52 protein-coding genes (1 of these 52 running past the window's edge) are annotated in these 57458 nt (G+C 64.7%); 35 read left to right on the top strand and 17 right to left on the bottom strand.

Annotated features, from left to right (window positions below; genetic code table 11):
- Positions 1-182, top strand: partial view of a hypothetical protein gene (locus tag KR227_RS06285; RefSeq protein ID WP_218364453.1) — the 3' portion only. 142 nt of this gene lie to the left of the window's left edge; the window shows 182 of its 324 coding nt (coding positions 143-324); the start codon falls outside the window, past its left edge; the stop codon is at positions 180-182.
- Positions 179-1723: a hypothetical protein gene (locus tag KR227_RS06280; RefSeq protein WP_218364451.1), complete on the top strand. Its 1545-nt coding sequence runs from the start codon at positions 179-181 to the stop codon at positions 1721-1723. Before KR227_RS06285 ends, KR227_RS06280 begins: the two co-directional genes overlap by 4 nt.
- A gap of 312 nt (positions 1724-2035) precedes the next feature.
- On the opposite strand, the gene KR227_RS06275 is transcribed toward KR227_RS06280, so the two are convergent.
- Positions 2036-2902: a dienelactone hydrolase family protein gene (locus KR227_RS06275; RefSeq protein WP_218364449.1), complete on the bottom strand. Its 867-nt coding sequence runs from the start codon at positions 2900-2902 to the stop codon at positions 2036-2038.
- A 154-nt stretch (positions 2903-3056) separates the two neighbouring features.
- Here KR227_RS06275 and glmS point away from each other — a divergent pair, with 154 nt between their 5' ends.
- On the top strand, positions 3057-4922 hold the full coding sequence (gene glmS / locus KR227_RS06270; RefSeq protein WP_218364447.1) for a glutamine--fructose-6-phosphate transaminase (isomerizing): 1866 nt from the start codon (positions 3057-3059) through the stop codon (positions 4920-4922).
- 68 nt (positions 4923-4990) lie between these two features.
- Here the strand turns inward: glmS and KR227_RS06265 are convergent, their stop codons facing one another.
- Entirely contained in the window at positions 4991-5728 is a 738-nt protein-coding gene (locus tag KR227_RS06265; protein WP_218364445.1) for a CPBP family intramembrane glutamic endopeptidase, read from the bottom strand.
- A 43-nt stretch (positions 5729-5771) separates the two neighbouring features.
- Here KR227_RS06265 and alr point away from each other — a divergent pair, with 43 nt between their 5' ends.
- Entirely contained in the window at positions 5772-6935 is a 1164-nt protein-coding gene (gene alr / locus KR227_RS06260) for an alanine racemase (RefSeq protein ID WP_218364443.1), read from the top strand.
- Between the two features lie 6 nt (positions 6936-6941).
- Positions 6942-7430 carry a tRNA (adenosine(37)-N6)-threonylcarbamoyltransferase complex ATPase subunit type 1 TsaE gene (gene tsaE / locus KR227_RS06255; protein ID WP_151528889.1) on the top strand — a complete coding sequence of 163 codons (489 nt, stop codon included), beginning with the start codon at positions 6942-6944 and terminating at the stop codon, positions 7428-7430.
- Here the strand turns inward: tsaE and KR227_RS06250 are convergent.
- Positions 7408-8895, bottom strand: coding sequence for a DUF1624 domain-containing protein (locus KR227_RS06250; RefSeq protein WP_218364440.1), 1488 nt, complete (start codon positions 8893-8895; stop codon positions 7408-7410). The genes tsaE and KR227_RS06250 overlap by 23 nt on opposite strands.
- A 255-nt stretch (positions 8896-9150) precedes the next feature.
- Between KR227_RS06250 and KR227_RS06245 the strand changes: the two genes are divergently transcribed.
- Positions 9151-10605 (top strand): MFS transporter, encoded by a 1455-nt coding sequence (locus KR227_RS06245; RefSeq protein WP_218364438.1) that lies wholly within the window; start codon positions 9151-9153, stop codon positions 10603-10605.
- On the opposite strand, the gene KR227_RS06240 is transcribed toward KR227_RS06245, so the two are convergent.
- A complete protein-coding gene (locus KR227_RS06240) occupies positions 10602-11054 on the bottom strand; it encodes a methylated-DNA--[protein]-cysteine S-methyltransferase (protein ID WP_255549170.1) in 453 nt (150 codons plus the stop codon). The two genes, KR227_RS06245 and KR227_RS06240, sit on opposite strands and share 4 nt — an antisense overlap.
- Positions 11055-11091: 37 nt before the next feature.
- Here KR227_RS06240 and tsaB point away from each other — a divergent pair, with 37 nt between their 5' ends.
- The 7 genes from tsaB to groL all read left to right on the top strand — a co-directional run bounded on the left by tsaB (position 11092) and on the right by groL (position 17702).
- Positions 11092-11766: a tRNA (adenosine(37)-N6)-threonylcarbamoyltransferase complex dimerization subunit type 1 TsaB gene (gene tsaB / locus KR227_RS06235; RefSeq protein WP_218364436.1), complete on the top strand. Its 675-nt coding sequence runs from the start codon at positions 11092-11094 to the stop codon at positions 11764-11766.
- A 157-nt stretch (positions 11767-11923) separates the two neighbouring features.
- Positions 11924-12424 (top strand): ribosomal protein S18-alanine N-acetyltransferase, encoded by a 501-nt coding sequence (gene rimI, locus KR227_RS06230; protein WP_370625214.1) that lies wholly within the window; start codon positions 11924-11926, stop codon positions 12422-12424.
- 14 nt (positions 12425-12438) lie between these two features.
- Entirely contained in the window at positions 12439-13467 is a 1029-nt protein-coding gene (gene tsaD, locus KR227_RS06225) for a tRNA (adenosine(37)-N6)-threonylcarbamoyltransferase complex transferase subunit TsaD (RefSeq protein ID WP_370625190.1), read from the top strand.
- A gap of 152 nt (positions 13468-13619) precedes the next feature.
- Positions 13620-14048: a hypothetical protein gene (locus KR227_RS06220; protein ID WP_218364434.1), complete on the top strand. Its 429-nt coding sequence runs from the start codon at positions 13620-13622 to the stop codon at positions 14046-14048.
- Between the two features lie 179 nt (positions 14049-14227).
- The gene (locus KR227_RS06215; RefSeq protein WP_370625189.1) at positions 14228-15586 is read left to right on the top strand and encodes a sodium/glutamate symporter; all 1359 of its coding nucleotides are present in this window, start codon (positions 14228-14230) and stop codon (positions 15584-15586) included.
- 178 nt (positions 15587-15764) lie between these two features.
- Positions 15765-16064 carry a co-chaperone GroES gene (gene groES / locus KR227_RS06210; protein WP_151528881.1) on the top strand — a complete coding sequence of 100 codons (300 nt, stop codon included), beginning with the start codon at positions 15765-15767 and terminating at the stop codon, positions 16062-16064.
- Positions 16065-16082: 18 nt separating this feature from the next.
- A complete protein-coding gene (gene groL, locus KR227_RS06205) occupies positions 16083-17702 on the top strand; it encodes a chaperonin GroEL (RefSeq protein WP_218364433.1) in 1620 nt (539 codons plus the stop codon).
- Between the two features lie 84 nt (positions 17703-17786).
- Here the strand turns inward: groL and KR227_RS06200 are convergent, their stop codons facing one another.
- Positions 17787-18062 carry a WhiB family transcriptional regulator gene (locus KR227_RS06200; RefSeq protein WP_151528879.1) on the bottom strand — a complete coding sequence of 92 codons (276 nt, stop codon included), beginning with the start codon at positions 18060-18062 and terminating at the stop codon, positions 17787-17789.
- Between the two features lie 400 nt (positions 18063-18462).
- Here KR227_RS06200 and KR227_RS06195 point away from each other — a divergent pair, with 400 nt between their 5' ends.
- Both KR227_RS06195 and KR227_RS06190 read left to right on the top strand, forming a co-directional pair.
- Positions 18463-19029 (top strand): sigma-70 family RNA polymerase sigma factor, encoded by a 567-nt coding sequence (locus tag KR227_RS06195; protein ID WP_218364432.1) that lies wholly within the window; start codon positions 18463-18465, stop codon positions 19027-19029.
- The gene (locus KR227_RS06190; RefSeq protein ID WP_218364431.1) at positions 19026-20009 is read left to right on the top strand and encodes a hypothetical protein; all 984 of its coding nucleotides are present in this window, start codon (positions 19026-19028) and stop codon (positions 20007-20009) included. Before KR227_RS06195 ends, KR227_RS06190 begins: the two co-directional genes overlap by 4 nt.
- A 63-nt stretch (positions 20010-20072) precedes the next feature.
- On the opposite strand, the gene KR227_RS06185 is transcribed toward KR227_RS06190, so the two are convergent.
- Positions 20073-20453 (bottom strand): DUF5319 domain-containing protein, encoded by a 381-nt coding sequence (locus KR227_RS06185; protein WP_218364430.1) that lies wholly within the window; start codon positions 20451-20453, stop codon positions 20073-20075.
- A gap of 279 nt (positions 20454-20732) precedes the next feature.
- Between KR227_RS06185 and guaB the strand changes: the two genes are divergently transcribed.
- Together guaB and KR227_RS06175 are read left to right on the top strand one after the other, a co-directional pair.
- Positions 20733-22259: an IMP dehydrogenase gene (gene guaB / locus KR227_RS06180; protein WP_151529862.1), complete on the top strand. Its 1527-nt coding sequence runs from the start codon at positions 20733-20735 to the stop codon at positions 22257-22259.
- A 94-nt stretch (positions 22260-22353) separates the two neighbouring features.
- Complete coding sequence (locus KR227_RS06175; protein WP_218364429.1) at positions 22354-23505, top strand: GuaB3 family IMP dehydrogenase-related protein; 1152 nt, start codon at positions 22354-22356, stop codon at positions 23503-23505.
- Positions 23506-23615: 110 nt separating this feature from the next.
- Here the strand turns inward: KR227_RS06175 and KR227_RS06170 are convergent, their stop codons facing one another.
- The gene (locus tag KR227_RS06170; RefSeq protein ID WP_218364428.1) at positions 23616-24725 is read right to left on the bottom strand and encodes an alpha/beta hydrolase; all 1110 of its coding nucleotides are present in this window, start codon (positions 24723-24725) and stop codon (positions 23616-23618) included.
- 606 nt (positions 24726-25331) lie between these two features.
- Here KR227_RS06170 and lysS point away from each other — a divergent pair.
- The gene (gene lysS, locus KR227_RS06165; protein ID WP_218364426.1) at positions 25332-26915 is read left to right on the top strand and encodes a lysine--tRNA ligase; all 1584 of its coding nucleotides are present in this window, start codon (positions 25332-25334) and stop codon (positions 26913-26915) included.
- Between the two features lie 91 nt (positions 26916-27006).
- On the opposite strand, the gene KR227_RS06160 is transcribed toward lysS, so the two are convergent.
- Both KR227_RS06160 and KR227_RS06155 read right to left on the bottom strand, forming a co-directional pair.
- The gene (locus tag KR227_RS06160) at positions 27007-29433 is read right to left on the bottom strand and encodes a bifunctional lysylphosphatidylglycerol flippase/synthetase MprF (RefSeq protein ID WP_218364424.1); all 2427 of its coding nucleotides are present in this window, start codon (positions 29431-29433) and stop codon (positions 27007-27009) included.
- Positions 29430-30686, bottom strand: coding sequence for an alpha/beta hydrolase-fold protein (locus KR227_RS06155; protein WP_218364423.1), 1257 nt, complete (start codon positions 30684-30686; stop codon positions 29430-29432). Before KR227_RS06155 ends, KR227_RS06160 begins: the two co-directional genes overlap by 4 nt.
- Positions 30687-31121: 435 nt before the next feature.
- On the opposite strand from KR227_RS06155, the gene hypE reads away from it, so the two are divergent.
- On the top strand, positions 31122-32228 hold the full coding sequence (hypE, locus tag KR227_RS06150) for a hydrogenase expression/formation protein HypE (RefSeq protein WP_218364422.1): 1107 nt from the start codon (positions 31122-31124) through the stop codon (positions 32226-32228).
- Here hypE and hypF read toward each other — a convergent pair.
- Positions 32157-34403 (bottom strand): carbamoyltransferase HypF, encoded by a 2247-nt coding sequence (gene hypF / locus KR227_RS06145; RefSeq protein ID WP_218364421.1) that lies wholly within the window; start codon positions 34401-34403, stop codon positions 32157-32159. The two genes, hypE and hypF, sit on opposite strands and share 72 nt — an antisense overlap.
- A gap of 37 nt (positions 34404-34440) precedes the next feature.
- Between hypF and KR227_RS06140 the strand changes: the two genes are divergently transcribed.
- The 6 genes from KR227_RS06140 (at position 34441) to KR227_RS06115 (ending at position 40830) form a co-directional block, all read left to right on the top strand.
- Positions 34441-34791, top strand: coding sequence for a hydrogenase maturation nickel metallochaperone HypA (locus KR227_RS06140; protein ID WP_218364420.1), 351 nt, complete (start codon positions 34441-34443; stop codon positions 34789-34791).
- 42 nt (positions 34792-34833) lie between these two features.
- Positions 34834-35625: a hydrogenase nickel incorporation protein HypB gene (hypB, locus tag KR227_RS06135; protein WP_218364419.1), complete on the top strand. Its 792-nt coding sequence runs from the start codon at positions 34834-34836 to the stop codon at positions 35623-35625.
- A gap of 410 nt (positions 35626-36035) precedes the next feature.
- Entirely contained in the window at positions 36036-37271 is a 1236-nt protein-coding gene (locus tag KR227_RS06130; protein ID WP_151529853.1) for a hydrogenase small subunit, read from the top strand.
- Entirely contained in the window at positions 37272-39017 is a 1746-nt protein-coding gene (locus KR227_RS06125; protein ID WP_218364418.1) for a nickel-dependent hydrogenase large subunit, read from the top strand. It begins immediately after the preceding gene.
- A complete protein-coding gene (gene cybH, locus KR227_RS06120; protein WP_218364417.1) occupies positions 39014-40282 on the top strand; it encodes a Ni/Fe-hydrogenase, b-type cytochrome subunit in 1269 nt (422 codons plus the stop codon). Before KR227_RS06125 ends, cybH begins: the two co-directional genes overlap by 4 nt.
- A gap of 41 nt (positions 40283-40323) precedes the next feature.
- Positions 40324-40830, top strand: coding sequence for a hydrogenase maturation protease (locus KR227_RS06115; protein WP_255549201.1), 507 nt, complete (start codon positions 40324-40326; stop codon positions 40828-40830).
- 21 nt (positions 40831-40851) lie between these two features.
- Here KR227_RS06115 and KR227_RS06110 read toward each other — a convergent pair whose 3' ends face one another.
- Positions 40852-41193, bottom strand: coding sequence for a hydrogenase maturation nickel metallochaperone HypA (locus KR227_RS06110; protein WP_218364413.1), 342 nt, complete (start codon positions 41191-41193; stop codon positions 40852-40854).
- A 10-nt stretch (positions 41194-41203) separates the two neighbouring features.
- On the opposite strand from KR227_RS06110, the gene KR227_RS06105 reads away from it, so the two are divergent.
- Genes KR227_RS06105 through KR227_RS06085 form a run of 5 tightly spaced genes read left to right on the top strand, consistent with a single transcriptional unit; the run spans position 41204 to position 45145 of the window.
- Positions 41204-42379 (top strand): reducing hydrogenase subunit alpha, encoded by a 1176-nt coding sequence (locus tag KR227_RS06105; protein ID WP_218364411.1) that lies wholly within the window; start codon positions 41204-41206, stop codon positions 42377-42379.
- A gap of 2 nt (positions 42380-42381) precedes the next feature.
- Entirely contained in the window at positions 42382-42675 is a 294-nt protein-coding gene (locus KR227_RS06100) for a HypC/HybG/HupF family hydrogenase formation chaperone (RefSeq protein WP_151529847.1), read from the top strand.
- A 52-nt stretch (positions 42676-42727) separates the two neighbouring features.
- Positions 42728-42997 carry a HypC/HybG/HupF family hydrogenase formation chaperone gene (locus KR227_RS06095; RefSeq protein ID WP_151529846.1) on the top strand — a complete coding sequence of 90 codons (270 nt, stop codon included), beginning with the start codon at positions 42728-42730 and terminating at the stop codon, positions 42995-42997.
- Positions 42998-43005: 8 nt separating this feature from the next.
- Entirely contained in the window at positions 43006-44148 is a 1143-nt protein-coding gene (gene hypD / locus KR227_RS06090; RefSeq protein WP_151529845.1) for a hydrogenase formation protein HypD, read from the top strand.
- Between the two features lie 52 nt (positions 44149-44200).
- A complete protein-coding gene (locus KR227_RS06085; RefSeq protein ID WP_218364409.1) occupies positions 44201-45145 on the top strand; it encodes a sugar-binding transcriptional regulator in 945 nt (314 codons plus the stop codon).
- 105 nt (positions 45146-45250) lie between these two features.
- Here KR227_RS06085 and KR227_RS06080 read toward each other — a convergent pair whose 3' ends face one another.
- Together KR227_RS06080 and KR227_RS06075 are read right to left on the bottom strand one after the other, a co-directional pair.
- Positions 45251-46465 (bottom strand): NupC/NupG family nucleoside CNT transporter, encoded by a 1215-nt coding sequence (locus tag KR227_RS06080; protein WP_218364407.1) that lies wholly within the window; start codon positions 46463-46465, stop codon positions 45251-45253.
- Between the two features lie 3 nt (positions 46466-46468).
- Positions 46469-46888, bottom strand: a complete 420-nt coding sequence (locus tag KR227_RS06075) for a cytidine deaminase (protein ID WP_151549843.1) — start codon at positions 46886-46888, stop codon at positions 46469-46471.
- Between the two features lie 295 nt (positions 46889-47183).
- Here KR227_RS06075 and KR227_RS06070 point away from each other — a divergent pair, with 295 nt between their 5' ends.
- From KR227_RS06070 to KR227_RS06060, 3 genes are read left to right on the top strand one after another with little or no spacing between them, the layout of a single operon-like run.
- Complete coding sequence (locus KR227_RS06070; RefSeq protein WP_218364406.1) at positions 47184-48467, top strand: thymidine phosphorylase; 1284 nt, start codon at positions 47184-47186, stop codon at positions 48465-48467.
- A 13-nt stretch (positions 48468-48480) separates the two neighbouring features.
- Positions 48481-49134, top strand: a complete 654-nt coding sequence (deoC, locus tag KR227_RS06065; RefSeq protein ID WP_218364404.1) for a deoxyribose-phosphate aldolase — start codon at positions 48481-48483, stop codon at positions 49132-49134.
- Positions 49135-50772: a phospho-sugar mutase gene (locus KR227_RS06060; protein ID WP_218364403.1), complete on the top strand. Its 1638-nt coding sequence runs from the start codon at positions 49135-49137 to the stop codon at positions 50770-50772.
- A 103-nt stretch (positions 50773-50875) separates the two neighbouring features.
- Here the strand turns inward: KR227_RS06060 and KR227_RS06055 are convergent, their stop codons facing one another.
- On the bottom strand, positions 50876-52306 hold the full coding sequence (locus tag KR227_RS06055) for a GuaB1 family IMP dehydrogenase-related protein (RefSeq protein ID WP_218364402.1): 1431 nt from the start codon (positions 52304-52306) through the stop codon (positions 50876-50878).
- Between the two features lie 130 nt (positions 52307-52436).
- Complete coding sequence (locus KR227_RS06050; RefSeq protein ID WP_151529837.1) at positions 52437-53093, bottom strand: heme oxygenase (biliverdin-producing); 657 nt, start codon at positions 53091-53093, stop codon at positions 52437-52439.
- 378 nt (positions 53094-53471) lie between these two features.
- Here KR227_RS06050 and KR227_RS06045 point away from each other — a divergent pair, with 378 nt between their 5' ends.
- Together KR227_RS06045 and KR227_RS06040 are read left to right on the top strand one after the other, a co-directional pair.
- On the top strand, positions 53472-56195 hold the full coding sequence (locus KR227_RS06045; RefSeq protein ID WP_255549169.1) for an ATP-dependent Clp protease ATP-binding subunit: 2724 nt from the start codon (positions 53472-53474) through the stop codon (positions 56193-56195).
- Positions 56196-56204: 9 nt separating this feature from the next.
- Positions 56205-56375, top strand: a complete 171-nt coding sequence (locus KR227_RS06040) for a DUF4236 domain-containing protein (RefSeq protein ID WP_151529835.1) — start codon at positions 56205-56207, stop codon at positions 56373-56375.
- A 248-nt stretch (positions 56376-56623) separates the two neighbouring features.
- Here the strand turns inward: KR227_RS06040 and KR227_RS06035 are convergent, their stop codons facing one another.
- Both KR227_RS06035 and KR227_RS06030 read right to left on the bottom strand, forming a co-directional pair.
- Positions 56624-56854 (bottom strand): LPXTG cell wall anchor domain-containing protein, encoded by a 231-nt coding sequence (locus tag KR227_RS06035; RefSeq protein ID WP_218364401.1) that lies wholly within the window; start codon positions 56852-56854, stop codon positions 56624-56626.
- The gene (locus KR227_RS06030; RefSeq protein ID WP_218364400.1) at positions 56851-57339 is read right to left on the bottom strand and encodes a hypothetical protein; all 489 of its coding nucleotides are present in this window, start codon (positions 57337-57339) and stop codon (positions 56851-56853) included. The genes KR227_RS06035 and KR227_RS06030 overlap by 4 nt, the downstream gene beginning before the upstream one ends.
- Positions 57340-57458 lie beyond the last annotated feature (119 nt).

Genomic DNA, 57458 nt, shown 5'->3' with positions numbered 1-57458 from the left:
GTGCACGCGGTGAAACCCTCGCCCGTGTCTTTACCCAACTGCACACCGATACCGCCACTGCTTTAGACGCAGCTCGCTTATCGACGCATACCGCCAGCGATCAGCTCCGCGCCCTCTCAGAGCAGGACCACGCGGTGGCCGACGCTCTGCACCGCATCGATAGGGCAGGTGAGGGCAGATGAACAGCTCCGTGACCTGCTACGCCTCCACGGTGGAGGCGCTGCGTCTGGCCGCGGGCGGGCTGTATGCCGGGCCGCAGATCAGCGCCGAGGAGCTCAGCGCCGCCGCCGAGAACCTCGCCGGTTTGGATACTTCCGCACTACGCACAGCCGCGAGCTGCGCCCTAGGGGAATCCGCCCCGCAGGACGCCGGCCGCTGGGTGCAGGAGGTGCTCAGCCCCGCTCTCGCCGGAGTGGCCGAGGGGGCCATGTGCGGCGGCCTGAGCGAGGCTATGCGGCAGTGGGAGCAGCGGGTAGAAGGTGCCGCAGCAGTAGAGGCGGCCGCGCATTCCTGCGCCGATAGCATCGACGCGGTCGCTAGCAGCGCCCATGAGGCGGCGCAGACGATGACGCTGAGCCTTGATGAGGCCGTACGCGCGGTGTGCCACGCCCTCGAACTGCTGGGCAGTAGCGGAGCCCGCGGGCTGGCGCAGCAATTAGTGCACATGGGCGCAGGCCTGATCGATAGCGCCGGCCAGCAGTTGCTGGGTATCTTCGGCGATCACGACACCGCCGTGGCGGGCTGTTTTGATGAGCTGATCGCCCACGCCGAACAGCACTGCGCCAGCGAACCGCCCGCTGCGTGCACCCCAGAACCACCGTGCGAGCCCGCGCCACCGTGTGAGCCGGAGCCGCCGTGTGAGCCGGAGCCGCCATGCGAGCCCGCAGCCGCCGCGCCCGTAGCGGAGCCAGAGCCCTGCGTGGCAGAAAAACCCACACCGAAGCCCACCCCGCAGCCAGCACCGGCGCCTGCGGCAGCGCCCCAACCGACGCCGTCGGTAGAGCCGCAGCCGGCCCCACAACCGGCCCCGGCCTGCGAACCCGCGGCCGCCGCACCGCCGCCACAACCACCGACAGTGCCGCCTAAGCCCTGCGTGCCAGACACCCCGGCGACTCCGCCGAGCCCGCCACCGGCACCTGCTCCCGCCGCCGCGCCGCCGTGCCCGGCCGCCGAGCTCGGGCGGGTAGTGAGTGGCTCGATACTCACGGTGGGGCAGGCGATGGCCAGCGCCGCCGCCGTGGGAGTGGCACAGGCTCAGGCCTCGCTTCATGCCCACCTCGAGGCCGCTATCACTGGCTCTATCGAGGTATCCGCCGAGCTCGGACAAGCACCCAGCGCTTGTGCGCCCGCGCCGGTAGCGGACTGCCCGCCAGTGGTGGACCACCCCTGCGCCCCGGCTGTCTCAACTGCCGAACCGGAACCCGCGCCGGAACCCGCACCCGAACCGGAGCCTGAGCCCGAAGCGCCTCAGCCGGATGATCCCTGCCCACCAGAGGATCTCACCGCTGTGCCCGAACCCGAGCCGCCGGCGCAGAAGGTGGCTATGCAGAACGTGGCGCAGGAGGCAGCCCCAGCCCCAGCCCCGGCACCGCCCGAGCCACAACCAGAACCGCCCGCCGAGGCTGCCGAGCCGGCAGCAGCTGCCGCGGATACCGCCCCACCGATCGATGAAGGAGAACACAGTGAGCACACCAGCTGGCCCCACAAGGCAGGTGCATGGTGACTAACGTGAATCCCGATTTCCTCCGGCATCTCGAGACCTTCCAGCGCCACACGAGTGCGCGGCTAGCGGAGTTTTCCCGCTCCCTCGATGAGCTCACCGCCCAGGCACGGCGCGAGGCGCGCGCCAGCGCAGAACACACTCCCACCCCGCCGCACCCGGCTGCTAGGCAGCGCCCTGCAGCGAGTGCGGCAGAGCGGGCATGGCCGCGCCCAGCGCAGCAGAAACCCGCCCCGCGCGGTCCTGTTCGGGGAGTGCTGAGAAACTCACCCTAAAGGCACCGCTCGGGGCGGGAATAAAGATCAGATGTGGAGGTTAGTCCTGCTCGTCATCCTCCGTGGAGGCATTCACATGGGGGTCGTGCTTGGCTACCTCTTCACGCAGCTCTTGGCGGGTCCAAGCGGTCACGCCCTTGCCCTCAGCCGCGAAGGCAGAGAATGCCGAGTACTTGTTCTCCCCGGCGAGCTGGTGCAGCAGGAAGCCGGTGACCAGGCCGCGGGCAGTTTCTTGGGCGCCGAACTCGAGCCCGCTGATTCCGGTGAGGAGCTTGCTCACGCTCGCCTCGCGGAAGCCGGTCTGGCTTGCCTTGTCCACGACGCGGAAAGCGACATCGCCGCCCCAGTTGAAGGCCACCTTCGGCGGGTTGCCCATATCGAGGAACTCGCCGCGGCCTGGGGAGAGCACCAGCCCGGGCACGTTCACGTGGCGGGCGGCTTCCTCAGAGGAGGGGGCAGTAACGGAGGGGTAGATGGCGGCGACGGCCTTCACCAGATCGCGGTCCACGGCGGCGAGGATCGCGGCGCCGGCTCCCATGCCGTGGCCCACCAAGCCGATTTTGCCCGGGGCGACGGTGATATTGCCTTGGCCGAGCTTCACCCCAGCGGCAATCTGCATGCAGGTTTCTAGATCGGCGGCGAAACCACGGTGATCGGGGGCGAAGCCAGTCTCCGTATCCGGGGCCACCGCCACAATGCCCCAGCTCGCGAGGTGGCGCAGGGTGGCGTGGTAGTGCTTAATGCCCTGCCGCCAATCGTGGCCAAAGGCCACTGCGGGCAGGCCCTGGCCCTCCGCGGGGGTATAAACCTTGCCGGGGATACCGGCATAGGACAGATCGCCCACGAGCACGCGGTGGGGGCCACGCTTGGACAGTTTGCTTAGGTGTTTCTTCAAGTTCTCAGCCACGGTGTTCAAGGATAGTCTATGCACGCCAGGCCGTGGGGCGGCGGCTCCGGCCGGAGAGTGCACGGCCAAGGCGCAGCGGCGGGGAGAAGGGGCCGCGGCGCGCGGTGAGCTGCTGCGAGGGGAGGTGTCTCTGGGTTGGGTTAGGATGAACGGCATGTGTGGAATCGTTGGATACATCGGTCATCGTGAAGGCTTGGATGTGGCGCTCGGCGCCCTCAAGCGCATGGAATACCGCGGCTATGACTCTTCAGGAATCGCCGTCGCAGACGGTGCGGGCAGCATTAATGCGGTGAAGAAGGCCGGCAAGATTAGCAACCTCGAGATGCGTATCGACGAGGAAGGTGCCGATAACTTCCGGGGCCACACCGCTGTGGGCCACACCCGCTGGGCCACGCACGGTCGCCCCACCGATAACAACGCCCACCCGCACCTGTCTGCGGACGGCAAGGTGGCCATTGTGCACAACGGCATTATCGAGAACTTCGCGGTGCTGCGCGAGGAGCTGGAGCACAGCGGCGTGGAGCTGCTCTCTGACACCGACTCGGAGGTGGCCGCCCACATGCTGGCCGCCGCCTATAACGAGGGTGAGACCAAGGGCGATTTCCAGGCTTCTGCCCTGCATGTGCTCAATCGCCTCGAGGGCGCATTCACCCTGCTATTTACCCACGCCGATCACCCGGACACCATCATTGCGGCCCGCCGTTCCACCCCGTTGATCGTCGGTATCGGCGAGGACGAGATGTTTCTTGGCTCCGATGTGGCGGCCTTTATTGAATACACCAAGGATGCTGTTGAGCTGGGCCAGGACAACGTGGTGATCATCACCCGTGACTCCTATGAGATTCTCAACTTCGATGGCAGCCCCGCTGAGGGCAAGCCCTTCACCATCGACTGGGATTTGAGCGCCGCCGAGAAGGGTGGCTTCGATTCCTTCATGATGAAGGAGATTCATGAGCAGCCCGCAGCGGTGCGCGACACCTTGGCCGGCCACTTCCAGGACGGCCGCATCGTCTTGGACGAGCAGAACTTCAGCCAGGCCGATCTCAAGGCCGTGGACAAAATCTTCGTGGTGGCCTGCGGTTCGGCCTATCACTCGGGCCTGCTGGCCAAGTACGCCATCGAGCACTGGGCCCGCGTCCCCGTGGAGATCGAGGTAGCCAGCGAGTTCCGTTATCGCGATCCGGTGCTGGATAAAAACACCCTCGTGGTGGCTGTGTCCCAGTCCGGTGAGACCGCCGATACGCTCGAGGCCGTTCGCCATGCCAAGGCCCAGGGCGCCAAGGTGCTGGCGGTGTGCAACACCAACGGGGCGCAGATTCCCCGCGAGTCCGATGCGGTGCTCTACACCCACGCCGGCCCGGAGATTGGTGTGGCCTCCACCAAGGCCTTTTTGGCGCAGGTGGCCGCCAACTACATCGTGGGCTTGGCCTTGGCGCAGGCCAAGGGCACCAAGTACCCGGATGAGATCACGGATATCTACCACGATCTGGAGTCCATCCCGGAGAAGATCGAGACTCTGCTCGCCGTCGAGGACGAGACCAAGCGCATCTCGGAGGTGCTGGGCGCGATTCCCACCATGCTGTTCTTGGGCCGCGGCGTGGGCTTCCCCGTGGCGCTGGAGGGCGCGCTGAAGCTGAAGGAGCTGGCCTATATTCACGCCGAGGGCTTCCCAGCCGGTGAGCTCAAGCACGGCCCGATCGCGCTCATCGAGGACGATCTCCCCGTGGTTGTGGTGGTGCCCTCGCCACGTGGGGTGAAGCTGCTGCACTCCAAGATCGTCTCCAATATTCAGGAGATCCGCGCCCGCGGCGCGAAGACCATCGTGATCGCCGAGGAGGGCGATGATGCGGTGGAGCCCTACGCCAACTGGCTCATCCGTATCCCCGAGACCTCCACGATCATGCAGCCCCTGCTGGCCACCGTGCCGCTGCAATTCCTCGCCGCGTTCATCGCCCGCGAGTGCGGTAACGAGGACATCGACAAGCCCCGCAACCTGGCGAAGTCCGTGACCGTGGAATAGTCCCAGCAACAAAAAGAACTCGAGCCCACATGCCGTGGTGCTCGAGTTTTTTGCTTATCGACGCCGCCCTAGAGCCACGTCCACGCCGCCGCGGCCGCCAGCGCCCCGGTGGCGTTCAGCGCCCAGTGCAAACCAATGGGGGCGATCACGCTATCGGTATGGTGGCGCAGCCAGGTGAGCACCGCCCCGGCGCCGGCGGTGGCCAGCACCGCCAAGCCCACCCCGATCCAGGTGCCGAGGCTGCCGGAGCCGAGTAGCCCCGATAGGCCCGCGTTGGAGGCGGTCAGCCCCAGCGAGGAGCTGATATGCCACAGCCCGAACAACACAGAACCCGCCCCAAACACCAGCTTGGTGCCGCCGAGGCGAGCGAGGGAGGCATGCAGCATGCCGCGAAAAGCCAGCTCCTCCGGAACCACGGTTTGCAGCGGGATAATCACCAGCGCGGCCAGCAGCGCGCGGCGCAGCGTGGCGTAGGAATCATTGAGGAAGAACTCGCGCGTCAACGGCAACGCCAGCCCAGCGCCCACCACGAGGATCACTGCCGCCATCGATATCCCCGCCCAGCGCGCCCCACGGCGCAGCGTAGCCCGGGAGATCCCCATCGCTTGCGGGGTATAGCCGCGGGCAAAAGCCAGCAGCACCATCGCCGCTACCCCCAAGGGCACCGTGGAACGATAGGACGCCAGCTCGGTGAAGTGGGCGAGGGAATTGATGATGGCGAGGCTGCCGACCAAGAGGGCGACGTCGATAAGCGCTGAGCGCCGCGATCCGGATAGGTGGGGGCGACGGGCAGCGAAAACGAACATGCGGTTCATCCTACGCTGCGGTGACAGTGGCACAATGTGGCTTATGGATTTGCTCAGCACCACCATTGATCTCGAGGCGATTGCGCACAATACCCGTGTGCTCAAGGCGCGCGCCGGGAATGCCCAGCTCATCGCGGTGGTGAAGGCCGATGCCTATGGTCATGGCATGGCGGAATGCGCTGCCGTGATGGCGCGCGAGGGCGCCGATATGTTTGGGGTGGCCACCCTGCCTGAGGCACTCGAGCTGGTCGCCGCGCTGCGCCCCCGCGGCTATGAGCAGCCGGTGCTGTGCTGGCTCTGGCATCCCGCCCAGAACCTTGATGCTGCGCTCGCGGCGGAAGTGGTGCTGGGCATCGCGAACCTGGAGCAGGCCCGTAGTCTTATTGCCCAGCTACAGGGCCGCCCCATCACCGTGCACGTGAAGGTAGATACCGGGCTGAATCGCTCAGGGGTGGATGAAGAGCAGTGGGAGGAAATCTTTCACCTGCTCGCCGCCGCCCCTACGGTGACGGTCGATGGCATCTTCAGCCACCTGGCCTGCGCCGATGATCCGGGCAATAGCAGCATCGACGCCCAAGCAGAGTTGCTGCGCCGCGCCTGGGACTGCGCCCAGCGCCGCGGCCTGCGCCCGCGGCTGCGGCATCTGGCTAATTCCCCAGCGACACTGACCCGCCCCGATCTCTACTTCGAGGCCATCCGCCCCGGGCTGGCTCTCTATGGGGTCTCTCCCTTCGCCGGAAGAGACGTTAAGGAGTGGGGGCTTCTCCCCGCGATGCGGTGGACGGCGCGGGTGACCACCATCAAAACCACCCACACCGGCGAGGGCGTTAGCTACGGGCTGACGTGGCGTGCCCCGCGGGAGAGCGTGACCGCCGTGGTGGCGGTGGGCTATGCCGATGGGCTGCCGCGCGCCGTGCAGACCCGGCGCGGCGAATCCGATCTCTGGGTGAGTATCAAGGGCCAGCGCTATCGGCAGATCGGTCGGGTGTGTATGGATCAGATAGTGGTGGATCTCGGGGATAATGCACAGGGGGTGGCCATCGGTGATGAGGTGGTGCTCTTAGGCGATGGCAGCGCGGGAGAGATGACCGCCGCCGAGCTCGCCGCGGCCGCCGGCACGATCGCCTATGAGATGGTGTGCGCCCCAAAGGGACGGACGGTGCGGCACTATCTGCCGGCTCAGCAGCACAACCCAGTGGAGGAGTAGGAGTAGATGCTTAAAGAGTGGCCCGCCTCTGGGCAGGAGCGTTGCGAGGAATTGGAGGACACCCACGCCTTCGGGGAACGGCTCGGCCGTGTCCTCGAAGCCGGGGATGTGGTGATTCTGGATGGCCCGCTGGGGGCGGGAAAAACCAGCCTCACCCAGGGCATTGCCCGCGGCATGAATGTGAAGGGGCGGGTGACCTCGCCGACCTTTACTATCGCCCGGGAGCATCGCCCGCGCGGCAGCGGCCCGAGCCTGATCCACGTGGATGCCTATCGTTTGCTCGGGGAGGGCAGCGGCCCGGTGGATCCGGTGGGGGCGCTTGACTCTTTGGATATGGATAGCGAGCTGCACGAAGCGGTGGTGGTGGCCGAGTGGGGTAAGGGCTTGATGGAGCAGCTCGCCGAGCACTATCTGCTGCTCACCCTCGATCGCCATTCCGCGGTGGAGGCCGACCCAGACTCGGAGGCGCGCCTCATCTCTTGGCAGTGGCACTAGCTGCGCGTGGGCGCCTCCTCCGCAGCACCCACGATGGCGAGCGCGAGGGCGGCTCGCTGCCGCTGGTGCTCGTGGCGATGCTGAGCCGGTGGAGCAGATATTCCATGGGGCCGCGCCGCCAGCGCAGGCGATAGAGCGAGGTGCCGAGCAGGGCGATCAGCAGTTGGATGCTGAACACACTCACATCCTGCCAGCTATAGGGCTCGGCGTCCGGTGCTGGGATCTCGCCGACGCTGCCATCTGCATCGGGGGAGTACTCGCCGATGAAGCGCTCAGCACTCTCTCTGGCGGCTGTGGGGGAGTCGAGTGCGAGAAGCTCATCCCGGAGCTGTTGCTGCTCGGCGGACAGCGGTGCCGTGGAATCGAGAAGGGGATCGGGCTCGGCCATGTAATAGTCCAGGGTGTACTCGCTGAGAGCGCGCTCGAACTGCTCGCTGTTGAGGGGCCCGCGCAGGCGCATGTGGAGCACATCCAAGGCGCGCTGGCGCTGCTGCACCACCTCTGCGTCCGCGGAGTCGGCCAGCGAGTCGCCTTCTTCGTAGCGCGTGCTGCCCGGAGCTGTGTCTGTGTCATCTGTGCCGAAGTCATCTGTGCCGAATACAGAGGAGCCGAACGCCGGGGCGGAGGAATAGCTATCTGCCGCGGGGTTGAGCGCCGCCGTCAGTGGCGCGGTGAGCAGAACGTGGGTGACGTAGACCGTCAGGGCCATGGAGCCGACAGCCTGCAGCGGGTAGAAGTGGGCATATCGCAGCGCCACGATGACGGCCACGGCCGCGAGCCCGGTAGCCGCCATATCGCCGATGGAGCCGCTGTGCGGCAGCGGCAGCAGATAGAACTCGAGCGCAGCGGATAAGGGCGAATCCGCCATTCCTGCGGGGGCGAGAAAAGAATCGGCGTGATCAATAAGCACAGAGCGGGCAAGGACGGCACCTGCGCCGGCGGGGATGCACCACAGCAGCGCTCGCGCCCAGTACACCCTGGCGAGTAGGACTCCGAGGAGGGTGTAGGCCAGCCACGCCGGCAGCGGATAGGCGCCGTCTCCTATCAGGCCGATGGGACTCATCGAGCTAAGCAGCGCCTGCTGCAGCAACGGTCCGATAAGCACGAGCACCCCGGTGAGAATCACTAAGCGCCGCGTGCTCCACTGCGCGAGGGGCGCGAGCAGGATCTGCGCCACGCCAATGGTGCCGAGGACGACGGCGATGGCGCCGCTGAAGGGAGTGAGGACGATACTCACCGCGATCAGGGCGATGCCTCTGACGGTGGCCACGCCCCAGTCATGTCTGTCCACGATGATGGCCAAGGCGATGCCGCTGAGCACAGCGAAGAGGGTAGAAGGATAGCCGTCCGAAAGATCTGTGAGTACGCTCGGCCCGTGATACACGGTGTGCGCGTACATCATGCCGATGATCGCGAGCGCTCGTGCGATATCGAGCCCATCGACTCTCCGCGGTGATGTCGCCATGGCTCATAACTGTAGGCGCGTCCAGTGGGCAGCGCCGGAGAAAGAGGAGTATGAGTAGGGTGGTGCTGCGTTCAGCCGGAGCACTACTCCACGAATTTTTTCGGGGAGTGCTCGGCCCAGCACGTCGGCATCGAGAGCTATCGCGTTCCCGCCGTATCGGGTCTATGCAGAAGCGACGCTGCGGCTGTGCATGATCGGCGCCGATGAAGGACGAGCCCAGTGTGGCGACGATGGATAGATGAGGAGACTAAGCAGTTGAGTACTACCCCCGCTGCCGCGGATCCTATTCGCTGGAAAATCCTCGGGCTCATGCTCGTGTCCGTGTTCATGTCCCTGATGTCCGTGAGCATCATGAACGTGGCGCTGCCCGCGATCCAGGCCGGTTTGGGCGCCACCCACACTGATATCCAATGGGTGCTCTCCGGCTACACACTCGTCTTTGGTGCCTTCCTCGTGCCCGCCGGTCGGGCCGGAGATATTTTCGGCAGGCCCGGGTTTTTCCTCATCGGCCTCATCGTGTTCCTCAGCGGTTCCGTCGCAGGTGGCCTTTCCCCTACTCCCGCCTTCCTCGTGGCAGCCCGGCTGGTGCAGGGCATGGGTGCGGGGTTGATGAATCCGCAGCTGATCGGCATGATTCAGTACTATTTCACCGGCAAAGAACGCGGCCGTGCCTTTGGTTTCTTCGGCTCCACCGTGGGCATCGCGGTGGCCATTGGCCCGGTGCTCGGCGGATTCCTCATCGGTCTGGGCGGGGAAGACTTAGGCTGGCAGCTCACCATGTTTGTCAATCTGCCTATCGGGTTGATCGTGCTGATCTTGGGGCTTTTATGGTTCCCGCGGCCGCTGGCGAGCGCCGATCCGGTGCGCACCGCGGATGGCAGCTACAAGATCTCCTCGGTGATCCGCGCCATCGACCCCGTGGGCGTGGCGCTGCTGACCAGCGCCGTGCTGCTCTTCCTGCTGCCTTTCGTGGAAGGAAAACAACGGCCGTGGGTGTGGTTCTTAGCGCTGCTCTCCCTGCTGCTGCTCACCGCTTTTGTGCGCTGGGAACGCTCCTATAAGGACTCCGGCCACGCCCCCATGGTGGATCTCGATGTGCTGGTGGTCTCGAGTTTCCGCAATGGCGCCGCGCTATCCTCGCTGTATTTTTTGGGCATCACCAGCATCTGGGTGATCGTGGCCATGTATTTCCAGCAGGGCCTAGGCTACTCGGCGCTCGTGGCCGGCTCCGTGGGGATCCCCGCCGCGCTCGCCTCCTCGCTCTCTGCGGACTGGGCCGGCCGGCGCGTGATGGACCTTGGCCGCCCGCTGGTCGTGGGCGGCATGCTCGTGGCCACTACCGGCATGATCTTGAGCATCCTGGTGATCCTCGGCGAGCACCGCGGCATGCTCAGCGAGTGGTGGCTGGTGGCCACCCTCGGCATCGTCGGCGTGGGGCAGGGCAGCGTGATCAGCCCGAACCAAACCCTGTCGCTGGCGGATGTGCCCCAAAACTATGCCGGCTCCTCCGGGGCGGTTCTGCAGGTGGGCCAGCGCATCGGCACCGCCATCGGCTTGGCCATGATTACCGCGGTGCTCTTCGCCCTGCTAGAGCGCGTGGCGTGGCCGGTGGCCGTGGCCGGCAGTTTCGGCATCATCGTCATCATCATGCTCAGCGCCACCGCGATCGGGGTGCACGATGTGCGCCAGCGCCGCGCCATAACCGACTAGATCTCCACGCCCTCCAGGCGCAGCAGCCGGCGCTTCAGCTCCACCCCGCCGGCATAGCCGCCGATACTGCCATCGCCGCGCAGAATCCGATGGCAGGGCAGAAACACGGGCACGGGATTGAGCCGCAGCGCCGTGCCGGTGGCGCGCACCGCCCCAGGATGGCCGGCCCGTGCTGCGAGCTGGCCGTAGCTCAGCGTCTCGCCATAGCCCACAGTGCTCAGGGCGGCGTAGAGATGGCGTCGAAAAGCGGTGTGGGGGCGAGAGTCCCACGCCACCGAGAACTGCCGGCGCTCGCCCGCGGCATAGGCACATAACTCCTCGCAGGCCTGGCGCAGTACGTCACTAGCTGGGGCGATGGGTTGCTCCGCGCCGAAATCCACCCGAGTGATACCCTGCGGGCCCGCAGTGAGGGTAAAGGCGCCCACGGCGGTGGTCACTGTTGCCTGCATAGGCTCCTAGCCTAGCGGGTGGGTAGGGTGATACATCGTGTTGTGCTTAGCCATCGATACCTCCACACCTACACTTGTCGCCGGCATCGTCGACACCGCCCACGGCGAGCTCGCCGTGCAGCTGGTGCGCGACTGTCGCAAGCACAATGAGGTGCTTATTCCTACCATCCAGGACTGCGCCGCCCGCGCCGGCTGCACCCTGCCTGATCTCGACGCCATCGTCGTCGGCTGCGGCCCGGGGCCCTTCACCGGCCTGCGCGTGGGCATGGCCACCGCCGCCGCCCTCGGCGATGCGCTCGGCATCCCCGTGCACGGAGTGGTCTCCCACGATGCGATCGCCCAGCAGCTTATCGACGCCGCCTCCCCGCCCAGCAGCCTCCTCGTGGCCACCGACGCCCGCCGCCGCGAGGTCTACTGGTCCCGCTACCGCGATGGTCAGCGCAGCACCGGACCCGAGGTGCACGCCCCCGCCCATGTGGCCGAGCTGCTGCAGGATGATCCGGTGGAAGTGCTCAACTGCCCCGCGCACATTGAGCTGCCCGCCACGGCGCGGCGCGTGGATATCAGCCCCACCCCGGCATCGCTGGTGGCCGTGGCGGAGTGGGAACGTGAGCCCGCGCCGCTGGTGCCGCTCTATTTGCGCCGGCCCGATGCCGTGGAACCCGCGCCGCAGCCGCTATCGCCGGCGATCCCCGACATCAATCTGGGCTAGCGGCTGCGTATAGTGTCGAAGATAAGCGGCGCATCGCGGCACCGCCCGTGTAGCGCCGGGTAGCGCCCATCAACACCGAGTGAGACCCGTCAAGGAAGTGTGAACTGTTCCCGTGAGTGACTCCAACCCTGCGTCATCATCCACCCCGCGCCCTGCGATCACCGACGACGATGGGCAGCTGATCCTGCCCGACGCGCTGCGCCCGTTGAACAACGAGGATGCCCCGCGCTGCGCCCAGCTGGAAAAGCAGCTCTTCGGCGAGGATGATCCGTGGAGCGAGCAGGCCTTCTACTATGAGTTCGCCGGCCGCACCATCTATATCGGCTACGAGGACAATGGCGTGCTCGTGGGCTATGCCGGCCTCGCCATGCTCGGGCCGGAAGATGATCCCGAGTTCGAGATCCACACCATCGGCGTGGACCCCGACTACCGCCGCCAGGGCATTGCCACCCTGATGCTGCAGGTTTTTGTGGACGTGGCCGACTACTATGAGGGCCCGATCTTCCTCGAATGCCGCACCGATAACACCGCCGCGGTGACGCTCTACCAGCGCTATGGTTTCGGCGTCATCGACGAGCGCAAAAACTACTATCAGCCCTCCGGCGCCGATGCCTATGTGATGCAGCGCAATCCGCACGGCGCCCCCAATCCCAGCTAGGTCAATACACAGTCGTGTCACGCTTTATCTGCGGGATCGAATCATCCTGCGACGAAACCGGTGTCGGCATCATCGAGCTCTTCGAGGATGGCCGCATGGCTGTCCGCGCCAATGCCGTCGCCTCCTCCATGGACCAGCACGCCCGCTTCGGCGGCGTGGTGCCCGAAATCGCCTCCCGCGCCCACCTGGAATCCATCCAGCCGGTGATGCACCAAGCCCTGCGGGAGGCCGGCATCGATAAACCCGATGTCGTGGCCGCCACCGTGGGCCCCGGCCTTGCCGGTGCGCTGCTGGTGGGCGCCTCCGCCGCGAAAGCCTATGCCGCGGGCTGGGGCGTGGACTTCTACGGGCTCAATCACCTCGGCGGCCACGTGGCCGTCGCCACTATCGACGGCGAGCAGCTGCCACACTCCGTGGCACTGTTGGTCTCCGGCGGGCACACCCAGCTCCTCGAGGTGCGCGCGGTAGGCGAACCCATGGTGGAACTGGGCTCCACCGTGGACGACGCCGCCGGTGAAGCCTATGACAAGGTGGCCCGGCTGCTGCGTCTCGGTTACCCGGGCGGGCCCGTGATCGACCGCCTCGCCCGCACAGGCAACCCCAAGGCCATCGCCTTTCCCCGCGGCATGCGTAAATCCGCCTATGACTTCTCCTTCTCCGGGCTCAAAACCGCCGTCGCCCGCTATGTGGAACAGGCCGAGCGCGAGGGCCGGGTGATCGATATTCCGGATGTGTGCGCCTCCTTCCAAGAAGCCGTGGTGGATGTCCTCACGGCCAAGGCGGTGCGCGCCTGCCGCGATACCGGTGCCAGCGTGTTGCTGCTTGGCGGGGGAGTGGCCGCCAATTCCCGCTTGCGTGAGCTCGCCGAGCGGCGCTGCCGCTCCGCCAGCATCGAGTTACGGGTGCCGCCGCTGAGCTACTGCACCGATAATGGAGTGATGATCGCCGCGCTCTGCGCCGAGCGGATTCGCGCCGGGGCTGCTCCCTCGGATCTCAGCGTGGGCACCGACCCCTCGCTTGAGGTGGAACAGCCCCAGGCTTAGTTGCCGCAGCGCACACGCGGGGTGAAACTTTGGGAAACATCTGCTGAATTGTGCGGCGAGGGCAGGCGTCTGGGCTGAGTGCTCTGTTAGACACAGAAGATGTCCCTGCGCCCGCGCGCTCCTCACGCAGAACTAGCAAAGGTTGTTTTTCCATGCCCCGTGGCCTGCTCGTGCACCCCGATTCCTCTTCGCAGCTGATCACCTTCGAGCTTGAGGACGCCGCCGCGTATCTCGGCGCCGACGGGCAGCGTGTGTCCGTCACCTTTCGCGATGATGGCACCACCGTGGCCGCGCTCTACGCCGCCGCGGCGGCCAGCGAGGGCGCCGAGCCCAACCCCGTGGCATCCATGGGCCGCCAAGAGGCCACCACCGGAAACTCCGCCTTCCTCACCGACCCCACCAATGCTGTCTGCGGTCCGGTGCTCTTCGTCGGCGCCGATGGCTCCGATATCAGCGATGACGATATCGAGCAGGTGCGGTCCGGTATCCGCGCCGTAGACAACTACCGGCAAGACGAGCCGGAGGATTATGCTCTCTGGCGTGCAGCAGTGCTCAACCTCGGCCGCCGCGCCGCCGAGTAGACGCGCCCCGTGCAGCAGGGGCGTTGTCCGCGTGCGATGTCCCTCGCGTCCGCGACAGCGCCGGCTTCTCCTCGTGTGTGGGGGAAGGTTTCGAGACACTAAGAAAAGTCTGTAGTGTAGCTGACATTGTTGTGAATATGGCTTAAGTCATAGAGCTTCCAAAGATGTGAGGTACACCTGTGGATGATTTTTCGCCCTATGTTTTGCTGCTAGACCTCGGCTGGATCTCCGTGTTGCTCGTGGTGGGCAAACTGCTGCGGCGATTCGTGCCGGTATTCCAGAAACTCATGGTGCCCGCGCCCATTACCGCGGGCATTCTCGGCCTCGCCCTCGGCCCCGAGGGGCTGGGGTGGATCCCCTTCTCCGATCAGCTCAACACCTACACCACCATGCTCATCGCGGCCGTCTTCGGCGCATTGCCCTACACCATGAACTTCTCCCAGGAGGTTCGCTCTGGAGCGCGCACGATGTGGTCGGTATCGGTGTCGATGTTTCTCACGCAGTGGGGCATATTCGCCCTGCTCGGCGTGCTCCTCTTTGCCCCGCTCTTGGGCACGCCCGAGTGGTTCGGCGCGATGGTGCCCGTCGGCTTTGTGGGCGGCTTCGGCGTGGCCGCAGCGGTTGGCGGATCGCTCGAAAGCCAGGGACAAGAGGCGGCGATGACGCTCGGCTTTACGGCGGCTACCGTCGGCACCCTCGCCGCCGTGGTGGGCGGGGTGATCATTGCCAAGTGGGGCTCATCCACCGGCAAGACCTCGCAGCTGCCGGATTTCTCCAGCCTCTCCGACGATATTCGCACCGGCTGGATCGGCCAGAGCAGCGAGCGCCCGAGCGTGGGCAAGGCCACCACGAATCCCTCCTCGATCGAGCCGATCGCCCTGCATGTCTCCGTCGTGGGCATCACCATGTTCGTGGGCTATCAGATCAAGCTGCTGCTCGAGTCGCTCTTTCCGGTGCTGTCCGTGCCGCTATTTGCGTCCTCCTTCGTCGTCGGCATGCTCGGGGTGGGGCTGCTGCACATAGTGAAGGCGCCCCACTTTGTGGATAAGGACCTCGTAGGCTCCATTTCCGGCGGCTTCACCGACTATCTCGTGGTCACGGGGGTGGCCGCGATTATTCCCGCGGTGGTGGCCGACTATGCCCTAGCGCTGGTGCTGCTTTTCCTCTTTGCTCTGGCGTTCTGCTGTGTCTACGCCTTTGTGGTGGCGCCGCGCGCCTTCAAGGATCCGTGGTTTGAGCGTGCCCTCTTCGGCTGGGGCTGGTCCACTGCCTCTGTGGCCACGGCGATTGCCATTCTGAAGATCGTGGATCCGAATATGAAGTCCGGCACCCTTGAGGAGTTCGGCGTGGCCTATGTGGGATTCGCGCCCATCGAGATTCTGGTGATCATTATTGCCCCCATGCTGATCCTCGGCGGCTTTACCCTCGGGTTGGGCGCGGCCACTCTCGGGGCGGGGCTAATTATCCTGTCCCTGCCCTTTATTGCCCAGTGGCGCCGCCGATCCTCCGCGGATGCGGGCGCATCGACGCCAGGCTGAGGCCCCAGGCCCGAGAGCTCAGCACCCTAGCAGTGGGCACAGTTGAGCGTTAGCACTCACGGGGGTAGAGTGCCAATAGGTTGTGTGACCCACAGTTGTTCACCCGCGACGACGGCTGTGCTGGAAGTACCAACCGGCACATGGAAACCATTCTTGCTATGTCATATGGAGGAATATCGTGGCGAATGTAAACATCAAGCCGCTGGAAGACCGCGTCCTGGTCCAGATCAACGAGGCCGAGACCACCACCGCATCCGGTCTGGTTATCCCGGACTCTGCTAAGGAAAAGCCGCAGGAAGCCACCGTCATCGCTGTGGGCCCGGGCCGCTGGGGCGACAACGACGAGCGCGTCCAGATGGACGTGAAGGAAGGCGACGTCGTGGTGTTCTCTAAGTACGGCGGAACCGAGCTGAAGTACAACGGCCAGGAGTACCTGCTGCTGTCTCAGCGCGACATTCTCGCAGTCATCGAGAACTAAGGAGGGGTCGAGCCACTTATGGCGAAACTCATTGCTTTTAACCAGGAGGCCCGCGAGGGCATCCAACGCGGCGTCAATACTCTCGCCGACGCCGTCAAGGTCACCCTTGGCCCCCGCGGCCGCAATGTGGTGCTCGAGAAGGCCTTCGGCGCCCCGACCGTCACCAATGATGGTGTCACCATCGCCCGCGATATCGACGTGGAGGAGCCCCTCGAGGACCTCGGCGCCCAGCTGGTGAAGTCTGTGGCCATCAAGACCAACGACGCTGCCGGCGATGGCACCACCACCGCCACGCTGCTCGCCCAGGCGCTTATCGACGAAGGCCTGCGCAACGTAGCGGCAGGCTCCAACCCCATCGGCCTCAACCGCGGTATCGCGGCTGCGGCGGAGAAGACCGTGGAGCTACTCAAGGCGCGCGCCACCGATGTCTCCGCTGCCTCCGAGATTGCGAACGTGGCCACTGTGTCCTCGCGCGATCCGGAGATCGGCGAGATGGTGGCCGGCGCCATGGAGAAGGTGGGCAAGGACGGTGTGGTCACCGTTGAGGAGTCCCAGTCCATGGAGACCACCCTCGACATCACCGAGGGCGTGTCCTTCGACAAGGGCTTCCTTTCTCCCTACTTCATCACCGACGTCGACGCCCAGCGCGCCGAGCTGGACGATCCACTGATCCTGCTGGTGCGCAATAAGATCTCCTCGCTGCCGGACTTCGTGCCGGTGCTGGAGAAGATCGTGGACTCCAAGCGCCCCGTGCTCATCATTGCGGAGGACATCGAGGGCGAGCCGCTGCAGATGGTTGTGGTCAACGCCCTGCGCAAGACCCTCAACGTTGTGGCCGTGAAGTCCCCGTACTTCGGCGATCGCCGCAAGGCCTTCATGGATGATCTCGCCGTGGTCACCAACGCCACCGTGATCGACCCGGAGGTGGGTATCAACCTCTCCGAGACCGAGATGAGCCACTTCGGTTCCGCTCGTCGCGTCACCGTGACCAAGGATCAGACCGTGATCGTCGATGGCGCCGGCTCCGCCGAGGACGTCGAGGTACGCCGCGAGCAGATTCGCCGCGAAATCGAGTCCACCTCCTCCACCTGGGATAAGGAAAAGGCGCAGGAGCGTCTGGCCAAGCTCTCCGGTGGTATCGCCGTGATCAAGGTGGGCGCCGCCACCGAGACCGAGGTCGGCGAGCGCAAGCTGCGCGTGGAGGACGCCATCAACGCTGCCAAGGCCGCTGCCGATGAGGGCATCGTGGCCGGCGGTGGATCCGCGCTGGTGCAGATCGCCGAAGAGCTCAAGGCCTATGCCGAGGAGTTCGAGGGCGAGGAAAAGATCGGTGTGCTGGCTACCGCCCGCGCACTGACCAAGCCCACCTACTGGATTGCCGCCAACGCAGGTCTGGACGGTGCCGTCGTCGTCGCCCACACCGCAGAGATGGACAATGGTTCCGGCTTCAACGCCGCCACCTTGGAGTATGGAAACCTCATCGAGCAGGGCATCATTGACCCTGTGAAGGTGACCCACTCCGCCGTGGTGAACGCCACCTCCGTGGCCCGGATGGTGCTGACCACCGAGGCCTCCGTGGTGGATAAGCCGGCCGAGCCCGAGGAGCAGGAGGGTGGCTGCGGCCACCACCACCACTAAACTCGGCTCATGCTGCAGCAACGCCCAGCGCCCTGAATATCTCAGGGGCTGGGCGTTTATGCTGTGGTGGCTCCGGCGAGGCGTTTAGCGGGTGCGGAGGATAATGGCGCGCTCGGATTCAGAGAGCCCGCCCCAGATGCCATAGGGTTCGCCTACCCGCAGGGCATGGTCACGGCACTGCTCGAGGACGGGGCAGCCATGGCAGACTTCCTTAGCTTTGTTTTCGCGATTGAGTCGGGCGCGGCCGCGCTCCCCATCGGGGTGGAAGAACACCGCGGACTCGTGCCCGCGGCAGGCTCCCTTCATCTGCCAATCCCAAAAATCCGTGTAGGTACCGGGTAGCTCGCTCGGCTGGGGCATGAGGATGCTCCTTGATGAATAAAAGGCGTATGAACAAGACGGTGGTGATACGCCGATCAGTGTGCGCGCTACGGGTAAACGACACATTAAGCATTCATGGCACCTGATTTAAAGAAACTCTTTTCCTAACAAACGCATATGCCCTGTACAGGGGCTATGGGACGATATGAACGATGCGTGAACTCTTGGGTGGGGGCAGGCAGGGGAGGGGGTTAGTCTGGCGGGGGGTGTTCAAAAAGTTTCAATAGAACCTGTCGTTATACTTAAAAAGTACTTTTTACTGTCCGAGCTAATGTGCGGGCTCTTTAGCGAGAGGCGGCCACGCTGTGGTTTGCCCAGCGTGGTGCCGGTAGGACATATGTCATATTCGTATCGCAGATAGTGGGAGGCCCGACGAACAGTGTCAGGTGAACTGGAGCAACAGCTCGCCCCGCTGGTCGCGCCCGCTGCTGATGGGGATAACAAAGCTCTACAGGAAATTATTCGGCTGATTCACCCTTTGGTGGCTCGCTATGTGCGGGCGCGTATCTCCCGCAGCCAGTACCCCTCTCCCGAGGATGTGATCCAGGATGTGTGCCTAGCGGTGGCTACCGCGATACCGAACTATAAGGACCATGGGCGCCCCTTCATGGCCTTTGTTTATGGAATCGCTTCCAATAAAGTGATCGATGCGCATCGGGCCATGGGTCGTGACCGATTACACCCCACCGACGAGGTTCCCGACACCGCAGATCGCTCGATGAATCCTGAAGATGTAAGTCCAAGTCTCGACGGTAGTAACGAGGTGAGGGCCTTGCTCGATCTATTAAGTGATAGGTCTCGCGAAATCCTTGTTCTCCGCCTCTTTGTGGGACTGAGCGCAGAGGAAACTGCGGAGGTTCTGGACACCACAGCAGGGGCAGTACGCGTGGCGCAACACCGAGCGCTGAAGCAGCTGCGTAAGAAATTTGAAGGAAGCACACGATGACATCTCGTTCTCATGAAGATCCGAGGGATCTGTCTGTGCAGCGCGATGAATTTTTTCAGTGCGATGCGTTCCTCGATGAACTCGCCGCCGGCGCTGATCCCAGCCATGGCTCGGATCCCCTCGCCGCGGCCCTCGCAGGCATGCGCGAGGAAGTGCACAGCGATGCCGCCAGCGATGCGGTGCCGGATATTCGCGCGCTGCTGGACCAAGCGGCAGACAACGACACCACCACGGATTCCGCCGCTGCGCCGGTGACCTCGATGGCCACGCACCGCGCTCGGCGGCGCCGGCCGCAGCAGCCGCGCCTGATGGGCATGGTCGGTGGCGCCGCGCTCGGCGCCGTGGCAGCCAGCGCCATGATCGTCGTCGGCGGCACCACCGTCTACAACGCCCAGCCTGGCGGCCCCCTGTGGGGCGCTCGCGTCGCCGTCTTCGGCGAGCCCCAGGCCGATATGGTGCAGCTCGCCTCCACCCTGGAGGAGGCCGATGAACTGCGCGAGCGCGGCGATGTGGAAGGCGCCAAGCGCCTCATCGCCCAGGCCCGTGAGTTGATTAACTACCTCGATGAACGTGATCGGGAGCTCGCGCACCGCCAGGTGGAAGAAGCCCAGCGCACTGTCACCATGACTCCCGCCGCGCCGCGCCCGTCCACGCGGACCTCCACGGTGACGGCCACGGTCACGCAGCCGAATTCCTCGGCGAGCTCGCAGTCCTCGAAGCCCAGTGCCACGACGGAGACCACCACCGCCACCGAAACGGTCACGGAAACGGTCACCGAGTCCCATGAGTATGGCGAGACCACCCGCCCGGAGCGGGCCAGCCGCGAACCGAAGGCCGTGGACTCGCCGTTGGCCCCGGGTGAGCGCTCCCTCGAGGTGGACACCAAGGAGTCCAAGGACGATAAAGAGAAGTCCGTGGTGGAGCGCCTGATGCACGATGGCGGCCCCGAACTGCCCGACGCCGTGCGCGATCAGCTCTAAATACTGCCTAGCTATGACAACAGGCCCCGCCATATGGCGGGGCCTGTCGTGATGTGTGGGAGCTTAGCGCCCGAAACGGCGGTGGGTGATGCCGTCGAGAAAGCCCATGCAGTACTCCCAGGGAGCATATTCATCGGGATTGGGGTTGGCGCTCGGCTCGTGCACCGGCGGCAGCTCCTCCTGCAAGGTGGCGTGAATATTGGATTGCATCATCTCCCAGTCGCAATAGTGGGGGCGATCGCAATCCTCACAGAAGTAGACGATGCCCTTGATCCCGCGGGGAGCGAGATGGGTGCGAAACTCCTTGACCAGCTTGAGATCCTGATGCAGGCCGGCGCGCTCGTCCTCGCTCAGGGGCGCAAAGGGCTCGTCCTCATCCAACAGACGGGCGGGGTCGTTGGGATCGCCTTCAAAGGGATCGCGTGGCATCTCAGAGAAATTCACATCGTTCAGGGTATTGAGTGTGCCCTCATTAATCAACTGTCGGCCTCCACCCAGCAATCGGGCATCCCCAGCGCCCCCATCTGCCACGAGTAGGGGTAGCAGGGGAGAAGTGTTCTCAACTCTGAGGCGGAGGGATTAGTGTGGAAGGCACCTGTATCTGCACCGTGCCGGTGAGCGTGACCGCGAGGTGGCGTCGATAAGCATCGACTGGCCTCACAGGCGGTGGCGCTGGGACAGCGACGGGGATACGCGCGACTACGAGGAGGATCTTTCAAGCAGATGAATAACGAGCGAGTGACAACCGGCGGCGATGATCCTAATAAGGTGGCCTTGGTGGGGCTGACCTTTGATGATGTGCTGCTTTTGCCCAATGAGTCCAATGTGATCCCCTCCGAGGTGACGACGTCCGCGCAATTGACGCGCAAGCTGCGCCTGCACATTCCGGTGGTGTCTGCGGCTATGGACACCGTCACTGAGGCCCGCATGGCGATTGCCATGTCCCGCCAAGGTGGCATGGGTATTTTGCACCGCAACCTCTCCATTCAGGATCAGGCCGAGCAGGTGGAGCTGGTCAAGCGCTCCGAATCCGGTATGGTCTCCGATCCCGTCACCTGTCGCCCCGATCAGAGCATCGGCGAGGTGGATGCGCTGTGCGCCCGCTTCCGTATTTCTGGTCTGCCCGTGGTGGACGATAACGGCGTGCTGCTGGGCATCTGCACCAACCGCGATATGCGCTTCGAACCGGACTTCAACCGCCCGGTCGCCGAGGTCATGACTCCGATGCCGCTGGTGGTGGCCAAGGAGGGCGTGAGCAAGGAAGAGGCACTGCACCTGCTCAGCGCCAATAAGATCGAGAAGCTGCCGATCGTGGACAATGACAACCGCCTGGTGGGTCTGATCACGGTCAAGGACTTCGTGAAGACCGAGCAGTACCCGCACTCCTCCAAGGATCAGCGCGGCCGCCTGCTGGTGGGCGCAGGCATCGGCACCGGCGATGAGTCCTGGCAGCGCGCCGGGGCGTTGGTGGATGCCGGCGTGGATGTGCTCGTGGTGGACTCCGCCCACGCCCACTCCCGCGGCGTGCTGGAGATGGTCTCCCGCGTGAAGAAGGAATGGGGCGAGACCGTCGAGGTGATCGGCGGTAACTTGGCCACCCGTAGCGCCGCGAAGGCCATGATTGAGGCCGGCGCGGACGCCATCAAGGTGGGTATTGGCCCGGGTTCTATCTGCACCACCCGCGTGGTCGCTGGTGTGGGCGCCCCGCAGATCACCGCCATCATGGAGGCCGCCACCGAGGCCCATAAGGCCGGCGTGCCCATCATCGCCGATGGCGGCATGCAATACTCCGGCGATATCGCCAAGGCCCTGGCCGCCGGCGCTTCGACCGTGATGCTCGGCTCCATGCTGGCCGGCACCGCCGAGGCCCCGGGCGAGATCACCGTGGTCAACGGCAAGCAGTACAAGATGTATCGCGGCATGGGCTCGCTGGGGGCGATGCGCGGCCGCGGCCTCTCCGGCGAGCAGCGCTCCTTCTCCAAGGACCGCTACTTCCAGGCCGATGTGAAAAGCGAAGACAAGCTGGTGCCGGAAGGCATCGAGGGCCGCGTGCCCTTCCGCGGCTCGATCGACTCCATCACCCACCAGCTGGTGGGCGGGTTGCGCGCGGCCATGGGCTACACCGGCTCCTCCAGCATTGAGGAGCTGCACGACGCGCAGTTCGTGCGGATCACCGGTGCCGGGTTGCGCGAGTCGCACCCGCATGACATTCAGATGACCGTTGAAGCTCCGAACTACTACCAGCGCTAAGATGAGGGCTCTAGGCACACGACCTAGGGCCTTTCTTCTTGACCCTAGGCACCTATACGCCCCCGACATAGACGGAAAGTGAATACCAAAGACTATGCGTGACATCGTGGAAATCGGCATCGGCCGGGAGGCCCGCCGCACCTACTCGCTCGCTGATATCGGGCTTGTGCCCGTGCGCCGCACCCGCTCCTCCAAGGACGTGGACACCACCTGGCACTTCGATGCCTACAGCTTCGATATTCCTTTCCTCTCCCATCCGACAGACAGCCTCGCCTCCCCGGAGTTCGTCAACGCCATGGCGGAGAACGGCGGTCTGGCCGTGATCAACGCCGAGGGGCTGTGGGGCCGCCACGCTGATCTCAAGGGAGCCATCGCGCAGGTGGTGAACACCGAGATGGAGCAGGGCTCCGAGGCCGCGGTGGCGCTATTGCAGCAACTCCACGCCGCAGAACTGGACGTGGATCTACTCACGGAGCGCATCCGCGAGGTACGCTCCGGCGACGCCACGGTGGCCGTGCGCGTCTCCCCGCAGCACGCCCGCGAGCTCTCTCCGGTGTTGGTGAAGGCCGGCGCCGAGATCATCGTCATCCAGGGCACCATTATTTCCGCAGAGCATGTGGAGACCGGCGGCGAGCCCTTGAACCTCAAGGAGTTCATCGGCACCTTGGATGTGCCGGTGATCGCCGGTGGTGTGGGCGATTATCACACCGCGCTGCACCTGATGCGCACCGGCGCCGCCGGTGTGATTGTGGGCGGCGGTTCGAATACCAATGACCTCACCGTGGGCATCCACACCCCGATGGCCTCTGCCATCGCCGATGTGGCTGCGGCGCGTCGTGACTACCTCGACGAGACCGGCGGCCGCTATGTGCACATCATCGCCGACTCCGATGAGCTGGTGTACTCCGGCAATGTTGCCCGCGCCATGGCCTGCGGCGCCGATGCCGTCATGCTGGGCAGCCCGCTGGCGTTCGCCACCGAGTCCGCCGCTCCCGGCTGGTTCTGGCCGTCGGTGACTGCGCATCCCCGGTTCCCGCGTGGCATGGTGCAGCAGGTGGGCTTCGGTGGGGACTCCGAGGGCAGCGACCTGGTGCCGCTGCAGACCCTGCTGCACGGCCCCTCCAGCTCCTGCTATGGCTCGGAGAACTTCGTCGGCGGCCTGCGCCGCGCCATGGCCAAGTGCGGCTACTCGGATCTCAAGAGCTTCCAGAAGGTGGAGCTGATGGTGCGCAACGCGCCCTTCTGATGCTCGGTGTGCCGCCGCGCCTGAGAGCATGGGCCGGCGGCCACGCTTCCTGTCGCGAAGCTGCACACGCCACGAACCCCCACGCCGACAGCGTGGGGGTTCCTGTTTTTCTAGTGGGCGTTGAGCCAGTCGATGACCTTATCCATGGCCTCGTGCTTGGCGGGCTCGTTGAGCACCTCGTGCATCTGCCCCTCCCAGTAGATGAGCTCCTTATCGGCGGAGCCAATGGCGTTGTACCAGTCCTGGGCGAAGTACGGCGGCACCAGCCCGTCCTTGCTGCCGTGCATGATGAGGGTCGGGGCGGTGAAGAGATCGGCATTCGCCGCATCGTAGAAGCCCGCGAAGGCCATCTGCTCGGCCATGCCGAGGCTGATCTTCTTATTGACCAGCGGATCGGTCTGGTATTCGGCAGTGACCGCCGGATCGGAGGCCACCCCGTCGGTGAAGGCATTGGGCACCTGGATGAGATCGCTACCCAGCGGCGAGGGCATATGAATATCGCGGCGGCCGGGGATCATCTCATTGACCATATGGGCATTAAAGGTGGTCAGCTCCCGGAAAGGCAGGCTCTCATAGATACTCGGCTGGGCATGACGCTGCGTCTCGGTGATCGCCTCGGGGGTGATGGTCTGGCCCGGGTTGTTCACGCCAGAGAGGTTGAGCGGGGCGCCGCCGCCATTGGTCACAAAGGCATCAATCTGGCCGGGGTATTTGATCCCGTAGAACTGTGCTGCGAGTGCGCCCATGGAGTGGCCGAGCATAAAGGTCTTCATGCCTGGGTTCTCGGACTTGGCTTTGTTCACCAGCTGGTTCATATCGTCGACGAGATAGTGGAAATCGTCGATGTGACCGCGCACCACCGCATTGCCCAGCTCGGGCAGGGCGGACTTGCCGTGGCCGCGGTGGTCCAGGCGGTAGACATTGTAGCCAGCGTCGAGCAGGCGGTTGCTCACGTAGTCATAGCGGCCCGAGTGCTCGGCGGCGCCGTGGATGACCACCACGGTGCCGCGGGCGTTGGGCTGGGTCTGCGACTTCCACCAGATCTTGGTGCCCTTGCCATCGGTGCTGGTCATGTAGCCCTCCTGCACCTGGACCTGGGCGTGGTCCTGCACTGCGGCGGGCGCCTCGGCGGCGTAGACCGGTGTGGCCACGGCGAGCGGTGCCGCCATTGTGGCCAGGGCGGTGGCGGTGGCGATGAACAGTGTGCGCTTCGAGTTCATAGTCGGCCTCTTTTCCATAAAGTGACACGGGAGCATGGGCATACATGCCCCCTATATAGGGTGGCGCGATGTACGTAGGCTCAACCGCTTCGCGGATGCTTCTCGACGCAATCCGCGGTACATGCGCGCCAGAGCACGTGGGGAAACGTTGGTGATGGCAAGGGCGTGGCGTCCCAGGAGGGCGGCGTGGCCTCGTCGGCATCAGCGCTTATTACGTAACCGTAAGTCTATGGCTCCTATTGCGCCCCATCAAGGGCAGACCAGCACTGTTGCACTGCAGCGGGGTAGGGCCCGCGGCGCGGTCCATGGGGTGGGCATCACAGCAGTATTCGGGCTCCGTTGTAGCTCACAATCTAAAGGCGCTGGCTGGCGGCCTATTTTATGCAGCCGCTGGCAACCGCTGTTTTGGCCTCGGGTAAAGGGGTAGTATGTCAGGCGACCGGAAAGTAATGGGGGTAAAAACTACTGTGGGAATCTGCGGATATATGGGCCTATGATGTCCGTTTTGCTACGAATCGGCGCGGGGTGAGCGAGTGGTAGCGGGGTGCTGGGCAGGAGGTGGGCGTCGAAAAGCGCCTGCGGGGGAATGCACTAGAGTAATCAGTCATGAGCGAGCAGACTAAGAAGCAAAAACCCGCCGAGCGCGTAGATGATGTGCCTGAGCAGTTGCGAATCCGTCGCGAGAAGCGCGAGAAGCTGCTCGCCGAGGGGCGCGATCCCTACCCCGTGGAGGTAGACCGCAGCATCGCTATCTCGGAGCTGCGTCGCCAGTTCTTTGTGCGCAAAGACGATGCCGGCGAGGCCCCGGAGGGGGCGCGAGTGCTGGAGGTCGGAGAAGAAACCGATACCGAGGTGGCTATCGCCGGGCGCGTGATCTTCGTCCGTAATACCGGCAAGCTGTGCTTCGCCACCCTGCAAGAGGGCAGCGGCGAGACCATGCAGGCGATGCTCTCGCTGCGGGAGGTCGGCGAGGACGCCCTCGCCAGCTGGAAGCAGGACGTGGACCTCGGCGATATTGTCTCCGTGCGCGGTCGGGTGATCGCCTCCAAGCGCGGCGAGCTTTCCGTGATGGCCGCGCGCTGGCATATGGCGGCCAAGTCCCTGCGTCCGCTGCCGGTGGCGCATAAGGAGATGAGCGAAGATACCCGCGTGCGCCAGCGCTATACCGACCTCATTATGCGCGAGCAGGCCCGCCGCAACGCCATGACCCGCATTAAGGTCATGCGCGCGCTGCGCCACCACCTCGAGGGCGAAGGCTTCGTGGAGGTAGAAACCCCGATGCTGCAGACCCTGCACGGCGGCGCCGCGGCGCGTCCTTTTGTGACCCATTCCAATGCCATGGACATGGATCTCTACCTGCGTATCGCCCCGGAGCTCTATCTCAAGCGCTGCGTGGTCGGTGGCCTGGAGCGCGTCTTCGAGGTGAACCGCAACTTCCGCAACGAGGGTGTGGACTCCTCCCACTCGCCCGAGTTCGCCATGCTGGAGACCTACCAGGCGTGGGGCACCTACGAAGACGGTGCCCGCACCATCCGCGAGCTGATTCAGGCCGTGGCCATGGAGGTCTTTGGCTCCACCACCGTCACCCTCGCCGATGGCACCGAGTACGATCTCGGCGGCGAGTGGAAAGAAATTGAGATGTATCCCTCGCTCAACGAGGCGCTGCAGCGGAAATTCCCCGGCCAGCCGGAGGTCACCATCGACAGCAGCGTCGAGGAGCTGAAGCAGATCGCCGCAGCGATCGGCCTCGACGTTCCTGCCACGGGCGGCTGGGGCCACGGCAAGCTGGTCGAGGAGATCTGGGAGCTGCTCTGCGAAGATCAGCTGCACGGCCCGATCTTCGTCAAGGACTTCCCCGTGGAGACCTCGCCGCTGACCCGCTCCCACCGCGAGAAGCCCGGCGTGACCGAGAAATGGGATCTCTACGTTCGCGGCTTCGAGCTGGCCACCGGCTACTCCGAGCTGGTCGATCCGATCATTCAGCGAGAGCGCTTCGAGGACCAGGCCCGCCTGGCCGCGGATGGCGATGATGAAGCCATGGTGCTGGACGAGGACTTCTTGGCCGCCATGGAGCAGGGTATGCCGCCGACTGCTGGCTGCGGCATGGGCATCGACCGCCTGCTCATGGCGCTGACCGGCCTCGGTATCCGCGAGACCGTGCTCTTCCCGATTGTGAAGCCCGAGCTCTAAAAACTCGCTGCCGAACAGAGACGCACCCGCCGGCGACGCTTAGGGATTCTTCCCGAGGCGCAGCCGGCGGGTGCGGTGTGTCTTAAGGGCTCTAGGAGTGCTCGCGGCTGCCCGCGTGGGCGGCTGTGGCGCGCTCCTTGCGTTCGCTGCGGGCGGCGCTCCATACCGCCGCGGCGGCCCGGGCGTCGCGCAGCTTCACGTGCGGCAAATAGCAGCGCGACACGGCGAGCCCGATGGCGGGTAGGGCGGCGGGGTCGTCATAGCAGAGCAGCCAAGAGTGCTCCACCGGCTTGAACTTGCGCTTGAAGGCGGCAAGGGAACGGAAGCCATAAAGCGGCTCGAGAACTCTGCCGAGTTCATTGAGCATCATGCCCAGCAGGCTGGACGTATCCCCGCCAGAGAGCGGTGCGCCGGAAAGCGAGACCCACGTCAGTTGCGGGCCATAGATATCGGGGGCGGTGGTGATCGCCTCGGCGATAAGAAACTCCACCACGGGCCGAAAACCCTCGCGATCTCGACGCATGAAATCCAGGGTGATGCCGACGATCTCGCCATTGTGGCGTACCGGCAGCCAGCTGGTGACACCGTGCACGTGCATGGTGTCATCCACGGCGATCAGCAGCTTCACCTCATCATCGATGAGTTCTGATACCGAGCCCAAGGTAAAGCCCATCTCCGGCAGGGCCTTTTCCGAAACCCATTGCTCGCTCAGCGCGTGAATCTGGGAGCGAATCACCGGATTGGCCTGGGACCACGTGGTCCACTCATAGCGGATATTTTCCTTCACGGCGCGGTTGCGGGCGGTGCGCACATCCTGGAATTTCTTGCCCTTGAACTCGATGCCCACCTCGACCACGGACTCCTCGGCCACGTGCAGGGAGGAATAATGTGCGGCGCGGGTGGCGGCGAACTCGTCATTCACCGAATACCACGCCACCCGCCAGCCTTGGCTGCGGGCATAGGTCTCGAACTCATCGGCCACACTCGACAACTCGGCAGCATCCAGCACCACCGGGGCGCCGACGGTAACCGCGATGGAGCCGTGGACACGATAGGCCACATAGCCGCGTTCTGCTGCTGCGAGCCAATAGGAGTTGTGGGGCCAGGTGCCCATCCACGAAATATGGTCGCCGGTGCCCTCGTCCAGGATCCGGCGCACCGCTGGCGGCACGGTCGATGGGGCGGGGGAGGTGAATAGCCGCCACAATATGATCGCCGCGGCCGTCCAGAAGATCACCGGGGTCCACTCAAAGCCGAGGCTCTCAATGCCCGATTCTGGAATAAGTGGTGCCGGGGAGAACCGGGACAAGACCGGAGGAAGGAAGCGCCACGGCAGCTCGCGCAGGCCGGTCATGGTGGGCAAGATCGCGAGCCAGAGCGCCGCGAGTGCCACGGCGAGACCACCCATGATGGCCATGGAGCGCACCATAGCCTGGCGCGAGCCCGCCGAGGTGAACCACTTCTTTTGGGCAATGAGGGCGAGCGCCTGCACCACGAAGGGCACCCACGCGATACCCAGCCGCGAGGAGGCGGCGATAATCACGCCGGCGGTGGCGATAAGCAACACGATAGTGCCGTAGAGGGCGCGGCGGCGGCCGCGGGCGAGTCCATAGCAGAGCACGCCAAAGACGAGGGCGATGGCCACATTGCCGAGGAAGGGCGCAATACCAGCATTGTTCACGGAGGATGCGGCGCTCATGCATGCCGCACTATGGCGGGCATGGGCGCAGACCTCTTCCGCCGAATCCAGCGACCACGCGGGAGAGGTGACGAAGAGTCCGAGGGAGGAAAATACGGCATTGCTGTGCGGGTTCATGGCCGCCAAAAAGGGGCCGATGGCCACGGCGAATACCGTGATTGCGGAAATGCGGCGCTTTTCTCGCACAGTCGCCTGCCAGTCCCAATGGCGGGCCGTGAGGATCCCGCAGCCTGCCACCGCGATTGCGATCGCCACATCCTGCAAGGTGCCGGAATAGAGGAGCAAGACCACCGCGATCACGACGGAGAAGAACTGCACGCGGCGGCGCCACACCACGGTATAGCGGGTGGCGGCCAACATGCTCACAGCCAGCAGCCACACTGCGGGGGTGAGAATGGTGCCCGTGGCGATGCCGTGGGCCCAGCCGGAGTGCGTTGTCCAGAGCTCGCCGAGGGTCACCGCCGTGCCGACGGCGAGGGTTTGGGACAGGATCGCGGCGAGCAAATAGCGCCAGGTGCCGAGGGCGCGCTCGGCGGGAATGCCGAGCAGCAGAAGGCCCAAAGTGGCGGGAACCAGGCCCTGCACCGTTTGGGTGCTGAGCCCGCTGATCGCCACCTTTTCCAAATAGCTCTCTGGGCCAAAGACGGCGTTGATCCCCACTAGGTGGATGATCCAGGCGCAGGCGATCATCACGAGGGTGACGGGGCCGGAGACTGCATAGCTGAACAGCCGGCGCCGCAGCAGCGTCAGCAGGGTGGGGGGTGCTGCTGTCGCGGCGGTTGTCGAGTCAGCAGACGTGGCGTCGGGCGTAGGTGTCATGTCAGTCCCCCTCGTTGAGCAATAAATTCAAAATCGTTGGTGATGGCCGCGCGCCATACCTGCCAGGTGTGGCCGCCGGGATATTCCTGATAGTGGCTATCTACCCCGAGGGAACGCAGTTGGGAGTCGAATCCCTGCATCGCCTCCTGGGCATCGTGATCGCGCGCCCCGGCAGCAAAGCGGGCGGCGCGCCCCCGATAGGCCGTGGAGTTGGAGTCCATCGCAGCGCGGAGGATATCCCGTGGATTGTGGGCGGCGAAGGCCTCCTCGCTGCCGTCAAAGAGCTGCTGCACGGTTTGTTCATGATTGCCCACCGAGGGCTCCGCCTCGCCGGAGTAGTCCAGCACGGTGCCGAAGGCATCGGGGTGGCGGGAGAATATCTGCAGTGCACATGTGCCACCATAGGACAGCCCGCCGATGCTCCACCGGCTGCGATCCGGGGTGGCGCCAAGGGACGAGAGCGCATAGTTCGGCACGGTGGTGCGCAGATAGTCCTCGACCTCGCCGACACACTTCGGGGCGCCCGCAAGGGCACCGGTGGCATCGACACTCAGAATCAGCGGGGCGGCGCCATTGTGCCGCTGCTGGAAGGCATCGGCTATGTGCGTCAGCTGGCCGGTGGTGAACCACTGGGGTGGCGATCCGGGGGAGCCTGGCATGAGCATCAGCACCGGTAGCTGCTCGCCGGCGAAGAAGGCCGGGGGCAGATAGGCCTGGGCGGGGCGCGGCTGGTAGCCGCTGCCGCTGGGGATGTCGATGCTGACGAGCGCGCCGATGGTCTCGCCATCCTTATTCTTCGGGGCGGTATTCTCTGCACGCATCGCCTCCGCCTCGCTCATGGACATCCGCGCCGCATGAGGCCGCGGATCCAAGGCGCCGAGCGTGGGATAGACCTGATAGGCGGTATTGGCCACCATCAGCGCCCCGACTAGGGCGAGCACCGCGAAGGGGAGCAGCAGCACTCCCCGCCGCCGCGGGCGGATCGCCAGGCTCGCCAGCGCTGCCACGATCACAGCCACCGCCACTCCGCCCGAGAGATAGATCTCGGTGGGGATGTGATCGGGGAAGGGCCGCCAGATCTTTTCCAGCCCGATCCATATTCCGAGGGGGACAAGCGCGCCCGTTGCCAGGGCGATGAGCCCGACCCGGCGGTGCAGCCGACCTCCACGCAGCAGCAGTATCGCTGCGGCCACGAGTGCGCACACCAACAGCGCGATACTCACCGCGGCTGCCTTGTGGGTCGTCAACGGCACCGCCGTGAGTGTTCTCCACACTGTTGTCATAGTCGGAGACACTAGCCTGCTCGGCGCCGTCGCCCTAGTTGCTCCGCAGGTCTGCTACCCCCTGTGTTTCTTTATTCAAAACAAATGGAAATTCCCAGCTCAGGGTAGTGTGTGGGGGTGCTGGGGAGGGGTAATCTGGAGATCAGCTGTGAACCTGCTAGCGGCTTGCTGAGGACTTGTACCCAAAATACTCACAACACGCCGCCGCTCAGGGCCGAGCGTGTCCTAACTGTCATCAAATATGTGGCTGATCTCACCGTGGCGAGGGTAGGCACAGGTGGGTGGATGGGGCCGCCGCGACTGGCTGGGGGCTACTACGCTTAAAAGGCGAGACATATGCCCGCCGCTCCTAGAGCTGCGGCGCCCTAAACGAATGTAGCGACGAAGCGAGGCAGGGCCCACGCCATGGAACCGAAGAACCGGCTGAACCACGATGAACACAAGGTCCAGAGCAATATCTCTCGGGTCCGGGCCCGCCCCTTCCGCCTCACCGAGGATCGCGTGACCCTGGCCCATGGCTCCGGCGGCAAGGCCTCTGCCGCGCTCGTCGAGCAGGTATTCCTCGACGCCTATGGCAATCCCATTCTCTCCGCTGGCGGCGATTCCGCCGTGGTGGCCGCCGACTCTATCATCCGCGACGCGGGTAGCGCGGTGGCGATGTCCACTGATTCCTATGTGGTCAATCCCATCGAGTTTCCCGGCGGATCCATCGGCGATCTCGCCATCAACGGCACGGTTAATGATCTTGCGGTGGCAGGCGCCCAGCCCGCGCTGATCTCGGTGGCTTTTATCTTGGAAGAGGGGCTCGAGATCGCGGTAGTGCGCCGCATTGTGGAGGATATGCGCGCCGCCGCCGATGCCGCCGGGGTGACCATCGCCACCGGCGATACCAAGGTGGTGCCCAAGGGGGCGGGCGACAAGCTCTACATCACCACCGCCGGCATCGGCACCATCCAGCCGAATCTGCAGCTCGGCTCCGAGCAGGTGCAGGTGGGAGACCGCATTATTATCTCGGGCCCCATCGCTGATCACGGCATGGCCGTCATGCTGGCCCGCGGCGATCTGGCCATTCACGCCCCCATCGAATCCGATACCCGGGCCCTCAATTCCGATGTGCAGGCGCTTATCGACGCCGCCCCGCAGGTGCGCTGGATGCGGGACGCCACCCGCGGCGGTGTGGCCACCGTACTCAATGAGCTTGCTCGTTCCACCGGCCTCGGTGTCGCCATCGACGAGCAGGGGGTGCGGGTGCGGGATATGACCCGCGCCGCCTGTGACATGCTGGGCATCGATCCGCTCTATGTGGCCAATGAAGGGACCTTTGTCGCCGTGGTTCCGGCGGCGCAGACCGAGGCGGCGCTGCAGGCACTCCATGCCGCGGGCGCACCCGAGGCCGTGGAACTGGGGCAGGTCGTGGAAGAACCGGCCGCCTCGGTGGTGCTACGCACCGGCTTCGGTGGCACCCGCATGGTGGACATGCTGGTCGGGGACCCATTGCCCCGCATTTGTTAGCCGCGCCGCCACGGCCTGGCCGAGGGAGAGCCCACCATCATTGGCGGGAACCACGCGGTGCTCCTTCAGCCCCGGCAGCGCCCGGCGCAGATGCCCGAGCAGCAGCCGGTTGAGGCCACAGCCACCACTGATACCCAGGATCTCCGCCCCAGTCTCGGCGGCGATGCGGCGCATCTGGGTGGCAAGAATCTGCGCCAGCCCGTGGTGGAAGCGCCAGGCCGCGGTCGCGGCATCAGTGCCATCTAGGGCCTCCTGCACCAGCTCGGGGATGGTGCTGGCCGTGGAGGGCAGCTGCTCGGTAGCGCTGCGGGCGCAGGCTTCCAGCCGCAGCGCGGCATGGGCCTCAAAGCTCTGTTCCGGGCAGAGGCCAAGCATGGTGGAGATGGCGTCGATAAGCCTGCCTGCCGAGCTGCACTCCACCGCCCCATATCCGGTGCGCAGCTGGGCGTCGACGAGCTCCCGCTCTGCTGCGGGCGCGGGCAGCGGCGGGCACTCGAGGCCATAGGCGTGGCTGAGCCCGAGAGCGATGCGCCAGGGATAACGGACCGCGCGGTCGCCGCCGAGAAGCGGAAAGCGGGGGATATGCCAGGCGCGGGTGCAGCCACGATCAGGGGAGTAGCGGAGGATTTCGCCGCCCCAGATCGTGCCGTCGAGGCCATAGCCGGTGCCATCCAGGGTGGCGATCACCGCCGGCTGATCGAGAAGCTGCTGTTCGGCGAGCAGCGAGAGCGCGTGGGCGTGGTGATGCTGCACCTGCACCACGGACAACCCGGTGCGTTCCGCCCACGCCGTGGTCGCATAGTTCGGGTGCAGATCGCAGGCCACGAGCTCCGGCTCAGCGCGACGCATGCTCAGCAGCTGCTCCACGGCGCGCTCAAAAGCCTGCTGGGTCGCCCAGGAGCCCATGTCACCGATATGCGCGGACATATGGGCGGTCTCGCCGATAAGCAGGGTGAAGGTGTTTTTTAGTTCCCCGCCCACGGCTAGCACCGGCGGCGAGGACTCCGCGCCGGGCAGCGAGAGCGGCAGCGGCAGCGGCGCCTGACCGCGCGAGCGGCGCACCGGCAGCAGCCGATCATGGTCGGCAAGATCCACGGAATCCTCCACCGGGACGTGGATCGGCCGGTCGTGCATCACCCACCCATCGGCCATTCCTGCGAGCTGGGCGCGGGCGCGATCATTCTCGAAGCAGAGCGGCTCGCCGGAGATATTGCCGGAGGTGGCCACCACGGGGCGATCCACGAGCAGGGCGTGCAGCGGAGTATAGGGCAGCATAATGCCAATATCCGTATTGCCCGGGGCCACCTCGTCGGCGAGATCATAGGTGGCGGCCTGTGGGGCGATCACGATGGGATGGGCGGGCGGAGACAGCAGCGTCGGGTCGATCTCTGCGAGGTGTTCGACCTCGGCGAGAGGCGCCATCACCGCGAAGGGCTTATGGGGCCGCTGCTTCCGCCGGCGCAGCCGCGCCACACTGGCTGAGTTACGCGCATCGCAGAGCAGGTGGAACCCGCCTAGGCCTTTGACCGCCAGAATCTCGCCTGCGGCCAGCCACTCGGCGGCGCGGGTGAGATCGCCCTCCACTCGGTGGCCCTCGCGCTCTAGCCAGAGCTGCGGGCCGCAATCGGGGCAGCTGATGGGCTGGGCGTGATAGCGCCGATCCAGCGGGTCGGCGTATTCGGCGGCGCAGCGCGGGCACATGGGAAACTCCCGCATGGTGGTGCGGGGGCGGTCATAGGGCAGGGACTCGATTATCGATAGCCGTGGGCCGCAGTTGGTGCAGGTGGTGAAGGGATAGCGGAAGCGCCGATTATGCGGATCCGCCATATCGGCCAGGCATTCTGGGCAGACGGCCACATCTGGTGGCAGCAAGGTAGGGGTGGCGCCGGAATGCTGCGAGGCGACGATACTAAAGCCGCGTTCTGCAGGGCGCAGCGGTAGCGCAGTGATGTGGTGCTGCTGCACCTGCGCCAGCGGTGGCAGCTCGTCGAGGACGGCCTGGAAGAACTCCGCGAGGACCGCCGGGTCGCCCTGGGCCTCGATATAGACGGCCGAGTCAGAATTGCCGCAGAACCCAGTGAGCGGAAAGCGCGCGGCACACCGGGCGACGTGGGGTCGAAACCCGACGCCTTGTACCACCCCGAGAATCTCGGCGCGCCTGCGCTCACTCACCATATCCCCGATAGTAGTAGCGGCTGCTAGATTCGATCACGTGCACGAAGTCGCTCTGTCCACCCAGCTCGCAGCAGTAGTGCGCCGCGCCGCCGCCGGCCGCCGGGTGCGCGTGGTCCATCTCGAGGTGGGGCAACTGCGGCAGGTGGTGCCCGCCTCTTTCGAGTATGCGTGGCGCTTCGTTTCTGCCGGCACCGAACTCGATGGTGCCGAGCTCGACACCCGCTGGATTCCGGTGCGGCTGCGCTGCTCCTGCGGTTTCCACGGCGAGATGGGTGCCGAGCTGAACCTGTGCTGCCCTCGCTGCGGTGAGCCCGCCGAGATTCTCTCTGGGGAGGAATTCCGGGTGGTCGATATCGAGGTAGAGGGGCCGGCCACCGCGCTAAGCTGAGGGCATAGCCACTTTCTGCGAGCAGGTGAAAAGAGAAGAACGATGGGACGATTCCACCGGCACGACGATGGCACAGTACACAGCCATGAGCACGGACATAGCCATGAGCACGCGCCCAATTCGGCACCGAGCAGCGAGCACGATCTCGGAGATCACTCAGCCTATGACACGGGGCGCGAGCGTATCTCGGTGTTGGAGGACATCTTCACGGAAAATGACCGCTGTGCCGCCGAGAACCGTGTCGCCTTTGACGCCCACGGTGTCGAATGCATCAACCTCATGAGCTCCCCTGGCGCCGGCAAAACCACGGTGCTGCAGCGCAGCCTCGCCGCCCTCGCAGGCCAGGTGCGTATCGGCGTGATCGAAGGAGATATTGAGACCTCCCTGGACGCGGATCGGCTCCGCGGCCATGGCGCCCAGATTTCACTGCTCAACACCGGCCACGGTTTCGGCGGGGAGTGCCATCTCGACGCCCCCATGGTGCACCGCGCCCTGCAGGGGCTGGATCTCTCCCAGCTGGATCTGGTGATCGTGGAAAACGTGGGCAATCTCGTCTGCCCTGCCGAATTTGCGGTGGGCGAGCACCGCAAGGCCATGATCTTCTCCATTACCGAGGGCGAGGATAAGCCGCTGAAATATCCCGTGATGTTTAAAGCTGTGGACGCCATCGTGATGAACAAGATGGATCTCGCGCCCCATCTGGACTTCGACATGGAGCTATTCCGCTCCAATCTGCACTCCATAAACCCGCATGCGCCGGTGATCGAGATGTCCGCCCGCACTGGCGAGGGGCTGCAGGACTGGTTGGACTGGCTCCGGCCTAGCCCCGCCTAAAGCGGGTGCGGGAAGAGAACAGCTGCACCTTTTGGGGGTAGAACACCGCGCCGCTGCGCACTGTAGCCGGATAAAAATGTGAATTACTCCAATACAGAGCGCAGTAATTCCCGCAATAAACAAGGTATGCCTACTATTGGCTACGCTTCCGTAGAAATCCCGCACGCTTGACTAAAGCACCCACAGCGCTATTCGCGTAGCCGGATAGGTGCCGCGGGGTGTGAGATATGCCCTGCGCAAGGCCCTGAAGGGCGATAGTGCGGTTGATAAAATCGATGCTGGACTATCCGCGTGACAATGTGGCTGCGCATCGCCGCTTCCTGCGTCTGTTCCAACGGTGAGATTAGCGACTTATCACAACACATTCATGCCACGCGGCAAGCGAATGGTTAAAGATAAGGGCACCATATATGCATCTGGCGAATAGTTGGCAAGGAAAAAACCTTCGAGAAAATCTGGAAATGCGCGGGGTGCCGCGGCGTGACTTTCTCAAGTTATGTGGCGCTATGGCGGGAGTATTTGCCACCGGCGTTCCAGTAATGAGCGGATTTGAAGCCCAGGCAGAAGAAATTGCCGAGAAACTTGGCAACGTCGAAAAGCCCAATGTGGCGTGGCTGCAGCTGCAGGAATGTACCGGCTGCATGGAATCGCTTATCCGTTCCGGCGGCACCACCGTCGAAGACATGGTGCTGGATCTGCTCTCGCTGAATTACAACGAGTTGCTCATGGCCGCCTCCGGGCATGGGGCGGAGAAGGCGCTCGAGGATATGCGCGGCGAACCTCATATTTTGGTGGTTAATGGTTCGGTGCCCACCAAGGAAAACGGTATCTACTGCATGATCGGCGGCAAAACCTCGGAGCAGGTGCTGCGCGAGGCCGCCGAGGGGGCCTCGGTGGTGCTCGCCGTCGGGGCCTGTGCCGTCTATGGCTCGGTGCAGGCCGCCCGCCCCAATCCCACGGGCGCGGTGGGAGTGGAGGAGATCATCACCGATAAGCCGGTGATTAATGTCTCCGGCTGCCCGCCAATCGGCGAGGTTATTACCGCCACCATCACCTACCTGCTCACCCACGGCGAGCCGCCCAAGGTGGACGCCGAGGGGCGTCCGCTCTTCGCCTACGATCAGCGCATCCACGATTCCTGCCCCAAGCGCCCCCACTTTGATGCCGGGCAGTTTGTGAAGACCTTCGACGATGAAGGTGCCCGCAATGGCTGGTGCCTCTACGAGGTGGGCTGCAAAGGCCCCTCCACCTTTAGCCCCTGCCCGATTGTGCAGTGGAATATGCGCTCCGGCTGGCCAATCGGCGCTGGCCACCCGTGTATCGGCTGTACCGAGAAACACTTCTTTGACAAGTTCACCCCCTTCTACGAGGAGCTGCCCAATGTGGGCGCTTTTGGCGTCGAGTCCTCCGCGGAGAAGGTGGGCTGGGGCTTGGTAGGCGCCGGCATTGCTGGGGCGGCCGTGCACGCCGGTATCACCACGTTTAAAACAATTCCGATCCGCTCGGGAGATAAGGACGAGGAGCTGCTCGCGGCCTTCGGTGATCTTCCCGCTACTGGTGGCGCGGCCGAGGAGACGGCGTCGTCACGCGCCCACCCCGCCCCCGAGGCAGGGCCGGCGGAACCGCACACTAAGGAAGGTAAGTAAATGGCAGAGCGCGTTGTCATTGACCCCCTCACCCGTATCGAAGGGCACCTGCGTATCGAGCTGGAGCGCGAGGGAGAGAAGATCACCAACGCCTGGTCGGAGACCACGCAATTTCGCGGCATCGAAGAAATCGTGGAGGGCCGCGATCCGCGTGATGTGTGGGCCTTTGTGGGCCGCATCTGCGGGGTGTGCACCGGCGTGCATTCGATCGGATCGGTGGTGGCGGTGGAAGACGCCATCGGCTCCACTGTGCCCAAGCAGGCGCGACTGATTCGCGATCTGGTGTTGGGATCGCAGGAAGTACACGATCACGTGGTGCACTTTTATCACCTGCACGCCCTGGACTGGGTGAATGTGGTCTCTGCGGCCGAGGCTGATCCGAAAAAAGCCGTGGAGTTTGCCGCCTCGATCGGATCGACGTGGAAGAACAATAGCGAAACCACCTTCCAGAAGGTGAAAGAGACCATCCAGGGCGTGCTGGATTCCGGCCAGCTCTCCATCTTTAGCAATGGCTATTGGGAGCACCCCGACTACCGCCTGCCGCCGGAGGCGAATCTCATGGCGGTCTCGCACTACCTCGATGCGCTGCAGTTCCAGCGCTCGATCATCCGCATCAATACCGTCTTTGGCGGCAAGAACCCGCACCCCAACTTCCTCGTCGGCGGGATGGCGTGCTCGATTGACCCCAATAAGTCCGAGACCGTCAACCAGGTGCAGCTCGATCAGGTGTCCTCCTGGATCGATGAGATCCTCGAGTTCGTCAACGACTGCTACTACCCAGATGCTGTCGCGATCATGGGGGCCTATAAGGACTATTTCGATATCGGCGCGGCGGCCCCGAACTTCCTCGCCGTCGGCATGGCGGGCGCCACCTATGGTGGCGATCCCACCGGCCGTCCCGTGTCCTCCTTCCACCCCGATATTCGGCCCGGCGTGATTCTCGACGGCGATTACTCCACCCTGCACGAGTTGGATCCGGCCAAGATCACCGAGTTCGTCAGCAGTGCGTGGTTCAGCTATAGCGAGGGCAAAGACGTGGGGCTGCACCCCTCCGAAGGCGAAACGGTGGTGGACTACACCGGGCCGCAGCCACCTTATGAGTGGCTCGGAGACAGCGAGGAATACACCTGGTCGAAAGCGCCCCGCTACGATGGCCGCCCCACGCAGGTCGGGCCGGTCGCGCGGGTGCTGCTGGCGTATCTGCAAAAAGAACCCACCACCACTCGGCTGGTGAATGAGGCCATGAAGGCGCTCGACATTCGGGTGGAGCAGCTCAACTCCACCGCCGGGCGAACCTTCGCCCGCGCCGTGGAAGCGGTAACTACCGCCGAGGCCCTGGCGGATACGATTCTGCCCGCGTTCATCGACGGCCTGCGCCGCGGTGATATCGACGTCTTCGACTCCTCCACCTGGGAGCCCTCCAGCTGGCCGCAGGAATGCGAGGGATTCAGCATGCTGGAGGTAGCTCGCGGCACGCTCGGCCACTGGGTGCGGATTAAAGACGGCAAGGTGGATAACTACCAGGCGGTGGTGCCCACCACCTGGCTGGCGGGCGGCCGCGATGCCCGCGGCCAGATGGGCCCCTATGAACACTCTCTCGCCCATGGCGGCGAGCACCCGCTGGTCGATCCGAAGCAGCCGCTGGAGCCTTTACGCACCATTCACTCCTTCGATCCGTGCATGTCCTGCGCGGTCCACGTGCTCGACCCCAACGGGGAGAGCGTGATGGAGGTGATGACGCCATGACCACCCTGCACACACCGCACGGTTCGGGCCGCGGGGCCGAGTCGCACTCGACGAAGCGCGACACCCAGGGCGCAGGGCGCGTCCTGCGCCCGACTCGGGCCTATTCGGTGGGGCACTATTCCAGCGGTCGGCTGCTGGCCTTGGCCGCGGTGGGGCCGCAGGACAGCACCGATCCCGTGGAGCGGGCGCTCCGCACCTCGCTGCACGTCAATCGCCCCGATATCGACCAAGCGGAACTGACGGCCGTATCCTTCGACGCGGCCAGTACCGAGCGCCCCTATTCGCTGGCGGTCTGTGACACGATCACGATCAATAAAGAGCACCAGACTCGCATGATTATGCGCGGCGACTATGAGGCGGTGCTCGAGCAGTCGCAGCTGTCGAACGAGGAGCGCGCCCCACTGGTGCAGACCGTCAAGACGGCCCGGCGCAAGGGCGAACGCCTCCTCGGCATCGCCACCGCCCACGTGGATGACGATGGCCAGCCCGGCCCCTTCCGCTTTCAAGGCGTGGTGGGGGTGAAGGTCGAGGACAAAGACCGCGCGATGAAGGATGTGCGCGCTAATCCCAACCAGTGGGTGCGGGTGAATCTGTGGACGGTGCCGCTTCGCCTGCAGCACTGGGGCAATGTGGCGCTCATCGTGATCCTCTCGGTCACCGGCTATTTCATCATGAACCCCGGCCTGCTTCCCGCCCAGCAACCCGGCGGCGATCCCGGCTATCTCATGGGCTGGGTGCGCTATATCCACTTCGTGGCCGCGTTCCTCTGGTTGCTGCTGGGCTTTACCCGATGCGTGATCTGGGTGACCTCGCGGCACCGCCAGCTCCGGTGGCGAGCGATGTGGCCCATTCGCTCCAAACGGGACCTGCATGGGCTGGTGGGCACCCTGAAGTACTATCTCTTCCTGCAGAAGCACCCGCCGCTCTATCTCACCCACAACCCGCTGCAGCAATTCGCCTATACCGCGATCTATCTGCTCTGTCTCTTCCAAATGCTCAGCGGGCTCGCGCTCTACGGGCTCTATAACCAGAACTCGATCATCTGGTCTTTCTTTAGCTACCCGGTGCACTGGACCGGCATCCCCACCATGCGGCTCATTCACGCCATGATCATGTTCATCGTGTGGATGTTCGTCTGGATTCACGTCTATCTCGCGGTGCGGGCGGACTCGGTCGAGCGCCACGGCGGCGTCTCCTCCATGATCAACGGCGGCGTGTGGCTGCGCCGCGGCGCCCAGCCCTATGACGCCCCGGAGATCGGCTAGTGGCGGCGCCGGTGACCGTGGTGGGCATTGGCAATCCCATCATGTCCGATGACGGGATCGGTCTGGAGCTGCTGCGCCAGCTGGCCACCGGCGACAGCGAGGTTGCAGAGCTGGCGTGGGTGCCGAGCCATCGCCGCCAGCCCCTCGCGGAGCCTGCCTGTCCCGGCCCCGTGGAGTTCATCGATGGCGGCACCTCCGGGATGGAGATTCTTCCCGTGGTGCAGCAGGCGCGCCGTTTATTGCTTCTCGACGCCATCGCGGGGACCCAGCCCGGACAGGTCACAGTCCTACGCGGCGACCAGCTGCCCCGGCTCGTGCAGTCGCATCTTTCCCCGCATCAAGTGAGTCTGCTGGATCTGCTCGCCGCGGCGCGCTTATTGGGCACCGAGCCCGAGGAGATAGCCGTGGTGGGCGTGGTGCCCGCCAGCACTGAGCTATCGGTGGGGCTGAGTGAGCCGGTGATCGCCGCGCTGCCGGAGGCGGTCGCCGCCGCCCGTGCGGTCATCGCCGACTGGCTGGCCGCCGAGAACACCGCCGCGGGGGAGTGAAGGGCTGTGGAGCTACGGAGTTTAAGCATCGGCGAGATCAATATAGGCGATCTCGAACTCGCGTCCCCGCCGCAGATCCGCCGTCGGTGTGTCGCAGCGGGGGCAGGTCAGGGCGAAATACTCATCAATCTCCACCTCCTCGGCGCAGCTGGGGCAGTAGACGGTGGCGGTGATGTCCTCCACCTCCAGTCTCGCCGCGGCGCAGCAGGTGCCGCTGCGGGCCAGCGGCCACGCGGCGTGCAGCGCCTCGGTGACCACACCGGCGCGGCTGCCCACGCGCAACGCCACTTTTTCCACAGTCCTTCCCGAGGCATGGGCGGTTACAGTGGAGACAACGCCGCTCAGCAGGCTGAATTCATGCATGGAATCTATTATGTCTAACTCCTCCACCAGCATCCGCCTCGACGCCATCATTGATCCTTTCGAGGCCACGGTGCTCTATACCCGCGATAGAGACGGGCGCATCGTTGATGCCCACTTTGACCTCTCGGGGCTGCCGCGACTGGAGCCGCTACTCCTCGGGAAACCGGTGGCCGAGGTGGTGCACATGGTGACTCACCTCTGCGGGCTCTGCCCCGTGGCCCACCACTTGGCGGGGATGGCGGCGCTCGATCGGATGCACGGCGTGTCTGCTCTGCCCGCCACCGCCCGCGCTGTGCGGGAGCTTCTGCTCCACGGTGCCGCTTTGTCCGCCTATGCGCCCAAGTTCCTCAGCGTGAGCCCGCAGAGTGCGCGGGCGCTCAAAGAGCGTGGCGATGCACTCATGGCAGCGGCCGGGGCCACCGGGCATTTTCCCCGCGTAGCCACCCCGGGTGGGGTGGTGGCCCCCGCCGATAGGGCCGCGGTGGAGGCGCTCGATCTGGAGGTGGAGCAGCTCTGCGCGGAGCTGCTGGAGTGTGGCGCGGCGGAATCTCCCGTGCCCCCGTGGCAGGGAGTGGATATGCACCTCGGCGCGGACCCGGTGGGGGATCGGATTGTGCTCTCTTCAGGGGAGAGCTTCGCCGCGGCGGAGAGTGCTGAACGCATCCGCGAAACCCGCCCCGGTGATCCGGCGCCCCGCCCGCAGGTGCGGCTGTCCTCGGGGCAGTGGCAGCCCTACCGGGTGGGCCCAGTGGCACATGCCGATGCCGCCACCGCGGAGCGGGGCCTGACGGCGGTCATGGTGGCGGAGATTCGTCGCCGCGTGGCGGCAGTCGAGCGGCTCCGCTCGGGAGACGAGCTCTATGGCGCGGATATTCAGGCGGAGCTGCAGCCGCGGGCGGGCACCTTCACTGGGGTCGTCGATGGGCCGCGCGGGCTGCTCGCCCACACCTACACGGTGGATGAACAGCAGCGAGTGGTGCAGTGTCGCATCCTCACCCCCACCGCCCAGAACGAGTACTGGTTGGCGCAGATGATGCGGCACGCGCTGGTGCAGGACTGTGATGTGGAGGAATCGATCCGTACCGCTGATCCCTGCCTGCCCTGTGCTGCCGCCCCGCAGGGGCAGATGGGGCTGCGGCTGCGTGAAGATACCGTATCGGCTGCGAGCGCCGAGGAGGAGGACTAAAGATGTGTCTCGGAATCCCCGCCAAGATTCTCTCCCGCGAGCCTGGCCTGTTGAGCATGGCCGAGGTGGATATGGCCGGGCAGCGGCGGGAAGTGAATATGTCCTATCTGCCCGAGGCCGAGGTGGGCGACTATGTGCTGATCCAACAGGGCTTCGCCATGACCGTGGTGGACGCGGCGGATGCCGAAGCCTCGCTCCGCGCTATCGCCGAGCTCAATCTGCTGCGGCCGGAGCGCCTGCCGCGGGGCCATCGCCAGGGCCCATCTGCGTTAGGTGAGCCCGCGCAGCGGGAGTAAAATTTGTGATTAAAGCTGAGAATCCTCGCTAATACCGAAGAAGGGAACACCGATGTGTCTGGGAGTGCCCGCACAAGTCGTGGATATTGAGGATGGCCACCGTGCCACAGTGTCAATGTCTGGGGTGAGCCGGAAGATTTCCACCGATCTCTTGGTGGGCGAGGCCCTCGAGGAGGGGGAGTGGGTGCTGGTGCATGTGGGCTTTGCGCTGTCGAAGATCGACGAGGATGAGGCCGCTCTCACCCTGCAGCAGATCAAGCAGCTCGGCGGTGGGACCTTCGATGATGAGCTCGATTCCTTCTCTCGTTCGGATATCGGATAGCGGCTGCGATGAAATTTGTAGATGAGTTCCGTGACCCCGCCGCCGCGCGGGCCCTGCTGGATCGCATTGAACGCGATGCCGCTGCCCTCGACGAGCCGCTGTCGTTGATGGAGGTCTGCGGCGGGCATACCCACACCATTTATCGCTATGGCATCGAGAATCTGCTCCCCGATTCCATCAATCTGGTCCACGGCCCTGGCTGCCCGGTGTGCGTGATCCCCATGGGGCGTGTCGACGACGCCCTCTGGCTGGCCTCCCAACCGGACGTGCTCTTTACCACCTTCGGGGACATGATGCGCGTGCCCGGATCGGAGGGCTCGCTGCTCGATGCCCGAGCGCGTGGCGCCAATGTGGAGTTCGTGTACTCGCCCTTGGATTCTCTCGAGCTGGCGAAGAAGAACCCCGATAAGCACGTGATCTTCTTTGCCGTGGGATTTGAAACCACGGCGCCCTCCACCGCTGCCACGCTGCGCGCCGCCAAGGCGCTCGACATCAAGAATTTTTCGGTATTTTCCAATCACGTCCTCATCGAGCCGCCCCTGCGGGCGATCGTCAATGGCGGAGAAACCGCCGTCGATGGCTTCATCGGGCCCGGGCATGTGGCAGCGATCGTGGGCACGGATGCCTTCGAGTTTCTGCCCTTTGAATACGATATGCCCGTGGCGGTGGCCGGTTTCGAGCCGCTCGATGTGCTGCAATCCGTGGCGATGCTGCTGCGGCAATGCATCAGCGGCGACGTGGACGCCGGGCTGGCGCGAGTGGATAACCAATACGCCCGCGTGGTCCAACCCGGCGGCAATAAACAAGCCATGGCCCTGCTGGGCGAGACCTTTGTGGTGCGAGAGAGTTTCGAGTGGCGCGGACTGGGGACGCTGCCCGAGTCTGGCCTGGCTATCCACGAGGACTATGCGCCGTGGGATGCAGAGAAGCGCTTCGATATTCCGGGCCGCCGGGTGGAAGACCCGAAGGCCTGCGAGTGCGGCAGCGTGCTCACCGGCCGGATCAAGCCCTGGCAGTGCCGCGTCTTCGGCACCGCCTGCACGCCCGCCACCCCGATCGGAACCTGCATGGTCTCGCCCGAGGGGGCCTGCGCCGCCTACTACAATTTCGGCCGTATTGATCGCTCCGCCACCGCGGCCCTCAACCGCTAGATTTCCCTAGCGCCGCTTGTGAATACATCGATAAAAGGAAAGGCCCCACGGTATGGATGCTCGCGATGAACAGGCCCTCCGCGCGGCGAAGCTCTACTACGAGTCGGAGATGAGCCAGGCCGAGGTGGCCGCCGAGATGGGTATTTCCCGCCCCACCGTGGCGAAGCTGCTGCAATACGCCCGGGAGCGCGGCTATGTCGTCATCCAGATCCTCGACCCGCGGGAAGAACGCGGCCATGTGGCCGAAACCCTGGTGGAACGCTTCGGCCAGTACGGGCTGAAAGAGGTGCGCGTGGTGCACACCGCCCGCGACTCCTCCGAGGAAATCCTCAAAGAGCTCGGCCGCATGGGGGCGCTGGTGCTGCAAGAGCACGTCGATGACGGGCATCTCGTGGGAGTGAGCTGGGGAAATACCATGTATGCCGTGGCTCGCGCCCTGAGCGATACCCCGCGCCAAGGCGTGGAGATCGTGCAGCTCAAGGGCGGGCTGAGCTATAGCGAACGCTCCAGCAACGATATCGAGACCATCAATCTCTTCTGTCGCGCCTTCGGCGCCTATGCCCGCACCCTGCCGCTGCCCGTGATTTTCGATAATGCCGAAACCAAAGCCGTGGTGGAACAGGACCGGCTCATCAGCCACACCCTGGAACTCGGGGCGCACACGGATGTGGCGATCTTTACCGTTGGCGCGGTGCACCGCGACTCGTTGCCGCTATCCATGGGCTATCTCAGCGAGCGCGAGATCCAGCAGCTAGAGCGGGACGCGGTGGGCGATGCCTGCTCCCGCTTTTTCACCAGCGAGGGCGCCATTGCGGCCCCGAGCGTAGACGAGCGCACCGTCGGGATTAGCCTCTCGGATCTCTCCTCTCGCCCGGTGCGCATTCTCGTGGCCGGAGGGCTATCCAAAACCGCCGCCATTGCCGCCGCGTTGCGCATGGGGCTGGCCACCCATCTGGTGATTGACCACCAAACCGCCTGCGCCATCCTCGAGCGCTAGGGGTTCCCGCCCGCCCGCGTGGGCCCCGCGGTGTGGCCCTGGTCAGAGGAATGCCTCCCCACCGCAGGGTGAGTGGCGGCGGGGAGGCGTCGATAAGCGTCGAAGCTAGAAGGCGACGATGCCCACGATGGCGGCGTTGAGCATATTGGTGCAGAAGCCGGCGAAGAGGGCCTTGATGCCGAGCTCGGCTACCTCGGAGCGACGCTCGGGAACGAGGGCACCGAAGGAACCAATCTGGATGGCGATAGAGGAGAAGTTGGCGAAACCAGCCAGGGCGAAGGAGGTGAGCATCACGGACTTCGCGGAGAGATCATCCACGTGCTCGGAGAAGGCGGTATAGCCGACGAACTCGTTGAGAATGGTCTTTTGGCCGATGAAGTTACCCACCAAGCTGGCCTCTTCCCAGGGCACGCCGATTGCCCACGCCAGCGGGGCGAGGAGCACGCCGAATAGCCCCTCGAGGGACCAATTCTCTTGGCCGAAGATGCTGCCGATGCCGCCGATGCCGGCATTGACCATAGCGATACCGGCGATGAAGGCCACCAGCAGGCAGGCCACGGTGACGGCGATCCGGCCGCCGGAGAGCGCGCCGGTGCCGATGGCGTCGATAATATTGCGCGAATCCTCATCGCGTACCTCGCGCACATTGGCGTTCACCTGCGATTCTTCCGTCTCGGGCATGAGGGCCTTGGCCACCATGAGCGAGCCGGGCGCGTTCATCACCGAGGCGGCCAGCAGATAGGGCAGCGGTGCGCCCAGCAGCGAATAGCCCACCAAGGTGGAGCCGGCCACGGCGGCGAATCCGCCGGACATGCAGGTAAATAGCTCGGAGCGGGTGAGCTTGGGCAGCCACGGCTTAATCACCAGCGGGGCCTCGGACTGGCCGAGGAAGATCACCGTCGAGGCCCACACGCCCTCGATCTTGGATACGCCCAGCACCTTGCGCAGGATGGTGCCCACGATCTCCACGAACCACTGCAGAATGCGCAGATAGTACAGGGCGCCGATGATGGCGCCGAGGAAGATAATCACCGGCAAGACGTTGAGGGCGAAAATGAAGCCCACGTCCTCGCCGAAGAGGGGGCCAAAGACAAAGGAGGTGCCTTTGTTGGTGTAGTCGATCAGCTTCTCAATTGCGCTGGAGACAGCTTCGAGAGCGTGGAAACCGGGGGTCCACTTCAGCACCAATAGTGCGAAGGACACCTGGAGCACTAAGCCCACGCCTAGGGTGCGCCAATTGATCTGGCGGCGATGTGAGGATAACGCGATGAGTACCGCGAAGATCACAAAAATGCCGATGAGGCCTTGGAAGCGATCCATAGGTTATGCCTCCTTAGAGAGGTGTTCGGGCCCGAAGGAATAGGGCAGGAGTGTGTCGAAATTCAGGCTGAGAGGCTCGCCCTTGTCATCCTCCACCACGACGGTGGTGCAGCCGAACTCGCGGAGCACTTGGCGGCACGCACCGCACGGCCAGCAGGGGGCCGCGTTCAGGCCGACGATGGCGACCGTATCGATGCGTCGTCCCACGCTATCGCTGGGGTCGAGGCGGGCGATCATGGTGGTAGTGGCATTGCGCTCGGCGCACAGGGTGAGCCCATAGGAGGCGTTTTCTACATTGCATCCGGTGTAGATTGTTCCGTCTGCGCTCAGCACGGCGGCCCCCACGGGGAAGTCGCTGTACGGGGCGTAGGCGTGCTCGGCGGCTTCGCGGGCGCGCGCGAGCAAGGAGGCGTGATCAACCATGCGAGGTGGTCCTTTCGCTGGGGAGAAGAAGCACGCTTGACGACGCCGCTCTCCGGGCATGAATCGGCGTTGGCTGCGGTCAAGCTCTTAGCTGATCAGCGTACGGTCCCTCGTCGGAAAGCACAGCGCGACAAACAGGGAACAATTGGCAATCCACGTATTGACATTTGTTCTAAGCGGGATGATACTTGGTCTCAAAGAGCAATATCAAGGGTCTACCTAACTTTTGGGGAGCCACGGTGAGTGAGGTCACTGCCGTGGTGGGGCCCGCTAGAGGAAAGAGGACAAAGGCGATATGGCTGAACAATTCGATGTCGTCGATATCATCCGCACCAAGCGCGATGGCGGCGAACTCTCCACTGAGCAGATCAACTGGGTCATCGATGCCTATACCCGCGGGGTCGTGGGCGATGAGCAGATGGCGGCACTGAACATGGCCATTTTCATCCGCGATATGAACCGTCGCGAGATCGTGGACTGGACCCAGGCGATGATCGCCTCCGGTACCACCATGGACTTCTCCGGGCTGTCGAAGCCCACCACCGATAAACACTCCACCGGCGGCGTCGGCGACAAGGTGACGCTCCCGCTCGGGCCGCTCGTCTCCTCCTATGGGGTGGCGGTGCCGCAGCTCTCGGGCCGCGGCCTGGGCCACACCGGCGGCACTCTCGACAAGCTGGAGTCCATCCCGGGCTGGCAGGCAGATGTGCCCAATGATCGCCTCATGTCCATCCTCGAGGATTCCGGTGCGGTGGTGGCGGCAGCCGGCGCTGGCCTCGCCCCGGCGGATAAGAAGATTTACGCGCTGCGCGATATCACCGCCACCGTCGATTGCATCCCGCTGATTGCCTCCTCCATCATGAGCAAGAAGATCGCGGAGGGCACCTCGGCGCTGGTGCTGGACGTGAAAGTCGGTTCGGGCGCGTTCATGAAGGACCTCGACCAGGCCCGCGCCCTCGCCCGCACCATGGTGGATCTGGGCAATGACGCTGGGGTGAACACCCGAGCACTCCTCACCGACATGAACACCCCCTTGGGGCGCAAGATTGGCAATGCCCTCGAGGTGGAGGAATCCCTCGAGGTGCTCGCCGGCGGCGGCCCCGCTGATCTGGTGGAGATCACCTGTGAGCTGGCCCGCGAGATGCTGGAGCTGGTGGGCGTGCACGACCCGGACGTGGAAGAGGCCCTCAAGGACGGCCGCGCCATGGATTCCTGGCGGAAGATGATCCGCGCCCAGGGCGGCGACCCGGACGCGGCCCTGCCTGTGGCCCCGCATCAGGAGGTTCTGCGCGCTGAGCGCGATGGCGTGCTCACCCAGCTGGATGCGCTCGCTTTGGGCGTGGGCTCCTGGCGTCTCGGCGCTGGTCGCGCCCGCAAGGAAGATCCCGTGCAGGCCACCGCCGGCATTGAGATTCATGCCGAGATCGGCCAAGAGGTGAAGAAGGGAGAGCCACTGCTCACCCTGCACACCGAAACCCCCGATCGCATCGAGCGGGCGCTGGAATCCATCCGCCCGGGCATCGTCATCGGCGATGGCCCCGCCCCGGCCCGCACCATCATTCTTGATCGCATCGTTTAAGGAGACTGTTGTTATGAGCTTGAACCGAGCAGAACTCGCCCGCTATATCGACCACACCCTGCTGAAGCCGGAGGCCACCCGCGCCGACTTTGAGGCTCTCGCCGCCGAGGCCGGCGAACTGGGAGTGTTCTCCATCTGCGTCTCTCCCTCCGAGCTGCCCATCACCGCCCCCGAGGGTGTTGCTGTGGCCACCGTGTGCGGCTTCCCCTCTGGTGCCGTGCAGTCGGAGATCAAGGCCGCCGAGGCCGCGCTCTCGGTGCAGCAGGGCGCCGACGAGGTGGACATGGTGATCAACATTGCCGATGCCAAGGAAGGCGACTTCGAGGCCGTGCAGGCCGATATCGCCGCCGTGCGGGCGGCCATCCCGAACGCGCTGCTCAAGGTGATCATCGAATCCGCAGTGCTCAGCGACGAGGAGATCGTGGGCTGCTGCCAGGCCGCCGAGGCCGCAGGGGCCGACTTTGTGAAAACCTCCACCGGATTCCACCCGGCCGGCGGCGCCAGCGTGGAGGCTGTTCGCCTCATGCGCGAGACCGTGGGCGATCGCCTCGGAGTGAAGGCCTCCGGCGGGATCCGTGATCTCGCCACCGCCCAAGCCATGATCGAGGCTGGGGCCAGCCGTCTCGGCTGCTCCTCCTCCGCCGCCATTCTGAAGGAGTTGGACTAAATGACTATCGATCGTTCTCGGATCGCTCGCTGGATCGAGCACGACCCCGACGAGACCACCGCCGCCGAGCTGCAGCGCCTGCTCGACGCGGATGATACCGAGGAGCTTGCCGCCCGTTTTGCCGGCCCGCTGGAGTTCGGCACCGCCGGTTTGCGCGGCCGCCTCGAGGGCGGTGAGTCGCGGATGAACGTGGCGACCGTCTCCCGCGCCACCGCCGGCGTGGCCGCATGGCTGAACTCTCAGGTGGAGCGGCCTGTGGTGGTGATCGGCTGCGATGCGCGCTATGGCTCCGCCGATTTCCACCAGGCAGCCGCAGAGATTTTCGCCGCAGCGGGGTGCATCGTGCACCTGATTCCGCCGCAGCTACCCACCCCCTTCACCGCCTTCTGCGTGCGTCACTTCGACGCCGATGCCGGTGTGATGGTGACCGCCTCGCATAATCCGCCTAAGGATAATGGCTACAAGGTTTACCTCGGTGGCCGCGTGGTAGATAGTGACGCCGCCAAGGGCGTGCAGCTGATCAGCCCCGCCGATAAGGAGATCGCGGAGCTTATCGCCGCCGCCCCGGACGCCGATGAGATTCCGCGCCGCAAAGAAAATATCGAGCCGGTGGCCGAATCGGTGCTGGAGGAGTACCTCTCCCGTGCGGTGAGCCTGCGTCGGGGCAGCGGGGAATCCGATCTGCCCATCGTGTTCACCGCCATGCACGGTGTGGGTGGCCGCGTGCTGCAGACCGTGCTCTCCCGCGCGGGATTCAGCGCGGTGACCCCGGTGGCTGAGCAATTCGAGCCCGATCCTGATTTCCCCACCGTGGCCTTCCCCAACCCGGAGGAGGATGGGGCGCTGGATCTCTCCATCGCCACCGCCGAGCGCTCTGGCGCCGAGCTCATCCTCGCCCTCGACCCCGATGCGGATCGCTGCTCCGTGGCCATTCCTACCGCCGAGGGCTGGCGTCAGCTCTCCGGCGATGAGGTGGGCGCCGTACTCGCCGAGGACATCGCCCGCTCCCACGAGGGTGGCGACGCCACGCTCGCGGCATCGATCGTGTCCTCGCGCCTGCTGGGCAAGGTGGCCGAGCGCCACGGCCTGCGCTTCCAGCCCACCCTGACCGGGTTTAAGTGGATCGCCCGCACCCCGGAGATGATCATGGGCTACGAGGAAGCATTGGGCTACTGCACCGATCCGGAGATCGTGCGCGATAAGGATGGCATCACCGCCTGCCTGCGCGTCGCCGATCTGGTGGATCGCCTCCGCGCCGAGGGCAAGAGCTTGCAGGATTTCCTCGACGAGATCGCCGCAGCCTATGGGCTGTATGTCACCTCGCCATTGACCTTCCGCATGTCCGACCCGGCGGCCATCGCCGCCGCCCTGGAACGACTCAAGACCACCCCGCCGACCACGTTGGCGGGCGCAAACGTAACGGATTTCTCGGATCTCTCCGCCGGATTCCGCGGGCTGCCGCCCACCACCGGATTCTGGGTGGAAACCGATGGCGGCGATCGCATTGTCGCCCGCCCCTCCGGCACGGAGCCCAAGCTCAAGTGCTATCTCGAGGTGATCGCCTCCGATCGCGCCGCCGCTGAGCAGCGGCTCGAGCAGCTCAAGGAAGAGTTCGCCGCAGCCCTCGGGCTCTCATAACCGCGCCCCTGCCGTTTAGTCCGTTTATTTCCGCGATGGCAGCATCCTCTGATGAGGGTGCTGCCATCGTTGTCGTTGTGGGGAGTGTGCAGAGTGGCGGGGTTTAGCCGCGCGAGGAGCGGGGCTTGCCCTCTTGGTAGCCGGCGGCAGATTGAATACCCACCACGGCGCGCTCGTGGAACTCCGGGATCGAGGCGGCACCGGCATAGGTGAAGGAGGAGCGCACACCGCTGATGATGGAATCCACCTGGTCCTCAACCCCGCCGCGGGCAGGATCGAGATAGATACGCGCAGAGGAAATGCCCTCTTCAAACATTTCGCGCCGGGCGCGCTCGAAGGCCTCGGTGCGCTGATTGCGGTTTTCCACCGCCCGGCGTGACGCCATACCGAAGGACTCCTTGTACATGCGCCCATCGGCGTCGTGCATGAGATCGCCCGGGGATTCAAAGGTGCCGGCGAACCACGAACCGATCATCACATTCGAGGCGCCCGCAGCAAGCGCCAGCGCCACATCGCGCGGATCGCGCACCCCGCCATCGGCCCACACATGCGCCCCGAGCTCGCGGGCCGCCGCCGCGCATTCGAGCACCGCCGTAAACTGCGGGCGGCCCACGCCCGTCTGCATGCGCGTGGTGCACATCGCACCTGGGCCCACGCCCACCTTGATGATGTCGGCGCCAGCCGCGACGAGATCGCGTACACCCTCGGCCGTGACGATATTGCCGGCCACAATCGGCACCCCTGGATCCAGTGCCCGCACCCGCTTTACGGCGGCGATCATGGAATCCTGGTGGCCGTGTGCCGTGTCCACGACCAAGACATCAGCGCCGGCGTCGACAAGCACGCGCACCCGCTGCTCAATATCGCCATTGATGCCGATGGCAGCGCCCACCCGCAGCCGCCCAGAGTCATCCACCGCGGGGGTATAGACCGTGGCGCGCAGCGCGGAGGTGCGGGTCATGATTCCCGCGAGACGACCCTCGCTATCGACCACTGGGGCGAGCTTGCGGGAGGCATCCCGCAGCCGGCTAAAGGCCTCTTGGGGATCAATATCCGTGGGCAGGGTGAGCAGCGAGGTAGCCATGAGCGCGCCCACCTGGGTGAAGTTATCGGCGCCCACGAGGTCCTTTTCCGTAATAAGGCCCACCGGTTTATCCTCCGCCACTACGATGGCGGCGCCATGCGCGCGCTTATGAATCAGGTTGCGGGCATAGCCCACGGTGTGGTGGGGCTTGACCGTGATAGGGGTGTCGAAGGTGAGGTGGGCATCCTTCACCTTGCGAATCGTCTCCGCGGCAATCTCTGCGGGCACATCCTGCGGCAGGATTGCGAGCCCGCCGCGCCGGGCGATCGTCTCCGCCATGCGGCGACCAGCAACGGCCGTCATATTGGCCACCACGAGCGGGATGGTCGTGCCGGTGCCGTCACTGGTGCTGAGATCAACGTGCATACGCGAGCCCACGGAGGACCGCGAGGGCACCATAAACACGTCGGAGTAGGTCAATTCATGGGTAGGTTCTTCGAGAAAACGCATACCCTGTACTCTACGTGCGGGTCAGGACACTACTCAGTTCTGGCCCGCGGCGCGCGTGCTCGGCGGTGCCACTGTGTGCGGCCGCCTGCGGCGGCGACAGCCAGCACAGACGCCCGCCACTCAGCAGGGGTTAGATCCCAGTGAGTTCCTTCAGATCACCAAAGACCTCCATATTGTGGCGGAAGGCGCGGGCGGCCTCGTCGAGAACATGCTCGCGCTGCGCCTCGGTGAGCTGCAGATTATCCAGCTTCTCGCGGTAGGAGTCCTTATACTTCTTGGGCTTGTCGATGCCGATGAAGCGGTAGAAGTTCAGCGCCTCCTCATTCACCCCGTAGTGGCGCTTGAGCATCACCGCAATCACCTGGCCGCCCGAGAGATCGCCCAGGTAGCGCACATAATGGTGTGCGAGAGCCGCCGGTCCATCGGCCAGTGCGCCGATTTCTGCGAGGCGGACGCAATAGCGGGCGGTGGCGGGAAGCATGGTGAGATTCTCCCGCCATGTATCCGAGCCGTGCAGGGCACGCAGATCCTTGCGCAGTTGCGGCAGGCGCATCAGCGTCTCGTCATAGATGAGCGCGAAAATCGGATCATTTTGCAGGCCGCGGCTCATGGACTCCAGAGCGGCATAGAACTGATAGGTCTGCTCCAGTAGGGCGGTGTAGGCGGCGACATCGAGTTCGCCGCCGACTACCTTTTTGATGAACTCGGCGTTTTCCGCCAAGTCGTGGGCTTGGGCGGTAGAGGCCTTCAATGCTAGGGACAAGGGCTCGGCAACAGAGGCAGTCATGAATGTCCTTTCACCAAGGGTGGGGCAGTGGTGAACCCCCACTAGCCCGGTGCGCTGCGCAGCGAGTAGGAGGGAGCTCAACCCCCACACAGAAAATGTTAGAGTGTAGCCTAACCTTATAGTTTTTTGAGGGCAAGGAGCGGGGCGCGTTGAGAATGCCTCGCCCTGCGTGTTCGCTACAGGCGTACACCTTCCACAAGGCGGCCTGAGCAGCACAAACATGCGCAGGGCTGCCATGGGAGTAGGTGCGGCAGCCGGCGACGGGGATGACCACCGCCGCGCGCGCGTTAGAGTGTGTGTAGCGAATAACACCAGTTGAATGAGCCGGCGCGCGGACTATCGCGCGCGGCTTATGAAGTAAAGGGGACACACAACACTATGTTTGAGAGATTTACGGACCGAGCCCGTCGAGTGATCGTGCTAGCGCAGGACGAAGCTCGCATGCTTAACCACAATTACATTGGCACCGAGCACATCCTGCTCGGTCTTATTAGCGAGGGCGAAGGTGTAGCCGCGAAGGCGCTCGAGTCGATGGGCATCTCTCTCGATGCGGTGCGCCAAGAGGTCGAGGAGATTATCGGCCACGGCACCCAGCAAACCAGTGGGCACATCCCCTTTACTCCACGCGCCAAGAAGGTGTTGGAGCTGTCCTTGCGCGAGGGCCTGCAGATGGGGCACAAATACATCGGCACCGAGTTTTTGCTGCTCGGCCTCATTCGTGAGGGTGAGGGCGTAGCCGCACAGGTGCTGGTGAAGCTCGGCGCGGATCTGCCGCGCGTGCGTCAGCAGGTTATCCAGCTGCTCTCCGGTTATGAGGGCGGCCAGGAAGGATCCGAGGACGAGGGTGGCGCCGCACCTGCCGGTGGCAAGGTGCTCGGCGCCGGTGCGGCCAGCGGCGGCCGCGGTGGCGGTGGCGCTGGGGAGCGTTCTAATTCCCTGGTGTTGGACCAGTTCGGGCGTAACCTCACCCAGGCTGCCAAGGATGGCAAGTTGGATCCCGTGGTGGGCCGTGAGGACGAGATCGAGCGCATTATGCAGGTGTTGTCTCGCCGCACGAAGAATAACCCCGTACTCATCGGCGAGCCCGGTGTGGGTAAGACCGCCGTGGTGGAGGGACTTGCCCTCGACATCGTTAATGGCAAGGTTCCTGAGACTCTCAAGGATAAGCAGCTCTACTCGCTGGACCTGGGTTCTCTTGTGGCCGGTTCTCGTTACCGCGGTGACTTTGAGGAGCGCCTGAAGAAGGTGCTGAAGGAGATTAACCAGCGCGGCGACATCATTTTGTTCATCGACGAGATTCATACCCTCGTGGGTGCCGGCGCCGCCGAGGGCGCCATCGACGCTGCCTCGCTGCTGAAGCCCAAGCTGGCCCGCGGTGAGCTGCAGACCATCGGTGCCACCACCTTGGATGAGTACCGCAAGCACATCGAAAAGGATGCGGCTCTCGAGCGTCGTTTCCAGCCGGTGCAGGTTCCCGAGCCGTCGGTGGAGGACACCATCGAGATCCTCAAGGGGCTGCGTGACCGCTACGAGGCGCACCACCGTGTCTCTATCACCGATAGCGCCCTGTCCGCGGCTGCTAATTTGTCTAACCGCTATATCAACGACCGCTTCTTGCCGGATAAGGCCGTGGATTTGATCGATGAGGCGGGTGCCCGCATGCGCATTAAGCGCATGACCGCCCCCGACTCCATCCGCGAGGTGGATGAGCGTATCGCGAGCGTGCGCCGCGAGAAGGAAGCCGCGATCGACGCCCAGGACTTTGAGAAGGCCGCCGGCCTGCGCGATAAGGAGCGCAAGCTGGGTGAAGAGCGCGCCGAGAAGGAAAAGCAATGGCGCTCCGGCGACCTCGAGGACATCGCTGAGGTCAGCGAGGAGCAGATCGCGGAGGTGCTCGGCCACTGGACCGGCATCCCCGTATTCAAGCTCACCGAAGAGGAATCCGATCGCCTGCTCCACATGGAAGAGGAGCTGCACAAGCGCATCATCGGCCAGGACGATGCCGTGAAGGCAGTCTCTCGTGCCATCCGCCGCACCCGTGCCGGCCTGAAGGATCCGAAGCGCCCCAGCGGTTCGTTCATCTTCGCTGGCCCCTCCGGTGTGGGTAAGACGGAGCTGTCCAAGGCTTTGGCAGAGTTCCTCTTCGGCGAGGAAGACGCCCTCATCCAGATCGATATGGGCGAGTTCCATGACCGCTTCACCGCCTCCCGTCTCTTCGGTGCCCCTCCCGGATATGTGGGCTATGAAGAGGGCGGCCAGCTCACCGAGAAGGTGCGCCGCAAGCCCTTCTCCGTGGTGCTTTTCGACGAGATCGAGAAGGCGCATAAGGAGATCTACAACACCTTGTTGCAGGTTCTCGAGGATGGTCGTCTCACCGACGGCCAAGGCCGCGTCGTGGACTTCAAGAACACGGTTTTGATCTTCACCTCGAACCTGGGCACCCAGGACATCTCGAAGCCGGTGGGCTTGGGCTTCACCGGCTCCTCGGAGATGGACCACGAGGCCCAGTATGAGCGGATGAAGCAGAAGGTGGATGATGAGCTGAAGAAGCACTTCCGCCCCGAGTTCCTCAACCGTATTGATTCCACGGTGGTGTTCCATCAGCTCACCCGCGATGAGATCGTGCAGATGGTGGATCTTTTGATTTCCCGCGTGCGGGATGCTCTCTCCGAGAAGGATATGGGCATCGAGCTCACCGATAAGGCCAAGAACCTTTTGGCGAAGCGTGGCTTTGATCCGGTCTTGGGTGCTCGTCCGCTGCGTCGTACCATTCAGCGCGATATCGAGGATGCTCTGTCCGAGCGCATCCTCTTTGGCGAGGTGGGAGCCGGAGAGATCATCACCGTCGATGTCGAGGGCTGGGACGGCGAGTCCAAGAACGCCGACGACGCCACCTTCACCTTCACTCCGCGCCCGAAGCCGCTGCCCCAGGAGACTTTCTCCGAGATCTCCCCCGAGGCTGCCGCCGCGATCAAGGAAGTCAGCGACGCCGCCGAGGAGGATGTTCCCGAATCCGATAACACCGTGGTTCCTGCGGCGGATGACGAGGACAGCTCCGGTACCAGCGGCGAGGACGATGATTCCCGCGGCGAGAACAACTAGGAGACAAGCATGGGAATCACATTCCGTAAGCGCAAGAAGGTGGGCAAGAACTCGTGGATTAACTTCTCGGGTTCTGGCGCCTCCACCTCCACCAAGGTGGGGCCGGTGACCTTCAACTCTCGCGGTGGTGTGTGGGTGAATCTCCCTGGTGGCCTCACCTATCGCGGCCGCTGGAAGTAGTCCCGCCGCACAGCGCGCACTCCCCACCGAATGGCATAGCCCGTTCGGTGGGGAGTTTTTTAGGCTTATCGACGCCACCCTCTGCCCACCTCACTCGCTGCCCAGAGGTGAGCGGGCAGGGAAGTGGGTGGGCGTATAAGAAAACTGCTCTCCTTCCCCCTGTGACGAGATAAGTAGGGGAGGAGAGCAGTGGTCTAGTGGCAGTGGGAGGCGAATCCCTTTACTGTCCGCGCACTAGCGTGAGGACGCTAGGCGTTCTTCCGGCGCTGAGCGAGGAAGATGGCAGCTGCACCGGTGAGGATCAAACCGAGAGCCATGCCGGTGGTGCTCATCACCGAGGCGCCGGTGTTTGCAAGACCGGAGGAGCCGTGCGAGTGATCAGCATGGGTTCCGCCGTGGGAACCATTGTTGTTGTTCCCAGCAGGAGCCTCGTGGTTGTGATCGTCCGTGGAGCCGTGGCCGTCAGTGGACGGCTTCATGCCGCCATCATTGTCGGTGCTGGGCTTGTGGCCGTCCTCAGGCTTGGTGCCGTTCGAGTCACTGTCGTGACCCGGGGTGTGGTGGTCGCCGGGGGTTTCGGAGTCGCCGTTGTCAGCGTCGCCGCCGTCAGCGTCGCCACCGTCGGCATCGCCACCGTCGGTGTTGCCGTTATCGGTGTCGCCCTCGCCAGCGTCGCCCTCGCCAGCGTCGCCGGGGGTTTCGGAGTCGCTGCCGTCAGCGTTGCCGTTGTCGGAGTCGGCGCCGTCAGCATCGCCACCGTCGGTGTTGCCGTTGTCAGCGTCGCCAGCGTCGCCGTTATCGGTGTCGCCCTCGCCAGCGTCGCCACCGTCAGCATCGCCACCGTCGGCATCGCCCTCGCCAGCGTCGCTGCCGTCAGCGTCGCCGGGGGTTTCGGAGTCGCCACCGTCGGCATCGCCGTTATCGGTGTCGCCCTCGTCAGCGTCGCCGCCGTCAGCGTCGCCACCGTCGGCATCGCCGGGTGGGGGGGGGCGTCGGCGGGGTGGGGGGGGTCGGGGTGGGGGGGGGGGGGGGGGGGGGGGGGGGGGGGGGGGGGGGGGGGGGGGGGGGGGGGGGGGGGGGGGG

Source organism: Corynebacterium sp. TAE3-ERU30, from assembly GCF_019209925.1.
Taxonomy (GTDB): Bacteria; Actinomycetota; Actinomycetes; order Mycobacteriales; family Mycobacteriaceae; genus Corynebacterium; species Corynebacterium megadyptis.
The sequence above is the reverse complement of the archived record's forward strand: the minus strand, read 5'-3'. Positions and strand labels throughout refer to the sequence as shown.

Excerpts from the sequence above, each read along its gene's own strand:
- KR227_RS06280 (WP_218364451.1), top strand. The coding sequence starts at position 179 with ATGAACAGCTCCGTGACCTGCTACGCCTCCACGGTGGAGGCGCTGCGT.
- glmS (WP_218364447.1), top strand. The coding sequence starts at position 3,057 with ATGTGTGGAATCGTTGGATACATCGGTCATCGTGAAGGCTTGGATGTG.
- KR227_RS06265 (WP_218364445.1), bottom strand. The coding sequence starts at position 5,728 with ATGTTCGTTTTCGCTGCCCGTCGCCCCCACCTATCCGGATCGCGGCGC.
- alr (WP_218364443.1), top strand. The coding sequence starts at position 5,772 with ATGGATTTGCTCAGCACCACCATTGATCTCGAGGCGATTGCGCACAAT.
- tsaE (WP_151528889.1), top strand. The coding sequence starts at position 6,942 with ATGCTTAAAGAGTGGCCCGCCTCTGGGCAGGAGCGTTGCGAGGAATTG.
- KR227_RS06250 (WP_218364440.1), bottom strand. The coding sequence starts at position 8,895 with ATGGCGACATCACCGCGGAGAGTCGATGGGCTCGATATCGCACGAGCG.
- KR227_RS06240 (WP_255549170.1), bottom strand. The coding sequence starts at position 11,054 with ATGCAGGCAACAGTGACCACCGCCGTGGGCGCCTTTACCCTCACTGCG.
- KR227_RS06220 (WP_218364434.1), top strand. The coding sequence starts at position 13,620 with ATGCCCCGTGGCCTGCTCGTGCACCCCGATTCCTCTTCGCAGCTGATC.
- groL (WP_218364433.1), top strand. The coding sequence starts at position 16,083 with ATGGCGAAACTCATTGCTTTTAACCAGGAGGCCCGCGAGGGCATCCAA.
- KR227_RS06200 (WP_151528879.1), bottom strand. The coding sequence starts at position 18,062 with ATGCCCCAGCCGAGCGAGCTACCCGGTACCTACACGGATTTTTGGGAT.
- KR227_RS06190 (WP_218364431.1), top strand. The coding sequence starts at position 19,026 with ATGACATCTCGTTCTCATGAAGATCCGAGGGATCTGTCTGTGCAGCGC.
- guaB (WP_151529862.1), top strand. The coding sequence starts at position 20,733 with ATGAATAACGAGCGAGTGACAACCGGCGGCGATGATCCTAATAAGGTG.
- KR227_RS06175 (WP_218364429.1), top strand. The coding sequence starts at position 22,354 with ATGCGTGACATCGTGGAAATCGGCATCGGCCGGGAGGCCCGCCGCACC.
- KR227_RS06170 (WP_218364428.1), bottom strand. The coding sequence starts at position 24,725 with ATGAACTCGAAGCGCACACTGTTCATCGCCACCGCCACCGCCCTGGCC.
- lysS (WP_218364426.1), top strand. The coding sequence starts at position 25,332 with ATGAGCGAGCAGACTAAGAAGCAAAAACCCGCCGAGCGCGTAGATGAT.
- KR227_RS06160 (WP_218364424.1), bottom strand. The coding sequence starts at position 29,433 with ATGACACCTACGCCCGACGCCACGTCTGCTGACTCGACAACCGCCGCG.
- hypE (WP_218364422.1), top strand. The coding sequence starts at position 31,122 with ATGGAACCGAAGAACCGGCTGAACCACGATGAACACAAGGTCCAGAGC.
- hypF (WP_218364421.1), bottom strand. The coding sequence starts at position 34,403 with ATGGTGAGTGAGCGCAGGCGCGCCGAGATTCTCGGGGTGGTACAAGGC.
- hypB (WP_218364419.1), top strand. The coding sequence starts at position 34,834 with ATGGGACGATTCCACCGGCACGACGATGGCACAGTACACAGCCATGAG.
- KR227_RS06130 (WP_151529853.1), top strand. The coding sequence starts at position 36,036 with ATGCATCTGGCGAATAGTTGGCAAGGAAAAAACCTTCGAGAAAATCTG.
- KR227_RS06125 (WP_218364418.1), top strand. The coding sequence starts at position 37,272 with ATGGCAGAGCGCGTTGTCATTGACCCCCTCACCCGTATCGAAGGGCAC.
- cybH (WP_218364417.1), top strand. The coding sequence starts at position 39,014 with ATGACCACCCTGCACACACCGCACGGTTCGGGCCGCGGGGCCGAGTCG.
- KR227_RS06115 (WP_255549201.1), top strand. The coding sequence starts at position 40,324 with ATGTCCGATGACGGGATCGGTCTGGAGCTGCTGCGCCAGCTGGCCACC.
- KR227_RS06110 (WP_218364413.1), bottom strand. The coding sequence starts at position 41,193 with ATGCATGAATTCAGCCTGCTGAGCGGCGTTGTCTCCACTGTAACCGCC.
- KR227_RS06105 (WP_218364411.1), top strand. The coding sequence starts at position 41,204 with ATGTCTAACTCCTCCACCAGCATCCGCCTCGACGCCATCATTGATCCT.
- KR227_RS06100 (WP_151529847.1), top strand. The coding sequence starts at position 42,382 with ATGTGTCTCGGAATCCCCGCCAAGATTCTCTCCCGCGAGCCTGGCCTG.
- KR227_RS06095 (WP_151529846.1), top strand. The coding sequence starts at position 42,728 with ATGTGTCTGGGAGTGCCCGCACAAGTCGTGGATATTGAGGATGGCCAC.
- hypD (WP_151529845.1), top strand. The coding sequence starts at position 43,006 with ATGAAATTTGTAGATGAGTTCCGTGACCCCGCCGCCGCGCGGGCCCTG.
- KR227_RS06085 (WP_218364409.1), top strand. The coding sequence starts at position 44,201 with ATGGATGCTCGCGATGAACAGGCCCTCCGCGCGGCGAAGCTCTACTAC.
- KR227_RS06080 (WP_218364407.1), bottom strand. The coding sequence starts at position 46,465 with ATGGATCGCTTCCAAGGCCTCATCGGCATTTTTGTGATCTTCGCGGTA.
- KR227_RS06075 (WP_151549843.1), bottom strand. The coding sequence starts at position 46,888 with ATGGTTGATCACGCCTCCTTGCTCGCGCGCGCCCGCGAAGCCGCCGAG.
- KR227_RS06070 (WP_218364406.1), top strand. The coding sequence starts at position 47,184 with ATGGCTGAACAATTCGATGTCGTCGATATCATCCGCACCAAGCGCGAT.
- deoC (WP_218364404.1), top strand. The coding sequence starts at position 48,481 with ATGAGCTTGAACCGAGCAGAACTCGCCCGCTATATCGACCACACCCTG.
- KR227_RS06060 (WP_218364403.1), top strand. The coding sequence starts at position 49,135 with ATGACTATCGATCGTTCTCGGATCGCTCGCTGGATCGAGCACGACCCC.
- KR227_RS06055 (WP_218364402.1), bottom strand. The coding sequence starts at position 52,306 with ATGCGTTTTCTCGAAGAACCTACCCATGAATTGACCTACTCCGACGTG.
- KR227_RS06050 (WP_151529837.1), bottom strand. The coding sequence starts at position 53,093 with ATGACTGCCTCTGTTGCCGAGCCCTTGTCCCTAGCATTGAAGGCCTCT.
- KR227_RS06045 (WP_255549169.1), top strand. The coding sequence starts at position 53,472 with ATGTTTGAGAGATTTACGGACCGAGCCCGTCGAGTGATCGTGCTAGCG.
- KR227_RS06040 (WP_151529835.1), top strand. The coding sequence starts at position 56,205 with ATGGGAATCACATTCCGTAAGCGCAAGAAGGTGGGCAAGAACTCGTGG.
- KR227_RS06035 (WP_218364401.1), bottom strand. The coding sequence starts at position 56,854 with ATGAAGCCGTCCACTGACGGCCACGGCTCCACGGACGATCACAACCAC.